The organism is Candidatus Solirubrobacter pratensis, assembly GCF_000425945.1.
GTDB classification, from domain to species: domain Bacteria; phylum Actinomycetota; class Thermoleophilia; order Solirubrobacterales; family Solirubrobacteraceae; genus Solirubrobacter; species Solirubrobacter pratensis.
In genome coordinates, this window is sequence record NZ_KE384481.1 from 1 (window position 1) to 56,256 (window position 56,256).

Sequence of the window (56,256 nt, forward strand, 5' to 3'; positions counted from 1 at the left end):
CGGGCGGCCTTGCGCGACCAGCTCGCGGGACCGGGCGACGCGCACGCTCACTCCCAGCCCCGCAAGAGTTCCCCCGCGATCTCCACCTCCAACGTCTTGCGCCCCAACGCGCGCTCGAGCCGCGAGACCTGCTTGCGCAGCTCGTCGGCGTCCGAGCGCTCCGTCTTGCCCGACAGCCGCTCGGCGCCGGCGGCCAGAAACTGCTCGCGCCACTTGCGCAGCAGGCTCTCGGAGATGTCCTGCTCGCGACAGAGCTCGCTGATCGTCTTCGGCCCCCGCAACGACGCGAGCACCAGCTCGGTCTTCTGCTGGGCGCCGAACTTCCGGTACCTGCGGTTCTCGCTCATCGATCCTCTCGATCGCACTGAGCGGCCCATCCTCAGACCGACCCCGGACAGAGCCTCGCCGGCTACACCGGCTCGCACCCTCCCCAAAGAAGATCAATCAGAACCTGTCAACACCGCAGCGGGGTCCAGGCCAAGTTCCGCTCAATTTGCACCCCGGATTGCACCCCGTCACCAGCGCCCCGGCCGACGGGCGGCCGTCCGGGAGCCTCAGTCTTGGTCCTGCCTAGAGGCGGGCATTGCTCCTGCACACAGGGACCAGAGTCGCGGCCTCGGGGTGACCGGGCGGGCGCGGCACCAAGCGGCAGCGAGGTCGCGGACGGTTCCGCCGCGAGGTCGCGAGCAGCCGGGGCCGCGTGGGAGTAGCCCACGCGCGACGGATCATGGCTGCCGCGGAACTCGTCCCGTTCGGCGCAATGCCTCCCGGTTGGTCGGTCCGGCGGGCAACGCGATCGACAATCGCGTCGAACGTCAGCACGTCGGCTGGGCAGGCTGAGCGCGGACGCTGGCGCGCGCGACGAGCCAGCGCGCGATCGTCGTCAGATCGCGCGTGCCGGTCCCGTGCGAGCCATCGGCGGGGCGGCTGGCGATCGCGACGGCGAGCGATTTGCCGTGGATCGTGAGGATGCCCATCTGACGATCCAAATAGCCGCCGATGACGCCGGGTCGGGTGCCTGGGCCCCAGCCGCCCTTGAGCTGCGCAGGCACGCCGGCGGCGCCGAGTCCCCAGCGCTGGCCGCCGACGACCCGGGCCATCAGCGCGAGCACCTGCACGCCGGCGGCGCTGCACGGCAGCGCGGCGGTGAAGCGAGCCTGGTCGCGCAGCGACCAGGCGGTCTGACCGAACGGCGTATATCCCGCGCCGAGAAGCGCGCGCGATTCGATGCTGGTCCGCTGGTCGCCCGCGCGCCGCAACTCGGCATCGGCGGCGCCCGCGGCCGCCTGCGGCGGGCCGAGCGACGCCCACAGGCGCGTCGCGGCGGCGTTGTCGGAGGCCGTGATCGCCTGGCTCAGGTTGCTCTGCTGCGCGGCCTGCTGCCCCGCATCGATCACGGCCATCGCGATCGGCACCTTCGCCGTCGACCACGCCGAGCCCGACTGCAGAGCGCCGATCCGCTCGACCGCCCGGCCGGTTCCGACGCCCGAGACGGCGAGCCCGTGCTCCCCGCCCAGAGACGCCGCGAGGCGCCGGAAGCTCGCGCGGTCCGCCGCCGAGAGGATCTCGCGGGAAGCCGGCGCCGTCGCCGCGGGCGTCCGTGTCGGCTCGGCGGTCGCCTTCGCCTGTGGCGTCGAGGTCTTGACCAGTGGCCGCGGCGCGACCGGATGCGCGACGACGTCCTGGCCCGTCGCCGGGCCCTGCTCGCCACCGCCGCCGCAGCCCGCGAGCAGGCCGGCGGCGACGATGGCGACGAGCGAGACGCTTCGGGTCAGAACGTCACCGAGGCGTTGTTGGCGCCCGCGCACGTGACGCCGCTGCCGGTAGGCCGGCAGGACATGGTGTAGGTGCGGTTGGTGACTGGGCTGTAGACGCGGACCGAGGCGGTCGCTCCCGGCGCGTCGTTGTATGCGTCGCGGACGTTGAGCGCGAACGAGCACGACGTGTTCGGCCCGGCGTACACGCCGTCGCCGCAGTTGTTGCCGTTGCTGTACGGATTGGTGACCGGCGCCACGGCGCCACTGCCGGAACCGGAGCCGGAGCGCGCCTTCGCGCGAGCCTTGGTGCGCTTCGCCGCCGCGCGTCGCTGCAGCGTCCGCGACGTGGTATGCGCCCAGGAGTTCAGCCGGTCCGTGCCGCTCACCGTCTGCTGCTGTCCGGCGATCGTCGGGCCGGCCGCCGAGAGCGCGCTGGTGAGGTTCGACGAGAGCGTCTGCAGTTGGCTGGCGCCCGCGACCGTCGGATGGTTCAGCACGGCGGCGACGGTGGCGAGATACGCGACTTCGCGATCGAGCACCTGCTGACCGGCGCCCGCGAGGCCCTGCTGGCCGGGCGGGACCGTGAGCGCGCCCAGCGCGCCGGTGGCCGCGGTCGTCGCCTGCTGCGCCTGCCGAACCGCCAGACGCGCCTCGTTGGGCTGGGTGCCGCGCACCGCCGCGAGCGCGGCGGAGACCTGCTGGTTGGCACCGAGCATCGGGCCGAAGACCGCCGCGACCTGCCGCTTGTACGCCGTGCCGGCGTTCGGAGGCTTGTTCGAATCGCCCGACGAGGAGATCAGCACGACGGCCAGCACGACGGCCACCGCCGCGAGCGCCACGGCGCCGATCGCAAGCCAGGTCCCTCTGCCGCGCTTGCTCGCGGGCGCGGGCGCGGCCGCGAAAGGGCCGGTGACGATCGTGTGGGTCTCAGTCGGCGTGGCGAACCGGCCGTCACCGCCCAGCGCCGAGTGCCCGTTGCCGGGCTCGGCCGCCGGCTGATCGGCGGCGTGCGGTTCGCTGCCGCTGAGCGGCGCGGCCGCCATCTGCGGCGTGATCGCCTGATGCACTCCGCTGGGGCTGCCGCAGTTCGAGCAGAACTTGCCGCCGTGGATCGGCGCACCGCACGCGGCGCAGAAGTTCGCTCCGGAGCCCGTCTCGCTGGTCTCGCTCATCTTCCCGTCCTCCGTGAACCGCTCCTCGGCAACCCGCACGCGCGGGCCTCGATGGTGAGGGACCCTATTTAGATAGGGGAGCGCTGCCCCTGAACTATCGACCAGCCCGCCGCGGGAGTGGCCCGCTCCGAGGAGGTAAGCCTGACGCAACCTAGGTCTGCTTGTCGCGCGCGGGGCCGGCTGGATACTCGCGCCATGCGACGGTTGACACGCACGGTCATCGCCGCGGCGCTGGTGAGCGCCGCGGGCGCCGGACCCGCACACGCGGCCCGGCCCACGGCAACCGCGGTCAGCAGCTCGCACGATCACTCGTGCGCGCTGCTCTCGGACGGCACCGTCAAGTGCTGGGGCGCGAATCGCAAGGGTCAGCTCGGCACCGGCGACCGGCGGCGGCGCCTGACGGCGGTTGCCCTACGCGGCTTGACCGACGCGAAGGCGATCAGCACCGCCCAGTACATGAGCTGTGCGGTGCTCTCCGGCGGGACCGTCGAATGCTGGGGCGACAACCAGTGGGGTCGAGTTGCGCGCCGCGGACCAGCTGACCCCGGTCGCGGTGCCGGGGGTCAGCGGCGCGGTCGCGATCGACGCCAGCGCGCACCAAGACTGCGCGGTGCTCGACCGGGGGTGGCCGAATGCTGGAGTCGGGTCAGGACGCCGGCCGTCGTGCCCGGTCTCACGAACGTGCGCGACTACCGCTGGAGCATCGACGGCGTGGTGGCGGACCACGGTTGCGCGCTGCTCGGCAACGGCACGGTCAAGTGCCACAGCCCGGGCGGAGGATCGTGGGGCCAGCTCGGCAACCGCACGAAGACGAAGAGCAAGCGGCCGGTGACGGTCAGCGGCATCCACGACGCGACGATTCTCAGCACCGCCTCGTTCGACACGTGCGCCCTGCGCTCAGGCGGCAGCGTCATGTGCTGGGGCAACAAACATCGATGGCCAGCTTGGCGACGGGACGACCACACACCGCCTGCGACCCGTCACGGTGCGCGGCCTTGCGTAGAGGAGGGCCTCAGATGCGACGGTGGACATGGACGATTCTCGCCGCGGCGCTGGTGAGCGCCGCGGGCGCCGGACCGGCGCACGCGGCGCGGCCCAGCGCCACGGCGATCAGCGTCGCGACCGACCACGCCGGCGCGCTGCTCTCCACCGGCACCGTCAGGTGCTGGGGCGCCAACGACCGAGGTCAGCTCGGCGACGGGAGCCGGCGGCGGAGCCTGACCGCAGTCGCCGTGCACGGCCTGACCGACGCGAAGGCGATCGGCACCGGCTGGGCCGCGACCTGCGCGGTGCTCTCCGGCGGGACCGTCGAGTGCTGGGGCGATAACCGCAACGGCGAGCTCGGCGACGCCACGAAGATCACGCGGCCGCTGCCGGTGCCGGTCAGCGGCGTCACGGACGCGGTCGCCGTCACCGTCAATGAAGCGAACGGGAGTACGGCCTGTTCGGGAACGGCACACGGACGCGGAGCCAGCGCCCGGTCGCGGTCCCCGGCCTCCGCGACGCCACGATGATCGGCGTCGCGGACTTCGCCGCGTGCGCCCTGCGCGCGAGCGGCGGCGTCGCCTGTTGGGGGAGCTTCGACGCGCGGTCAAGCCTCGCGCCGACCAAGCGTGGGATGCGGCCGATCGCCGTGCGCGGCCTCAGGTAGGTCACGACGACCTACACCTTGGATCACTGGCGGTGCGGCGTACGCAGCGCGAGGCTCTGGCGTGTCGCCCCGGAAAGTTGCCCGGGGGCAGCGATCCCGACTAGTGTCCGTCCAACGGCGTCCGCAAGGAGAGCGAACGTGAGAGCTGCACTGCTGGTTTCCATTGTGTTGGTCATCGCCGGTGCCACCGCCGCGCCGGCGCATGCCGGGTTCCACTTCCGCGAGCGGGTCAGGAACGCGCAGCTGGGCTCGGTGCGCGCCGAGTTCAGCTACAAGCTCGACTCGCGCAGCCGGTTCTGGCAGAGCGGCCGCCTGCGGATCTGGGACCACGGCCGGCTGATCGTCAAGCGCGCCGACAAGTACGGGTACGCGGGCGCGTACACCCTTCCCTCGCTGGCGGTCGTGCAACTCGATGCGGCCGGCCCGCCGGAGGTCGTCCTGAACCTCTATTCGGGTGGCGCGCACTGCTGCTTCGCGGTCGAGATCTACACCGGCAAGCACCGGCTGAGGAGGGACTGGGGGCACTTCGGTGCCCCGGTGCTGCGCGACGTCGACGGCGACGGCAAGCTGGAGTTCCACGGCTTCGACTCGAACTTCGCCGCCGCCTTCGGCTCGTTCGGCAGCAGCCGGCTCCCGGCGAAGGTCTGGAGCTATTCCGCGGGCACGCTCACCGACGTGACGTCCTCGTACCCGGCGGAGGTGCAGGCCGACATGGCCCAGCAGTACGCCGCCTACCAGGAGGCCCTGACCTCGCCGTATTCGGAGAACGTACGCGCGGCGCTCGCGGCGTACGCCGCCGACGCCTACACGCTCGGCCAGGGCGAGGCGGCGATGGCGATCGTCCAGGCCGCCGTCGACGCCGGCGGGACCGCCGGTGGAAAGTCCGAAGACGACCCGGCCTACGAGCACGACTACATCAGCACGCTGCGCGACATGCTGCGCAAGCTCGGCTACGACAAGGGCTAGCGCGCTGAGCACGGACGCAGACCCACTCGCCCCGCACGCGCTCGCGGCCAGCGAGCTCCAGGCGCTGCTCGCGGCCGAGCGTGCGGGCGAGCCGTTCCTCGCCTTCAAGGACGCGGACGGCCGGCTCGGCCTGTTCCGGCCCAGTGGCCAGACGCTGACCGTCGGCCGCCGGCCCGAGACCGACCTGCCGATCGCCTGGGACAGCGAGGTCTCCGGCCTGCACGCGGAGCTCCAGGGCATCGCGGGCGAGTGGACGATCGTCGACGACGGGCTCTCCACCAACGGAACCTTCGTCAACGGCCGCCGCGTCGCCGGCCGCCTGCGCCTGCGCGACGGCGACCGCGTCCGCGTCGGCCGCACGATCCTCGCCTACCGCGCCGGACGCGCGGTCACCGTCGAGGCGACGGCGGCGGCCGGCGAGCCCGGCGCCGCGCAGCCGCTCACGGCGACGCAGCGCAAGGTGCTGATCGTGCTCTGCCGCCCATACCGCGACGGCGGCACCTTCACGAGCCCGCCCACCAATCAGCAAATCGCTGACGAGCTCTTCCTCAGCGTCGAGGCGGTCAAGATGCACCTACGCACACTGTTCGGCAAGTTCGAGCTGGCCGACTTGCCGCAGAACGAGAAGCGCACCCGGCTCGCCGAATGCGTGCTGCAGTTCGGCGCGATCTCGCGGCATGAGCTGGGCTAGTCCGTCACCACCGTCGGGCTGACCACCGGACCCTTGACGACGACCCGGGGTGCAGCCGGCGGCTCCGCCCCGACGAGCGCTTGCGCCAGCTCCCCCGCGGTGCGGAACCGCTGCGCGGGATCCTTCGCCATCCCGCGGGCGAGCACGGCGTCGATCGCCGCCAACCCCAGCGCGGGCACAGGGGCGTTCACGTGCGCCCACAGCTTCGCCGCGTCGGTGTCGCGCGGGAACGGCACCTGGCCCGTGAGGCAGTGGTACAGCACGCCGGCCAGCGCATAGACGTCGCCGGCCGGCCCGGCGTCCTCGCCCGCGATCTGCTCCGGCGCGGAGTAGTCGAGCGTTCCCACCCAGCCACCCGCCTGGGTCACGCCCGCCGCCCCGATCTGCTTGGCCACCCCGAAATCGGTGAGGTAGAGGTGCTCGGGATCGTCCAGGGTGAGCAGGACGTTCGCGGGCTTGACGTCGCGATGCACGAGCCCGCGCGCGTGGGCCGCGTCGAGCGCGCCCGCGAGTTGCGCGATCAGCCGCGTGCAGCGCGCCGGCTCGAGCGCCCCGTCGTGCGCGAGCAGCTGCGCGAGGTCCACGCCGTCGACGAGGCGCATGACGATGTAGAGCAGCCCGTCGTCCTCACCGGCCTCGTAGACCGGGATCACGTTGACGTGCTCGATCGAGGCGGCCAGCTGCGACTCGCGCTCGAAGCGCTCGCGGAACACGGGATCCTGCGCGCGCTCGGTGGCGATCAGCTTGACCGCGACGGGACGGTCGAGGGCGAGCTGCGTTGCCCGATAGACGACTCCCATCCCGCCGCGCCCGACGACGGACTCGATCCGGTAGCCGGCGATGATGGCCGTCGGCGCGAGCGCCCGCGCGCCGCCGAGCACGTCGTCGACGACAGCTCTCGCGCCCGCCGCGAACAGCTCGCGCAGCCGCTGGCGCTCGCGCCGGTCGGCCCACAGGGCGACGATCGCCGTTCCCGCGGTGGCAAGGATCAGCGCGCCCGCGGGATCGATGAAGTCGAGCACGGTGCCGGCGTTGAACACGAGCTGGGTCGCCACCGCCCACGCGACGAGCAGGCCGAGGCCGGACAGCACGCTCACGAGCGTGCCGAAGCGCAGGCCGGTGAGGGCCGCGAGCAGCAGGAAGGCGCCGATCAGGGCGCTCGTCACCCAGCCGGCCGCCGCGCCCAGCGGCCGCCCCTGGAGCATGGTCGACGCCGCGTTCGCGAGCACCTCGGGCCCTGCCATCGGCGTGGCGCCGCCGGTCGGCGTCGCGTGCAGGTCCTGCAGCGCCAGTGCCGAGGCACCCAGGATCACGATCTTGCCCGCCACCGCGTTGCGCGGAAAGCGCCCGTCGAGCACGCGCGAGTAGGGGATTGCGCGCAGCGTCCCCGGCGGACCGGCGTAGTCGATCAACACCCGCCCGGGGAAGGGCGGCACCGGTCGCCCGGCGGCCTCGGCGACCGCCACGCCGAACGTCTTCAGCCCGCCGATCTCGTACTGCGTCCGCCGCAGCGTGCCGTCGGTGTCGGGGATCATGCTGGTGTTGCCGGCGCGCGCGCCGAGCTGGTGCAGGAGCGCGTCGCCGCCGAGGACGGTCGTCGTCCCGCGCGGGCCGACCACCGTCGTGCTCAGGACGACGTTGCCCGCCCGTCCGACCGCGCGGATCAGGGCGTTGTCGTCGGTCGGATTGGTCCGCTCGGTGAACTGCACGTCGATGGCGATGACCTTCGCGCCGGCGCGACGCAGCGCGTCGATGACCCGCGCGTGGTAGCGGCGCGGGAATGGCCACTGCGCGCGCTTGTGCTCGTCGCGCAGCTCGTTGAAGGTGGTCTCGTCGATGTCCACCAGCACGAGGCCGGCGAGCTTCGCGCGATCGCTGCCGCGGAGCTGGTAGCGCGCGTCAAGCGTGAGCTGCTCGGGACGGCGCAGGACGTCGTGCGAGCGCGCCAGCGCACCGGCGCCGCCGGCGAGCAGCGCGACGAGGAGCAGGGCGAGCGCGCGCGTCATTGTCACAGCTGCGCCGCGCGCCAGGTGCGCAGATGCTCCTTGCGGGCGAACGGGTTGAACACGGCCACCAAGCGCTGCTTGGCCTGCGTGGCCTTGACGTCCTCACGGCCGCCGGCGGTGAACGCGGCGCCGCGCGACAGCGGGCAGGACGTGCTCGCGAGGCCGGACAGCCAGTCGCGGTAGTGGCGATCCGCGGCAAGCGAGTGATCGATCGCGACGCGCAGGCGCGAGCGGATCATCTTGGCCTTCGCCGTCGGCGCGCCGAGCCCGTCCACGCTCGCGCGGATCGAGGTGCGGTTCGTGATCACGGTGGCGAGGCGCCGGCTCGCGGTCTGGAGTGAGATCGAGCAGCGCATCGCGTCGCCGAGCGCGCTCGCGAGCGTCTTGTGACCGCTCGCCAGGCGGGTCAGCAGCTTCTCCACGCTCGCGACGAAGCTGTGCGCCGTCGCCGCGCCCGAGCCGGAGCGACCCGAGCTGCGCACGACCACGTTGTGTCCCGCGGAGACGAGCGTCGTCTTGTGCGTGATCAGGTTCTCGACGCGCACGGTGCCTTCCCCGACGCTCACCGTCGTGCCCGTGCAGTCGTCACCTACGAGCCACTTCGTGCCGCGCACGGTCGCCGAGGCATAGCGCCCGGCGGTCTGGAAGTCACCACCCTTCGCCTCGCCCCACAGCGAGTTCTTCTTCGGCTTCTTCTTCTTGGGCTTGGCCGCCACCGACGCCGCTGCGCAGGCGACGCGGGTGAGCGTGAGCACGGTCAGGTTGCTCGCCTGGCTCGTCGTGAACTCGCCGTCGTAGAAAAGCCCGGTCTGCGTGCGGCCGGCGGCGTCGGCCGAGGTCAGCTTCAGGCGGCCGTGTGTGGCGTCGATCGTCGTGCCGAGCGGCAGCGTGGAGAGCGTGCCAAGCGCGACGAAGGTCGCGCTGCCCGGCAGCTTGACCAGCACGGTTCCGGACACGCGCTGGACCGCCGTGCTCTTGCCGAACTCGGGCGGCGAGAGCGCGAGCAGCGTCGCGACCGGCGTGACGCTCGAGCTGTTGCGGCCGTCGCCCAGCTGCCCGCGATCACCCGCGCCCCAGCACAGCACGCGCGGACCCGCGACCGCGGCGCAGGTGTGGCTGAGCCCGGCCGAGAGCTGGCTCGGAGCGGAGAGGCCGGCGACGGACACGGGCGTGGCGCTGTCCCGCTTGGCGTTGCCCAGCTCGCCGTCACCGCCATGGCCCCAGCACACGGTCGCGCCCGACGCGAGCAGGGCACAGCTGTGCACGCCACCCGCGCTGACCGCGACGGCGTCGGTCACGCCGCTCACCGCCACCGGGGTAGCGCCGGAGGTGAGCCCGCCGTCGCCGAGCTGGCCGTAGCGGTTGGAGCCCCAGCAGGCGACGCCGCCGCCCGACAGCACCGCACACGCGTGGTTCGTGCCGCTGCTGACCGCGATCGCCGTCGTGATCCCGCTGACGGTCGCCGGCGTCGCGCTGTCGACGTTCGCCCCGTTGCCGAGCTCGCCGTCGATCCCGCGCCCCCAGCACTGCACCTGCCCGCTCGCGAGCGCGGCGCAGGTGTGGCCGGCGGCGGCGCTGATCGCCACCGCCGAGGCGATGCCGCTGACGGTCACCGCCGTGGCGCTGTCGGCCTTCGCGCCGTTGCCGAGCTCGCCGGCGGCCCCCGCTCCCCAGCAGTGCACGGTTCCGCCGGCCTGCAGCGCGCAGTCGTGCCCGGCGCCGGCGCTGACGGCGACCGCCCCGGTCACCCTGCGCACGGGCGCGGGCACGACCTGGCCGTAGCCGAGATAGAGGTCGGTGGCAAATCCCCAGCAGTCCACGCCGCCGTCCGCGCGCACCGCGCAGGCGTGGTCGGTGCCCGCGCTCACGTCTTTGGCACCGATCTCCCCGGTCACCGTCACCGGAGCCGCGCTGGCCGTGCTCGTCCCGTCACCGAGCTGGCCCTGCGCGCCCTCGCCCCAGCACTCGACGTGCCCGCTCGGCGAGAGCAGCGCGCAGGTGGCGGTGCCGCCCGCGCTGACCTTGACCTGCGTGTCGTCGGCGGCGCGCGCCGGGGCCGCGATCGCCAGCGCGGCAAGCACGACGGTGGTGATGCGGAGACCAAGCATCGCCGGCCGAGTCTCTCGGAATGCGGGAACCCGGACAACTCGTCCAAGGGTCAACCACTCATCACCCCTGCAGCGCAGGTAAGCAAGGCATACCCCTTGGGTCGCTTTCGGCGCCGCGGCGGCGGATGGAGGCTCCAGTCGACCCGAAATCCACAAGGGGACACGCCATGACCACTCACACCGCTTCCAGCCGCCGCCTCGCCACCTTCGCGGCCGGCGCGCTCATCCTCGCGATTACCGGCTGCGGGGCGACCCCGCGCGCCACGCCGACGATGGAGCCCGTCGCCGCGAAGGCGATCGCGCCGGTCCGGGTCTCGCTGCTGTCCCCGCGCGGCGGCACCAAGACGACCGCCGATCATGTCACGGTCCGCGGGACAGTCTCGCCCGCGAACGCCGTCGTGCTCGTCCAGGGCCGGCCCGCGGCGGTCGCCAACGGCGTCTTCGTCGCGACCGCCTCCGTCCATCGCGGGCGCACCCGCATCGACGTGATCGGCAGCGCACGCGACGCCACGCCGGCGTCCGCGGCCGTCGCCGTCACGCGCCCGCTCCCCCACGTCGCCCAGCGGGCCGCCGCACCCACGCCGGTCAATACGACGGTCGTCAACAGCGGCGGGCCGACGACCTGCGGCGACGGCCTCTCGGCCGGGCCGAACACGACGTGCGCGTTCGCCGCGAACGTCCGCGCCGCGTACGAGGGCCACGGTCCCGGCACCGTCATCGCATACAGCCCGGTGACGCTCAGGACCTACGCGATGAGCTGCTCGTCGAGCGCGACGGTCGTGTGCACGGGCGGCGACAACGCCTCCGTGTACTTCGCCGGCCGGTCCGTCGCTCGCGCCTATGGCACGACCGCCTGCGGCAACGGGCTGGCGGTCGGGCCCAACACGACGTGCGCGTTCGCCGCGAACGTCCGCGCCGCATACGACGCCCATGGTCCCGGCACGGTGATCGCCTACAGCCCGGTGACCCGCAAGCAGTACGCGATGTCCTGCGTCGACCGCGCTCCCGTCGTGTGCACCGGCGGCGACCACGCGTCGGTCTACCTGCCGTGATCCTCGACCTGTCGTCTGGTTCACCTTCTGACACCGAATAGAGTCGCGCCGGCCGCGAGCGCCGCGCGATCCGCGAACGGAGGAAACGCTGTGTCGGACAGACGCCAGCTGGCGAAGGTCCTGGGCGTCGCGGTCGTCGCGGCGGCGGTGGTCGCCGCGAGCGCGAGCGCCAAGCCCAGGCTGCGGCCGATCTCGCCGGCGGCGGCGTTCATGCTCCCGCCCGCCCAGCAGTGCGTGAGCAAGGCCGGGCTCACGCTGCGCGTGCGCAAGGTCCCGCGCGTGAAGTGGACCGGCGCGACGATCAAGATCGACGGGAAGCGGTTCGCGACGTTCGGGCGCCGCGCGCTGCCGGGAGCGCTGAAGCTGACCGGCCTCCCGCGCAAGCGGTTCGCCGTCTCGATCACCGCGAAGGCGAAGGACGGCCGCAGCGCGACCGCCTCCCGCGTCTACTCGCCCTGCCCGCCGCAGGGCGGGCGCCCGGCGCCGACACCCGCGCCCCGGGCCACGCCGACGCCCGCACCCGCGCCGGCGCCCTCGGGGACGGGGGCGCCCGGGAGCTACTCCGGCCGGACCCCGCAGCAGTCCGTCTTGGAGTTCTACGTCTCGAACGACGGCACGCACCTGCAGGACGTGACGGTCCCCACCTACCTCGGCTGCACGCCGAGCAAGACGTTCTACGACCACATCGGCATCGCCGACATCGCCATCGCCGCCGACGGCTCGTTCGCCGCGACCGCGACCCAGACTGGCGTCCTGGCCGGAGCGCCGGCGCACTTCGCGTACACGTTCGGCGGGCACTTCCAGGGGTCGCAGGTGTCCGGCGGCTACCGCGAGGACGTCACCTACGACGACGGGACCACGTTCAGCTGCACGACGAACGCGACGGCGTGGACCGCGTCGCGAGAAGCCCAGGGCACGCAGACGGCGGCGCTCCCGGCCGGCAGCTACTCCGGGCGGACCCCGGAGCAGTCCGTCTTCTCGTTCTACGCCTCCATCGACGGCACACACCTGCAGGACGTGTGGGTCCCCACCTACCTCGGCTGCGCGCCGAGCAAGTCGTTCTACGACCACATCGGGATCGGCGACATCGCCATCGCCGCCGACGGCTCGTTCAGCGGGCACGCGATCCAGGACGGCGTCCTGGCCGGCAACCCGGCGACGTTCACGTACACGTTCAGCGGCCACGCCCACGGCTCGACGACCGCCGGCGTCACCCGCGTCGCGGGCACGTTCCGCGAGGACATCGCGTACAACGACGGCACCGTTCGCTCCTGCACCACCGACGACAAGTCGTGGTACGCGCTGCGGGAGGCCCAGGGCACCCAGGCGCGGTCCGCGCCATCCGCGGGCAGCTACTCCGGCCGCACGCGGGAGCAGTCGGTGTTCTCGTTCTACGTCTCGAACGACGGCACGCGCCTGCAGGACGTCGTCGTCCCCACGTACCTCGGGTGCGCGCCGAGCAAGAACTTCTATGACCACATCGGCATCGCCACGATCCCGCTCGCGGCGGACGGCTCCTTCAGTGCCACGACGACGCAGCACGGCGTGCTCTTCGGCACGGCGGCGACGTTCTCGTACACGTTCAGCGGGCACGTCCACGGCACCGACGACGCCTGCGCGGTCCGCTTCGCCGGCACGTTCCGGGAGTCGATCGCCTACGACGACGGCATCGCGCACGCCTGCACCACGGACGACCAGGCGTGGCACGCGCTGCGCGAGGCCCAGGGCACGCAGGCGCTGCCCGCGCCGCCCGCCGGCAGCTACTCCGGCCGCACTCCGGAGCAGTCGGTGTTCTCGTTCTACGTCTCGAACGACGGCACGTGCCTGCAGGACGTCGTCGTCCCCACGTATCTCGGCTGCGCGCCGGGCAAGAACTTCTATGACGACATCGGCTTCTCGGAGATCACGCTCGCCGCCGACGGCTCGTTCTCCGCGAGCGCCACGCACGACGGCATCCTCGCCGGCCACGCGGCGACGTTCACGTACCGCTTCAGCGGCCACCTCCACGGCACGGTCACGAGCGGCGCCGCCCGCTTCGCAGGCACGTTCCGCGAGGACATCGCCTACGACGACGGCACGTCGCGCTCCTGCACGACCGACGACCAGGCGTGGTACGCGACACGAGAGGCGCAGGGGACCCAGTCGGCCACGGCGCCGGCCGGGACCTACTCGGGCCGGACCCCCGAGCAGAGCGTCTTCTCGTTCCAGGTCTCGAACGACGGCGCGCATCTGCTCAACGTGACGGTCCCAACCTCCCTCGGCTGCGCGCCGAGCCGGACCGGCGGCGACCACATCACGATCGCCGACATCCCGCTCGCGACCGACGGCTCATTTGCCGCCACGGTACCCGCGACTGGCGTGTTCTCCGGCCACGCGGCGACGTTCACCCACACGTTCCGCGGGCACGTCCACGGCACGACATCCACTGGCGTGACCAGGATCGCGGGCACGTACCGCGAGGACATCGCCTATACCGACGGCGTCGCATACAGCTGCACAACCAACGACCAGCCCTGGTCCGCCATCCATTCCTGAAGCGCTACGGGGTGGAGGGCCGCGCCTCGTCCACCCTCCAGGAGCCCTGCATTCGCCGCGAGGCTGCGACACGTCTCGTGGCGAACATGGGCGCGCGGGGTCGGAAGATCGTGACGATGGCCGCCGTCACGGCGGCCGCCCTATCGCTTGTCCGATAGCGAGCGAATACGAGCGATCTCGTGCGGACCGGACCGGCTGCAACCATCGGGTCGCGAACGTCCTTCCTACGCGACACGCTGCCCCTAAGGCACCCTTGCGCCCCGGAACCACAAAGTGGAACTTTGCGATTTCCGGGGACTTCGTATCGGGGAGACAGGATTTGAACCTGCGACCGCCCGGCCCCCAGCCGGGTGCGCTACCAGACTGCGCCACTCCCCGTATGTCTGCTTCAAGCGGGCGACGGGAATCGAACCCGCCCTAAGAGCTTGGAAGGCTCCTGTGCAACCACAACACTTCGCCCGCGACGGCGGACGGCGCCCATGATACTCGCGTCGCGCACTCGAACGTATGTGCGGGCGGTCGGCGGTGATACGAGATCGCGGATTCGGGGAATCCTTGGGCTATGCAGATTCCAGGCGTCCACATCGAGACCCTGCACAACCCGGTTCGGTACACGTACTCGCAGATCGAGAAGGCTTGTGCGATCGCGCAGCTGCTGAACCGGGGCAAGCTGGTGCTCGTGGAGCCGCCCCAGCGCTGAACGGCCCGGCCGCCGCTCCCCACGACGCGGGAGGGAGCAGCCGGGATCCGGGCAGGGTCAGTCGGGAGGGTCCAGACCGGTCACTTGAGCCGTGCCGCCGCGGCCGCCGCCTCCTGCTCGCCGTGGACGGGCATGAGGCGGACGGCAATGCCGGCGCGGCTGAATCGCGCGCTGCGGGCGATCTGGATCGCCGCGGTCGGGCCCGGCTTGGGGTCCGAGCTCTGCGGCGCGGGGCGCATGACGTGGACGCCGGCGCCCGCCGGGCGGGAGCGAGGGACGACGACGTAGCCGCTGTCCGCGCTACGGACCCACAGGTACGCCACGGACGACAGCGGCACCAGGCGCGTGCCCAGCGTGACGCGCGAGCCGTTCCGGAGGACCGCGACGACCGACGCGTCGCGGCCGCCCCAGCTCGGGAACAGGACGTCCGCCGTGTAGCGGGCGGTTCCCGCTCGCCTGGCGACCGTCCAGGACGACTGGATCCAATCCCGCGTGAAGCGGTGCGAGACGGTCAGGCGCAGCGCGCTCGAGGACATGGTGCCCGTCGCACGGAGGTCCGTGAAGGGCCCGGCGAACGCCCGCCCGACACGCGCGGACGCCAGGGCGCCGGCGCCCGAGGGCGCCTTCGTCAGCCGCAGCGGGGTCGTGCCCGTCACGCGTGAACGCCCCACCTGCGAGGCGATCACCCGCTTGCCGGCGACGTCGCGCACCATCACGCCGAACGAGGCCGGCGGACGGCCGCCGATGTTCGCGGCCACGTCCTGGTCGCCGTCGAAGAGCCGAGCGAGGTCGAGCCCGCCGTACGGGAACGCGCGCTGGTTGACCGCGACGATCGCGGTGTTGTACGTCGGCGTCGTCACGGCCAGGCGGCCGATGTCCGGGTCATAGGAGTACAGCGCCGGCGGCTCGGACGCGCGCCGCGTGCCCAGCCCCGCGTCGATCGCCCGCGCCGCGTTGGCCTCGATGCGCGCCGCCGCCAGGCGGGCGCTGCCGATGCCCTGCGGCACCTTCGTGAGCCCGAAGAAGACCGGGTCCGGGAGCCCGCTCGCGCGCGCCGTGACCTGCCGGTCGTAGAACGCGAGCGAGCGGTCGAGGATGGCCTTGGACCACTGGCCCCAGCTGTCGCTCGGCAACAGCGAGTCAGACGACGCAACCCCGATCAGCGCCTCCTGCGCGAGCCCGAGCTTCTTCCCCTGGTGCCAGCGGTCGAACCCGAGGCCGGAGTCCCAGTTCATGTAGCCGCCGTGCGTCCAATAGCCGGAGATCGCGCGCTCGATCCACTGGTGCATGAGCGTCTTCGACGCCGCCGGCAGCGCGGGCATCCCGGCGCGGACCGCCTGGTCGTAGAAGCGCACGAACGTCAGGACGATGTTCGCGTATTCGGCGGAGTCGACGTTGCGCGGGTTGTTGAGCGTCATCTGCGGCAGGTAGTGGAAGCGCATGCCGGCGCCGAAGTTGCCGATCCAGCCGGCGCCGCTCGCGCGTGCCCCGCTGAAGAAGCGCGAGAGCTGGAGGCGCAGGTCGCGCCGCAGCAGCGTCGTGTCGCCCGTGACCGTCGCGTCGGCGGCGTACATCAGCGCGTACCAGTTGACCTGGTTGAGCCGGATCGTCGGGTAGCGCCAGAAGGACCCGTGGGCGGTCCGGTGGATCGCGGAGCGGATCTTCTCGACCGTCGACGCCGGAAGCTGCAGCGCATCCCGGGCGCGGTAGGCGTACACGAGCCCGTCGACCACCTCGGCGTCGAAGACGAGGTGCTGGCCGCCCTTGGGATCGCTCATCGAGTTCACCCACCCCGGCGCGTGCACCTGCCCGGTACCGGGCTTGTTCACGAACGGCACGCCGTCGACCAGCCGCAGCGCGAGCATGCGCGCCCGGTGGTCGTTGCGGGCCGGGCCTTCATAGCCCTTCATCGCGGCGACGGCGTGCGTGAGCAGGAGCATCGAGTTGGCCATCGGCTCGACGCCGCCGCCCCCCATGCGGTAGTAGGCCGCCTGCTCGTCCCACTGGGCGTCGAGGCGGTTCTGGATCGAGTCGGCGTACTTCCAGTAGGCCGAGTCGTCTGCGGCGCGCGCGGCAGACGGCACGCCGGCGAGCGCCAGCGCCGCGGCGGCCGCGGCGAGCGAGGAGCGGAGCATGTGGGTCCTTCCGTGGAGATCTGGGGAGCGACCGGGACGATCCCGGCCGCGCCGCCGCTCTCACAGACGGCTCAGGGATGGATTCCTGACACCCGAGGTGGAAGCGCGCCCCACCCTTGGTGACGCCACCTTTCATCGCCGGCGCGTTTAGGCTGATCCCCGTGCCGGAATCCCCACTCGACGCCCATGTCGCCACGCCGCAGGACCTCAAGGACCGCATCGCCGCCGAGCGCCGCGGCACGCCGTTCCTGGTCTATCGCGACGTCGACGACGCCCAGGTGATCGTCGACCTCGTCGCGCTCGATGAGCGCATCACGCTCGGGCGCCGGCCGAGCAACGACGTCGTGCTCGACTGGGACTCGGAGGTCTCGCGCGTGCATGCCGCGCTCGAGCGCCTCGGCGACGACTGGACCGTCGTCGACGACGGCCTCTCGCGCAACGGCAGCTACCTCAACGGCAACCGGGTCACGAGCCGCCAGCGCCTGCGCGACGGCGACGTCCTCACGCTCGGCGGCGTCGCGATCGCCTACCGCGCGCCGGCCGGCGAGTCCGTCTCACGCCCGACGGTGACCGCGCTGGGCCCGCACGTCGGCGAGCTGCTCACGCCCGCCCAGCGGCGCGTGCTGATCGCGCTGTGCCGGCCGTTCAAGGACTCGACCTATGCGACGCCGGCGACCAACCAGCAGATCGCCGACGAGCTCGTGGTGAGCGTCGATGCGGTCAAGAGCACGCTGCGGGCGCTGTTCGAGGTCTTCGGGGTCGACGCGCTGCCGCAGAACCAGAAGCGCGCGAGCCTCGCCCTTCAGGCGCTGCGCACGGGCGTGATCACCCGCCGCGATCTCTAGACAGGACGCTCACGACGTTGTCAGGCTGGCTGGTGACCCACACGGTGCCGCCGTCGGCGGCGATCGCGAACGGGTTCACGGACAGGCTCACGGGATCGCCGACGACGCGCGAGTCCTTGGCGTCGATCTCGTACAGGTTGCTCGAGCTGTAGTTGGTGACGTAGACCGTGTCGCCGACCAGGGCCACCTGGCGCGGCTGCCGGCCGACGCTGATCGGGATCACCGAGCCGGTCGCCGTGACGACCTTGTACACCGTGTCGTCGTCGGGCACCGCGACCCACAGCGCGCCCTTGCCGTAGACCGCGTCCTCGCCGCGCGTGCTGCCCACCCGCAGCTCGCGGGCGCGCTCTCCGGTGCGGGGGTCCGCGCGGTAGACGCGCGCGCGGCGCCGGCTCACGACCCATAGCGCGCTCGGGCTGGTGGCGAGCGAGGCGATGCCGAACGGATACGGGACGCTCGAGAGCGTCCGGCCGGTCTTCGCGTCGAGCTTGAGCAGCGTGTCGGGCTGGCCGTTGCCGCTGACGATCCCCGCCCACACCGTGCTGCCCGACACGGCGACGGAGCCCGGGTTGCCGTTCACGGGGAGCCGCTTGAGCACGCGGCCGGAGCGGGGGTCGAGCTTGACGATCGCGTGCGAGCGCGAGACCGCGAGCCAGAGCGCGCCGCCGCCGGCCGCGGAGTCGTTGACGCCGATGCCGATGTCCGGCGCGTGCGAGCGGAGCTTCCCCGTCTTGGCCGAGATGATCGCCAGCTTGGAGCGCTTGAAGGAGCCGACGAAGAGGTTGCCGTCGAGCGCGCGCGCGACGTTCGGGCGCTCCCCCACCTTGATCGACTTCACGACCCGCAGCGGCGCCTGCGCGGTGGGCGTGGCGGCCGTGCCCGGCGTCGGCGTCGGCGTGCCGGCCGCGGGCGGGTCGCCGTCTCCGACGCCGAGCGCGACCGCCGCCGCGACGCCGACCCCCGCCGCCACCAGCAGTGCGGCGCCGAGCAGCGCCGGCCGGCGCGCGCGGTGCACGCGCGAGGGCTCCTGCGCGACGGTCTCCGCGTCCGCGCGGCCCTGCGTCACCGCGACCGGCCGGGCGGCGCTGATCGTCTCGGCCTCGACGGGCGCGGCTGCACCGGTGGCGACGAGCCGCTCGCGCCCGGCCGGCCGGCGCCCGGCCGCGGCCGCGAGCGTCGCGCGGCCGAGGTCGCCCGCGGACGGATAGCGCTCGTCCGGGTTCTTGGCCAAGGCGCGCTCGATCACCGCGTCGAACGCCTCCGGCGCGCCGTGCGCGCTGGGCTTCGGCGGCGCGTCGGACAGGTGCGCCCACAGCTTCGCCTCGTCCCCGTCGCGCGCGAACGGGACGCCGCCCGTGAGCGCGTAGTACAGGAGGCAGCCGAGCGCGTACACGTCGGCGCGCGCGTCGACCCGCTCGCCGCGGATCTGCTCCGGCGCCACGTAGTCCAGCGTCCCGACCCAGTGGCCCGGCTTGGTCGAGCCGGCCACCGACAGCACGTGCTTGGTCAGCCCGAAGTCGGTCAGGTAGACGTGGTCCTCGGGGCCGAGCAGGACGTTGGCCGGCTTGATGTCGCGGTGGACGAGCCCGGCGGCGTGCGCGGCATCGAGCGCGGCGCCGATCTGGGCCACGAGCCGCGCCGCCCGCTCCGCCGGCAGCTTGCCCTCGCGGCGGACGAGGCTGCGGATGTCGTCGCCGCCGACGTAGCGCATCGCGATGTAGGCGATGCCGTTCTCCTCGCCGGCGTAGTAGATCGGGATGACGTTCGGGTGGTCGATCGACGCGGCCACCTTGGACTCGCGCACGAAGCGCGCGCGCATCGTCTGGTCCTCGAGCAGCCCGGGCGCGATCACCTTCAGCGCCACGGTGCGGTCGAGCGCGAGCTGCGTGGCGCGGTACACGACGCCCATGCCGCCACGGCCGGCAACGTCTTCTATGCGGTGTCCGGCGAAGACGGAACCGGCTGCAAGCTCGCCCATCGGTGTCAGGTCTATCAGCCGATCGCGCGCAGGCAGCATGCCGTCGTGCATGAACGGCCGGGCCGCGCAGATGTCGCGCGGGTGTCAGCGGGGGACCAGGGAATCGAACCCCAACCTGCGGTTTTGGAGACCGCCATCCTAGCCGTTGGACCAGTCCCCCCAGGGAGCGTGTAGCGGCCGCCCATATTAGTGGCCGCCGCCCGGCACCGCATAGGATGGGTGCTCCGTGCGGGCGTGGTGGAACTGGCAGACACGCCGGCTTTAGGTGCCGGTGCCGCAAGGCTTGGGGGTTCGAGTCCCTCCGCCCGCATCAGCAGCCCATGGCGCTGGAGGAGACCGGATCTCGTCGGCGAGGCGGAGGCATCCGGCCGGTCGGACGTCCGTCCAACTTCCTCAAATCCCCCGCGGCGCCCGCCGATCTTCCCCTTGCACAGCTGACTCAGGGCAAACCCGTCGCGAGGCGGGGACGCAAAGCCAGAGGTCTCTCAGGGGGAGAGATGGCTCGGCCGCCAGCTTCCAAAGACGGATGGAAGAGGCACAAGGAGGTGCCCTGAGTTGTTCGACACCTGCATCAACCGCTTGCGCATCCCGCTCGGCGCGGCCCTCGCGGCCGTCGTCGCGCTGCTGGCGCTCGGCGGACCCGTGGCACAGGGGGCCACGGCGCAGGAGCAGCTTGCGACGCTGGCCAGGAAGGCCCCGTCGCGCACGGTGCAGGCCATTGCGCAGTTCAAGCCGGCCTTCAGCGAGAAGAAGGCCCGCGCGCTGGTGCGCCGGCACGGCGGCCGCGTGACCGGCCGCATCCCGCTGATCCACGGGCTCGCGATCAAGGCGACCGCCAAGGAGGCGGCGGCGCTCCGGCGCGAGCGCAGCGTGATCGCGGTGACGCTCAACGGCAAGGTCAAGGCGCAGGGCGCGAGCTCCGGCCGCCTGAACACCAACTACCCGAAGACGATCCGCGCCGACAGGCTCTGGGACCGTGGGATCACGGGCTCCGGCGTCGGCGTCGCGGTGATCGACTCCGGCGTCGCGGGCGACCTCGTCGACTTCCGCGGCGCGGACGGCCGCTCGCGCGTGGTCGCCAACGTCGTCACGTCGCCCGGCGCCAAGAAGGCCGGAGACGGCCTCGGCCACGGGACGCACGTCGCCGGCATCATCGCGGGCAACTCGTTCAACCGGGCGCCCTCCGACCCGCTCTACGGCGACTACGTCGGCGTCGCGCCGGACGCGAACCTGATCGTCGTCAAGGCGTCCGACGAGCAGGGCAACTCGACCGTGCTGGACGTCATCAACGGCATCCAGTTCGTCGTCGACCACAGGGACGACTACAACATCCGCGTCCTGAACCTGTCGCTGGCCGCGGACGCCGCGCAGTCCTATAGGACGGACCCGCTGGACGCCGCCGTCGAGTACGCGTGGGAGAAGGGCATCGTCGTCGTCGCCGCCTCGGGCAACCGCGGCAGCGATCGCGACGCCGTCCAGTACGCGCCGGGCAACGATCCGTTCGCGATCAGCGTCGGCGGTTCCGACGAGAAGGGCAACAGCGGCAAGGGCGCGCGCGCCTACTGGTCGAGCGCCGGCCGCACGCAGGACGGCTTCCCGAAGCCCGAGGTGATGGCGCCCGGCGCGCACATCGTCTCCACCCTCGCGCCCGACAGCGCGTTCCAGTACCTGTGCCCCACGTGCATCGTCGGCGGGGCGTACTTCAAGGCGGGCGGCACGTCGATGGCGGCGCCGGTCGTGTCCGGCGCGATCGCGCTGCTGCTGCAGGCGAAGCCGTACCTCACGCCCGACCAGGTCAAGGCCGCCCTGATGGCGACCGACAAGCCGGTCTTCGGCTCCGCCGGCGCGGGCGACATCGACGTCGAGGCGGCGGCGAGCCTCGGCACCGTCACGCCCGCGAACCGCGGGATCGTGCCGAACACGCTGATCCAGGCGCTCGATCGCCTCAACATCGACATCTCGCACTGGACGCGCTCCTCCTGGAGCGCGGCCACGGGCGCGTTGTCCGCCGGCTGGGCGCGCTCGAGCTGGTCGTGCGTCGCGTGCGGCTCGCTCGGCGCGGCGATCGACCCCACCCGCTCCTCGTGGAGCCGGAGCTCGTGGTCGAGCTTCGGCGAGGGCGCCGAGGACGAGGCCGCCCAGCTCGCTGCCGAGCAGGCCGCCGAGACGAGCCCGCCGGCCGCAGAGGAGACGCCGGCTCCCGCCGAGGCGCCTGCGCCCGAGCAGCCCGAGGCGACGCCGACCGCCACCCCGGACGCGGAGGTGGCGCCGTGAGCCTCCGCCGCCGCGCGAGCTGGGGCGGCAAGCGCCGCCCCTGAGTCCCGCAGCCCCGGCGCGAGCGGCGCACGCCGCTCGCGCCGCGCGCTATCGTCGCCCCGATGGCCGGCGAGACCGTCGTCGTCGAGCACCCGAATCGCGGCAAGGCGTCGTCCCAGCTGACGCGCCTGCTCCTGATCGTCCTGCTGCTCGCCTCCGCCGCGCTGGTCGCGATCGTGACGCTCGGCGGCTGGGACACGCTGGAGGGCGCGAAGCCCGTCCAGGTCGCATACGTCCTCATCTACCTGGTGCTCGCGGTCTTCGTCGCGCGCTGGACGCGCGGCGTGCTGCCGATGATCGCCGCGCTGGCGATCATCCTCGGCATCTTCGCCGTGATCGCGACCCCGGCGTGGTTCGACCGCACGCGCGACGGCTTCTCCGACCCCGGCTTGTCGTCCGGCGTCCTGGGCTTGGTCTGCGGCCTGCTCGTCCCCGTGCAGGCCGCCTTGATCGTGCTCTCGCTGCAGGCGTTCCGGCAGGAGTGGAACGTCGAGGTCGAGCGCGCGCCGGCACGCGAACCCGCGGCCGCCTAGCTACCCCCTACGATGTCAGCGCCCTTGCCCGGGTGGAGGAATGGCAGACTCGGGGCTCTCAAAAAGCCCTGCCTTTACGGGCGTGCGGGTTCGAATCCCGCCCCGGGCATCTAGAACGGCATCTTCGACCGGCCCCGGCGACCGGCGTTGCTGCTCTTCGCCATCGCCTTCTGGGAGGTGCCGAACGGCTTGCGGAACCAGCGGCTGAGCGGACCAGGCGCCTTGCCGGCGATGCGGCCGCCCGCCCCCGCGACGCGCTCGGAGCCGCGCTCCGGATGCCGCGACATGCGCGGGAACAGGAACCCGAGGATCAGCAGGATGATGCAGAGGGCTACGACTCCACCGATGACCATGGCCACGCCATACCCGCGCGGGGCGCCGATCACGCCGCCGGCTCAGGCGAGCTGCTCGAGCAGCGCGCCGGCGAGCCCCGGCGGCGCGACGAGCACGCCCGCCGCCGACGGGCCGACCGGCTCCAGCGGCCGGACCTCGAGCCCGGCGCGCTCGCAGATCAGTGCGCCGGCGGCGAGGTCCCACGGGTTGAGCCCGTGCTCGTAGTAGGCGTCCAGGCGCCCGCAGGCCGTCCACGCGAGGTCGATCGCGGCGGCGCCGAAGCGCCGCACGTCGCGGACGTGCGGCAGCAGGCGGGCGACGACCTCGGCCTGGGCACGGCGCACGTCCGCGTCGTAGCCGAATCCCGTGCCGACCAGCGCGGTCGCGATGTCGGTACGCGTGGAGGCCGAGACCGGCGCGCCGTCCAGCGTCGCCGTGCCGTCGCGCTCGGCGGAGAAGAGCTCGTCGCGCACCGGGTCGTAGACGACGCCGGCGAGCGGGCCGGAGGCGTCCTCGCACGCGATGCTGACCGCCCATTGCGGGATGCCGAAGAGGAAGTTGATCGTGCCGTCGAGCGGGTCGACGATCCAGCGCACGCCGCTGGTGCCGCCGGTGTCGCCGCCCTCCTCGCCGAGGATCCCGTCGCCCGGCCGCGCGCGGAGGATCCGCTCGCGGATCAGCCGCTCGGCGGAGTGATCGGCCTCGGAGACGAGATCGGTCGGCGTGCTCTTGGCCGAGACGCGCAGCTCGGGCCCCTCGAACGCGCCGCGCAGCAGCGCGCCCGCCTCGCGGGCGACGGCCTCGGCCAGCGCCCGCAGCTCGCCGACGGTCACAGCGCTGCTCCGCGAGCGCCCGCCGGCCCGGTCGGAGCCGCCGCGCCCATGGCCGGGATGTGCGTGTGCCACTCGCGGACGCCCTGCAGCTGCGCGCCGGCGGCGAGCAGGAGCGGCTCGGAGTCCGGCGGCCCGACGAGCTGCGCGCCGACCGGGAAGCCGTCGGCGGCGAAGCCGGCGGGGACGGCGAGCGCCGGCTGGCCGGTGTGGTTGAAGGCACCCGCGTAGGGAGCGAAGCGGACCATGCCGGCGAGGGTATAGGCCCCGCCGCGGCCGTCGTACTCCCGCACGGGCGGCGGGCGGCGGGTGAACATCGGCGTCAGCACGAGGTCCGCGTCCGCGAAGATCACGCTGAGCCGCAGCGCGTCGTCCACCGCCGCTCGGCCCGCGGCGGCCGCGGCGCGCTCCGGGATCGCGCGCCCGATCCGCACGATGCCCCGCGCGCGGCGCGACAGCCGCTCGGCGTGGCCCACCTCGGCGGCCTTGTCGGCGATCCCGCGCAGGAACCGCGCGAGCACGCGGTTGCCCATCGTCAGTCCCCAGTCGAGGTCGCGCTCGAAGACCGTGTGCCCCGCCTCGCGCAACGCCGCCGCCACGCGCTCGACGCCGGCGAGCTGCTCGGCGTCCGCTCGCACGCCGAGCCCGGGCGGGAGGCCGGTCGAGACCGCGATGCGCAGCGAGCGCGGCTCGGGCAGCGGCGGGAACGCGTCGGCGATCACGCGCATCAGCAGCGCGGCGTCCTCGACCGAGCGCGCGATCGGCCCGAAGACGTTCATGCCCCGGAACGCCTTCACGTCCGGCGCGGTCGGCACGCGGCCGAACTGCGGCTTGAGGCCGAACAGGCCGCAGCACGCCGCGGGGATGCGGATCGAGCCGGCGCCGTCGGACCCAAGTGCGGCGGAGACCAGGCCGGCGGCGATCGCCGTGCCCGAGCCGCCGCTCGAGCCGCCCGAGGTGCGGTGCGGGTCCCACGGGTTGCGCGTGACGCCGAACGTCGGAGACTCGGTGAACGGCGTGATCATCAGCTCCGGCACGTGCGTCTTGCCGATGATCACGGCGCCGGCCGCGCGCAGCCGGCGAACGACCTCGGCGTCGGCCTTCGCGGGCACCGCGTCGGCGTCGCACCCGAAGGCCGAGATCTCGCCCGCGACGTCGATCTCGTCCTTGATCGCGACCGGGACGCCCAGCAGCGGACGCCGGTCCCCCGCGCGGCGGCGGCCGTCGGCCTGGCCGGCCTCCGCCAGCGCCTTCTCGGCCAGCACGACGCGGAACGCGTTGAGCACCGGGTCCAGCCGCGCGATCCGCGTCAGGTAGAGCTCCGTCAGCTCGCGCGCGGACAGCTCGCCGGCGGCGATCAGGGCGGCGTGGCGCGCGGGACCGGCGAACGCGAGGTCGTCCATTCGGCGCCGCACCTTATCGGTCGCGGGCGTGAGCCGGGACGGCAGCCTCAGCCCGGATCCAGGCTTAGAGGATGCCGAGCGCCTGCAGGTCCTCGACCGGCTCGCTGAACGAGCACGAGCCGTAGGCGATGAAGAGCTCCTGCCGCGCGGCCATGATCGCGCCCGCGCCGGCGCGGCGGCCGCGGGCGGCGAAGGCCTCGTCGTCGAGCGAGAACGCGGCCGGATCCTCCTCGGCGAGCAGCTGCACGAGATCGCGCTCGTCGAGGTCGTAGGCGAAGGCGAACACCGCCGCCGCCAGCAGGTTGAGGAAGCCATGCTGCTCGGGCGTGCGGAGCGGGTGGTGCAGGCCGGCGGTCGCCTTGAACGCCTTGCCCGCGTCGCGGCAGGCGATCACGAACGCCGCGACCTCCTCGGCCGACGGGAATGTCTCGCCGCCGCAGCGGATCTTGGCGTCGCCCTCCGGGAGCGGATCGCCCGGGCGGATCTCGGTGAACACGCGCACGCCGTCCGGCGCCTGGATCGGCGTACGCGCCTCGACGAACTCGACGGCCGCGGGAAGCGGCGGCAGCGGATTCACGTCCGCCACCACGCTCAGTCGCGGCACGAACCCGGCGGGCAGCTCGTCCAGCCGCGAGGCGGGGACGATGAAGCGGTCGAGCATCCAGGCGAAGCGCCCCGCACGCGCCTCACGATCCGCCGCGACCGCGTCCGGCATCGAGAGCGACGCCGGCGGGAACAGCGCCGCGTGGTCGACGAGGCGCCCGAGCGCGGCACGCCTCGCACTCACACGACGCCTCCCGGGAGAACCGCCCCCTGGGCGGTTGCTCCGTGCAACGCGAGCCCCGAGCGGAGCGGTGACGAGGCCTCCGGCCGAGGCAGGTGCGAGTCCTCGCAGATCACGCGGGCGGGATCGCGTTGCGCTTCGCCGGCCACTCGCGCCGCTTGGACGCGTAGCGGGCGAGCCGCCTGATCAGCTCGGCACGCAGGTCCTCCGGCTGCACGATGCCGTCGATCACGAGCTCGGACGCGAGGTGGAGCAGGTCGACGCCCTCGGCGTACTCACGCTTGAGCTCCTCGCGCCTGGCCTCGCGCGCCTCGGGATCCTCGATCGCCTGCAGCTGGTTGTAGAAGACCGCGTTGACCGCCGCGCTCGGGCCCATCACCGCGATCTTGGCCGTCGGCATGGCGAGCGTCACGTCGGGATCGAACGCCGGGCCGGCCATCGCGTACAGGCCCGCGCCGTAGGCCTTGCGCACGATCACGCACAGCTTGGGCACCGTCGCCTCGCTGACCGCCGAGATCATCTTCGCGCCGTGGCGGATGATGCCCTGGCGCTCGACCTGCGTGCCGATCATGAAGCCGGGGACGTCGCTGAGGAAGACGAGCGGGATCGAGTACGCGTTGCAGGTCCAGATGAAGCGCGCGGCCTTGTCGGCCGAGTCCACGAACAGCACGCCGCCCTTGAACTTCGGCTGGTTGGCCACGACGCCCACGACGCGCCCGTCCAGCCGCGCGTACCCGACGATGACCTCCTTGGCCCAGCGCTTGTGCACCTCGAGGAACGAGCCGGCGTCGAACACGGCGTCGATCAGCTCGTGCATGTTCCACGGCTTGTTCTCGTCGGCCGGGATCGCGGGGAGCGGGGCGGTCGGCTCCACCGGCGGCGCGACCGGCGGCTCCTCGTCGCAGGAGGTCGGGAAGTAGCCGAGATAGCGCTTCGCGAGGTCGATGCCCTCCTCGTCGGTCTTGACGAGGAAGTGCCCGCAGCCGGAGACGCCGGTGTGCATCTTCGCGCCGCCCATCTCCTCCAGCGAGACCTTCTCGCCGATCACGGCCTCCGCCATGCGCGGCGAGCCGAGGTACATCGACGCGTTGCCGTCGCGCATGATCACCACGTCGCAGAACGCGGGGATGTAGGCGCCGCCGGCCGCGCTGGGGCCGAACAGCACGCAGACCTGGGGGACGGCGCCCGACAGGCGCACCTCGTTGAAGAAGATCCGGCCCGCGTGGCGGCGTCCCGGGAACATCTGCACCTGGTCGGTGATGCGCGCGCCGGCGGAGTCGACGAGGTAGACCATCGGCACCCGGTGCGAGAGCGCCGCCTCCTGGATGCGCAGGATCTTCTCGACCGTCTTGGGCCCCCAGGAGCCGGCCTTGACCGTCGGGTCGTTGGCCATCAGCGCGACCGTGCGCCCTCCGATCGTCCCCATGCCGGTGACGACGCCGTCGGCGCCGAGGCCGTCGGCCTCCCAGTTGGCCAGCAGCGCGTCCTCCACGAACGAACCCTCGTCGAGCAGCCGGGCGACGCGCTCGCGCACCGGCAGCTTGCCCTGGTCGATCGCCTTGGCCCGGTGGCGTTCCGGCCCTCCGAGGTAGGCGCGATCGAAGGCCTCCTTGACGTGCTGGGAGTCGCTCATAGGCCCTCGAGGTTATTCCTCGTGCACGCGCACGACGATCTCGTCGCCGTCCGCGCGCGCGGCAAGCGGCGCCTCGCCGGCGCGGTAGGCGCGCGGCTCGGGCGGGAGCGGCCGGCGCGGCCGCAGCCCGGCGCCGAGCGCGACGACGCCGACGGCCAGCAGCGTGAGCGGCCACCAGTACAGCGTCGGCTGCGGGCCGGCGGCGACGGCGGCGATGAACAACCCCGTGTTGAGCACGCCCAGATACGCGGGCCCGGGCGCGCGGTCCAGCGCGCCGTAGGCGATCAGCCCGAAGCCCGCGGCGAGCAGGACGAGCTCCCAGAAGCCGGGAAGCCGGCCGGGCAGCGCGGCGCCGAGCGAGAGGAACGTCACGAGGCTCGCCAGCAGCCCGGCAAGGCCCATCACGGCGATTGCGAGCCCGGCCGCGCTGATCAGCTGCTGCGCATGTCGCGGGGCGGGCTCGCGCAGCGCCAGCGAGGCGAGCACGCACGCGAGCGCGAGCACCAGCAGCAGCCAGCGATAGGGGGTCTGCGAGGAGGCGTGGAAGACGAACCGCCACAGCGACAACAGCGCGATGCCGCCGAAGATCGCCGCCAGGAGCAGGCAGATCGCGCTGTTGCGCTCGAGCGCCGGCCACAGCGCGAGGCCGACCGCGAGCAGCGACGTCCACACGAGCGCACCCGCCGGGAACGGCCCGAAGTCGGCGCCGAGCACGTCGGCGGCGGTCAGCAGCCCCGCGTAGAGCAGCAGCAGCCCGGTCACCAGCAGCACGGACTGGTACCCCGGCGGGCGGCCCTCCTCGTTGGGCGCCTGCGCGCCGAGCCAGTAGATCAGCGCGCCCGGCAACAGCAGGATCAGCATGTGGACGCCGGTGCCGAGGCTGCCCGAGAGCCGCAGCTCCTCGAGCGCGATGCCGACCCCGAGCACGACCGCGCCCGCCGCGATCAGCGGCCCGCGGTGCGGCGGCGGGCGCAGGAGTTCTCGCACGCCCGCCAGGTTCACCCGGCTCACGATAGAGATCGGGGTGCCGCTCCGACGTTTAGGCTCGGCGGTCGTGTCAGACCTTGTCATCGCCGAGGACCGCGGCGCGGTCCGCCACGTGATCCTCAACCGCCCGCAGAAGCGCAACGCGTTCGACGCGGCGCTCGTGCAGGCCACCGGCGCCGCCCTGCGCGACGCCGCCGACGACCCCGCCGTGCGCGTCGTCGTCCTCCGCGGCGCCGGGAAGGTGTTCTCCGCCGGCATGGACATCTCCGCCCTCGCCGCGCTGGCCGGCGGACCCGAGCGCCTGCGCTCGTTCCGGCGGGAGTGCCTGGCCGCCTGGAACCTCGCCGAGGAGATGACCAAGCCGGTGATCGCGCAGGTTCACGGCGTGTGCCTCGGCGGCGCGCTCGAGCTCGCGCTGGCGTGCGACATGCGCGTGCTCTCCGAGGACGCGTTCGTCGGGCTGCCGGAGACGCGGCTCGGGCTGGTGCCCGACGTCGGCGGCTCCTCGCGGCTGCCGCAGGTCGTCGGCCTCGGCCGGGCCAAGGAGCTGATCATGACCGGGCGCGTGATCGGCGCGGCCGACGCCGAGCGGATCGGCTTGGCCAACCGGATCGCGGCGCCGGACGCGCTCGACGCCGCGACCCAGGAGCTCGCCGACGAGCTGTTGGCGTGCGCGCCGATCGCGGTCGGCCTCGCCAAGCGGCTGATGGACGCGTCCGCTCGCCCCGCGCTGTCCACGACGCTCGAGCTCGAGGCCGCCGCGCAGGAGCAGTGCGCGCGCTCTGAGGACGTGCGCGAGGGCGTCCAGGCCGCCGCGGAGCGCCGCGCGCCGGTCTTCAGAGGTCGCTAGTCGCGGGTTGGTCGAGCAGCGCCCGCACGGCGCGCAGGAGCGAGTCGTGGTCGAACGGCTTCTCCAGGAACGCGCTGCCGAGCGGCAGCTTCCCGCGTCCGCGCACCGTCTCGGCGGTGTAGCCGGAGATGAACAACGTCCGCAGGCCGGGCCGCAGCGTCTTCAGCCGCTGCGCGAGGTCCGGGCCCGACATCTCTGGCATGATCACGTCGCTGACGAGCGCGTCGACATGCCGGCCTGAGGCCGCGAGCTCGAGCGCGTCGCGCGGGGCGGCGGTCGAGAGCACCTCATAGCCCTCGCCCCTCAGGATCACCTCGATCAGCATGCGCACGCCGTCCTCGTCCTCGCAGACGAGGATCGTCTCGCTGCCTCCGAGCCGCGCGGCGCCGTTCTCCTCGGCCGGCGCGGGCGTCTCGCCCGCGGTGCCGACGGCCGGCAGGTAGACGCGGAACGTGCTGCCCAGGCCTGGCTCGGAGTAGATCGTCACGCGGCCGCCCGACTGGGTCACGATGCCGTGCACGGTCGCCAGCCCGAGCCCGGTGCCCTGCCCCGTCTCCTTGATCGTGAAGAACGGCTCGAACGCGCGCTCGACCACGTCGCGGCTCATGCCGACGCCGGTGTCGGTGACCGCGAGGCAGACCTCGCCGCCGCCGCTGGTCTCGAACGTGAGCGTCCCGCCCGCCGGCATCGCGTCGCGGGCGTTGATCGCGAGGTTGATGATCACCTGCTCGAGCTGGGGGCGGTCGGCGCGCACGCTCGGCAGCGCGTCCGCGGCGAGCACCGCGACGGCGACGTCGTCGCCGATCAGCCGGTCGAGCATCGGCAGCAGCCCTGTCACGACCTCGTTGACGTCGAGGATCACCGGCTCGAGCACCTGCTGGCGCGAGAACGCGAGCAGCTGGCGCGTGAGCTGGGTCGCGCGCTCGGTCGCGCGCGCGACCTCGTTGAGCTCCTGCGCTCCGGGGCCCGCCCCGATGCGGCGCTCGGCGAGCCGCCCGTAGCCGCTGATGACGGTCAGCAGGTTGTTGAAGTCGTGCGCGATCCCGCCCGCGAGCTGGCCGACCGCCTCCATCTTCTGCGCCTGGCGCAGCTGCGCCTCGAGCCGGCGCCGCTCGGTCACGTCGCGCAGGACGAACAGATGCAGACCCGGCCGGAACTCGGCCGTCCCGCGGATGTCGAGCACGCGGTGCTCGCCGCCGTGCGAGCCCTCCCACGTCCCCTCGACCCGGCCGCGGGCGAGGAAGATGGCGAAGTCGCGCCCGGCGCGCTCGGCGCCGACGAAGTCGTCCATGCGGCGGCCGATCAGCTCGCCGGTGGACAGCCCGTAGAGCCGGCTCGCGGCGGCGTTGGCGGCGACGAAGCGGCGGTCGCCGTCGACGACGACGATCGCGTCCATCGCCGCGTCGAGGACGGCGGCCAGCTCGGTGCGCACGCGCGCGTGGCGCAGCGCGATGGCGATCTGGGCGGCGACCTCGTGGGTCGCCTCGCGCACGTCGTCGCGTTCGATCGGCTGCGGGAAGCCGAGGCTCAGCGCGCCGACGAGCTCGCCCTCGGCGCGCAGCGGGACCGCGAGGTACGCGCCGCCGCCGCCGGTCGTCTCGTAGACCTCGTCCGCCCCCTCGCGGAGGCGGTCGAGCCCGCGCAGCGCATGCTCGTCGCCGCCGCCGACGACGAACGAGATGCCGCCCGCGGCCTGGCGGTCGAGCACCACGACCTGCGCGTGCGTCGCGCCGACCAGCACGCGCAGCCGCGTCAGCGCGGCGCCCGCGACCTCCTCCGGCGTCTCGGCGTCGAGGATCGCGCGGTCGATCGCATGCAGCGTCGCCAGCCGCTCGGTCTGGCGCGCCAGCTCGGCCTCGCGGGTCTCGACCGCCTCCCCCAGCCGTGAGAAACCGCGCTCGAGCCGGCCCAGCTCGTGGCCGTCGCCGTTGCCGCCGACGCGCGCGGCAAGCCGGCGGATCGGGCGGGTGACGTTGCCCGCCGCGAGATAGGCGGCGCCCAGCGCCGCCAGCGCCGCCAGGGCGGCGAAGCCCAGATCGCGCCACAGCGCGTCGCGCGCCGCGCCGTAGACGCCGGCGCCCGGCAGCCCGTACGCCACGGCCGAGTCGCTGCGCCCGATCGCGTGCACGCCCCAGACGCGCTCGACGCCGTCCGGGCCGGACGCGGTGAAGACGCCGGAGCGGCGGGTGAGCGCGGCGCGCGCGTCCGCGTTCAGCCGCGGCCCGGCGCCGGAGGCGCCGGTCCGCACGCTCGGATGCGTCCCGGCGAAGACGACGAGCGAGGCGCCCTGGGGCAGCGCCGTGAGCCTGAACAGGAGGTCCAGCCGCTGCTGCGTCGGCGCCCCGTAGTCGCCGGTCTCCGCGAGCAGCGAGGCGAACAGCTCGGCGCGGTTGGTGGCGCGCGCCTGGGCCTGGCCGCGGTCGGCGCGGTAGCGGTCGACGGCCGAGTAGGCGACGAGGCAGAGCAGCGGCAGCGTCGCCAGCACCGCGGCCAGGAGGAAGCGCGTTCGCACCGACAGTCCGACCAAGACCGACACCGCCGCGGGATCTTATTGCTACCGAAGGCTGCTTCGCTTGCCCTTCTTCGCAGCGAACAGCCTCGCCTTCGCAAAGTAGGCTCCGCCGCCCCGCACGGTGACGGCCTTCTTGCTTCTCTTCACGGCTACGCTCACCTTGCCCTTGCCGACCTGCGTGAGCGTGCCGTCGCAGCGGTCCGTCGTGACGAACGTGGCGCTCGTGGCGGTCGCCGTGGCGGCGCCGCCGAGCGCGCGCAGCACACCCTTCGCGGTCACTCCCAGACTGCGGACGACGCCCTTGGCGCTGCGCGAGGCGGTGCACGCCGTCGCGGCGCCGGGCGGCGTCACGAGCCCGATGTCGGTCGAGATCCGCGCGGACCTGGCCGCCTTCTTCTTCAGCTTCGCCTGCTTGATCGCGAAGATGCCGGCGCGGATGCGCGACTGCGTCCTGCGCGCCTTGCGGTCGGCCGGCGCGTACCCGTTGGCCGCCGAGGACATCGCCAGCTCGCCCTTGCGGGCGTCGACGGTCGAGCCGACCGGCAGCGAGGCGATGCCCTTGAGCGGCATGAACCCGGTCTCCTGGAACGGCGCGCGCATGCCCCGCAAGCCGAGCGGCGTCTTGGCCGGCAGCTTGACGAAGACCTCGCCGGAGATGAGCTGCACGACCGCATTGACGCCCGCGACCGGCGGCGCGTCGCCGGCCGGCAGCAGCTCGCACGCGTTGCCGACGCCGTCACGGTCGGCGTCGGCCTGGTCGCTGTTGGCCTTCTCGGGGCAGTTGTCGGAGGCGTCCGGGACGCCGTCGGCGTCGCGGTCAGGAGGCGGGACCACCGTCCACGTGAGCTGCGCCGGCGTGCGGTCGGTCGCGCCGTACGCGTCGGTCGCGCGGACGTTGAGCCGGTGCGCGCCCGGCGCGAGGCCGGTCAGCGTGAGCGGGTTCGGGCACGGTGTCGCCGAGGGCGCGTCGTCGAGCCGGCAGGAGTACCCGGTGGCGGCGACGTTGGAGGCGAAGGAGAACGTCGCGCCCGTGTCGGGGGTGGAGGTCGCGGGGCCGGAGAGGATCGCGGTGTCGGGCTGGAACGTGGGCGAGAACGCGACATCGTCGATGTCGCCGCCGGTGAAGTAGACCTGCATGATCGACGCGTCGTTGGCCTCCAGCGGCACGGGCGTCCACGTCGTCGTGGCCGGGACCGTGACCGGCTGCTGACACGCCGTGCCGCCGTCGCAGGGCGTGAGCGTGATGTCTTCCGGTCCGCGCACCCACAGCTCGACGATCGCCTGCGGCACCTGGAAGACGATGCTCCCGTTGCACGCCCGAAGATACGCCCCGCCGTCGTGGCCGCCCGAGGTAACGGTCGTCATGCAATCGGAGCTGACCGTCGTGACGCCCGCGCTCGTCTGCCCGTTCTCGAACGTGATCGTCGCCGGCGCCGGTTCCAGCTGCGCCCGCGCCGGCGCTGCGGCCGCCAGGGCGGCGAGCAGCGCGAGCGCGTGCGCGCGGATCATCGGGTCGCCCGCTTGGCGGCGAACAGCCGCGCCTTGACCGTGTACGAGCGGCCCGACCTCACGGTCACGGTCCGCGGCTTCGACGAGGTCGCCGTCGCCGCCGCGGCGACCGTCACGCGGCCCTTGCCGACCTCGGTGCGGGTGCCGTCGCAGCGGTCCTGGGTGATCCACGTGGCCTCACGCGCCGTGCTCGTCGCCGCGGCGCCGACGATCCGGAACAGCCCCTTGTGGGTGCTCGCCGCGAGCGTCCGGACGAGCGAGCGTCCGCGGCCCTTGATCGGCCCGCTGGACGGCGTGCGCAGGCAGCCCGACTCCGCGCCCGGGGCGCTCGTGAGGATCAGGTCGGTCGGCACGCGCGCGGTCGACCCGAGCGCGGCGCGCGCCTGTCGGATCCGGAAGATGCCCGCGGCGAGCGTCACGCGCTGGCGCGCTCCGCCGTCGCCGATCCGGCGCCCGTCGACCGTCGAGTCGAGCGCGACGCGCCCCTTGCGCGCGTCGACCAGCGTGCCGGTGGGCAGCGCCGCGATGCCCTTGAGCGGCACGTAGCCGGAGATCGGCGCGGTCTGCGCGAGCCGCCGCGAGGAGGAGGCGTCCGCCGGCAGCTTCACGAACACGTCGCCGCTCAGCGCGGTCACGACGACGCGCGAGCCGGTGACCGGCGCGAGCGTCCCCGGCTCGGCGACCTCGCAGGCGTCGCCGACGCCGTCCTTGTCGGAGTCCGCCTGGCCGGCGTTGGCGGCCGCCGGGCAGTTGTCGAGCGCATCCGCGACGCCGTCGCGATCGCCGTCGGGCGCCGGCACGATCGACGGCGGCGGATGGAGGTCGATCGCCCAGCTGTAGGCGGCCGGCGAGGGATCGTACGTGCCGTAGCGATCGCGCGCGGCGACGGTGAAGGTGTGCGAGCCCTCGGCCAGCCCCGAGGCCGAGAACGGCGGCCGGCACGCCTGCGCGGGAGCGCCGTCGAGCGAGCACGCGTAGCCCGTCTCGCTCTGGTTGGCCGTGAAGGCGAACGCCGCGTCGGTCGACCGGCTGACCGTCGCAGGGCCGGCGGTGATCTCGGTGTCGGGCTGCGGGTGCGCGCCGAACGTGATGTCGTCGATGATCAGCTCGGAGCCGAACGGGTTGCCGGCGGTCACGGTGACCGAGCGGATCGCCGGCATGTTGAGCCGCGTGCCGAGCACGACGGGCACGCCGAACGCGCTCGAGGCGTTCGGGATCACGACCCGCTCGATCGGATCGCCCTCGCCCGGCTCGCCGGGCCACGACTCGGCGGTGATCGTGTCGACCCGCGCCTCGGACTCGGGATCGAACGCGGTCAGCGCGGCCGCGAACATCGACACGCTCGTCTGCGGCTGGTCGAACTCCAGCCACAGCGTCCCGCCGCTGCAGACGTCGAGCCCCTGCGGGCTGTCGTGGCCGGTGCGCGTGACGACGCCGCAGCCGTCGGCGAGCGCGAAGGACCCGAAATTGGGCGGGATGACGCGCAGGTGCGCGCCCGAGGCCGGGTACAGCTCCTCGGCGGCGGTGGCCGGCGAGGGCGCCTCGAAGTCGAGCACCGCGGGGCCGGGATCGATCGCCTGCGCGGGCGCGGCGAGCGCCAGCGTCGCGAGCGCGACGGCACCGAGCGCGAGCTTCACGAGCAGCGCTGGAGACGGCTCGCGGAACCGACCTTCAGGCAGCGGTCGAGGCGGGCGCCGAGCCCGCCGACCTTGACGGGCCACTTGAAGTACGCGCCGGTGGCCCCGAACTTGTACGTGCCGGCGCCGGTGCGGCCCAGCGTCACCCGGACCTCGACGCTCGTGCCCGAGCGCGCCGCCCGGCCGACGAGCTTGGTCAGCTTGACGGTGCCGGCGCGCTTGGCCTTGACGGTCTGCGACGCCCCGCCGGCCCGGGCCGTCACCTTCGCGCCCTTGGGCACCTTGCTCACGACCAGCCGGTTGATGCGGATGCCGTCGCCGGTGTTGTCGTAGCCGATGCTGGGCTTGACGTCGTCGTCGAGGCTCGGCGGGCAGCCTCCGAAGCGCTCGATGCCCGGCGTCGACACGCACTTGTCCTGGGCGTCGAGGATCGTGTCCCCGTCGGTGTCGGGGTAGTAGTCGAGGCCGAAGCTCAGCGGGCCGCCGGCGCCGCCGGCGCCGCCGACCTGGAACGTGTAGGCCTTGCCCTTCTGCACGTCGAGGATCAGGTCCTCCGCCGTCCCCGGCGTATTCACGCACTTGACGAGCTTGGTGATGCGCGAGTTCCGCGGGTTCCACTCGTACACCGCGACGGTCGAGTCGAACGCCGCGCTCGTCTTGACCTCGATGCCGCCGGCGCTCGGCGGGCGCAGGTCGTACCAGACCGTCTTGCCGATCGGCGCGCCGTTGCAGCTCGTGCTCTCCGGCCCGTAACCGCCGAGCGCCTCGCCGCTCGGGCTCGGATCGAAGAGGTCGGCCTGGGTCGTCGCCTCCGTCGTGTCGACCTGGTCGGTGTACTCGGCCTTGTCGATCGTCCAGGAGGCGAGGTAGTTGTCGTTGGGAGGCGGCGCGGCCGACGCCGACGCGGGCACGGAGGCGAGCGCGCCGCCCGTCAGCAGCGCGGCGCCCAGAAGGCGAAGTCGAGGCATGTGGTCGCGGACTCGAACACAATCAGGGCCGCAAGGCAAGCGCCGCAGCGGCGCTGTCGCGCGTCACCACGCGTGTCCGACGAGCACCGGCTCGGGGTGCAGGTCCACGCCGAACGCGCCGCGCACGGCTCCCGCGATCTCGCGCGCCAGCGCCATCAGCTCGGCGGTGGTCGCGCCGCCCCGGTTGACGAGCGCGAGCGTGTGCTTGGACGAGATTCCGGCGCGCCCGTCGCCGTGTCCGCGCTCGAACCCGGAGCGCTGGATCAGCCACGCCGCCGATGTCTTGATGCGGCCATCCGGCTCCGGGAAGGCGGGCGGGTCGCCCGGGATCGCGGCGAACGCCTCCGGCGTGAGGATCGGGTTCGTGAAGAACGATCCGGCGCTGACCGAGTCGGGGTCGGCCGGATCGATCACCATGCCCTTGCCGCGGCGCAGGGCGAGCACGGCCTCGCGGACGTCGGCCAGCGGCGCGCTGCCGCCGACCGGGACGCCCAGCCCACGGCACAGGTCGGCGTAGCGCAATGGGCCGGAGACGGGCGAGTCCCGCAGGCGGAACGCGACCGCGAGCACGACGCGGCGGTCGTGGTACTTGAAGACGCTGTGGCGGTAGTCGAACCCGCACGCGGCCGCCGGCATCGTCTCGACCCGCCCGGTCTCGCGATCGAAGACGCGGACCCACGCGATCGTCTCCGAGACGTCCTGGCCGTACGCCCCGACGTTCTGGATCGGCGTCGCGCCGGTCGAGCCGGGGATCCCGGAGAGGCACTCGATCCCCTGCTCGCCGTGCTCGACGCAGCGCGCGACGAACCCGTCCCACGGCTCGCCCGCCTGCACGACGAGCAGGTCGCCATCGCGCTCGACGCCGCGCGTCAGGACGTGGAGCACGGTGCCGCGCACGCCCTCGTCGGCGATCACGACGTTGGACCCGCCGGCGAGCACCAGCGCCGGGTCCTCACGCATCGCGGCGACGAGCTCTTCCTCGGTGTGCGCTTCGACGATCCGGTCAGCGGGGCCGCCGAGCCGCAGCGTGGTCAGCGGGGCGAGTCGTTCCACTCGACCGGTCCGGCCGTCAGCAGGTGCGACCCGAGCGGGCGCCCGAGCACCTCCTGCACCGCGCGCGCCGCCTCGAGCAGCGCGTCCAGCGAGATCCCCGTCCCGACGCCCATCTCGTGCAGCATCGAGACGAGGTCCTCGGTCGCGATGTTGCCCGTCGCGCCGGCGGGCACCGGGCAGCCGCCCAGCTCGCCGAAGCTCGACTCGAACGAGCGCACGCCGGCGTCGAGCGCGGCCAGCACGTTCGCCAGGCCCTGGCCGCGCGTGTTGTGGAAGTGCGCGGTCAGCTCGACGTCCTCGCCGAGCGCGTCGCGCGCGGCCGGGAAGTAGGACCGCACCTGCGCCGGGTTCGCCATCCCCGTGGTGTCGCCGAAGCCGATCTCCTCGGCGCCCGCGTCGCGCAGGCGGCGCGCGATCGCGAACACGCGCTCGGGCGGGACGTGGCCCTCGTACGGGCAGCCGAAGGCGACCGAGATCACGCCCTCGCAACGCAGCCCCTCCTCGCGCGCGCGGCCCAGGACGCGCTCGAGCCCGCTCAGGCTCTCCTCGATCGAGCGGTTGACGTTCTTGCGGTTGTGCGTCTCGGAGGCGGAGAGGAAGACGTTGATCTCCTGGAAGCGGTCGCGCAGCCGGAGCGCGTTCTCGAGCCCGCGCTCGTTCGGGATCAGGACGCTGATCGCGACGTCGCCGGGGACGTCGATCCTGCGCAGCACCTCGGCGCCGTCGGCGAGCTGGGGGATCACGTCGGCGCGCACGAAGCTCGTCGCCTCGATGCGCTTCAGGCCCGACGCCGCGAGCAGCCCGATCAGCCGCAGCTTCTCGTCGGTGGGGACGACCTCGGGCTCGTTCTGGAAGCCGTCGCGCGGCCCCACCTCGCGGACGTTCACGCGAATGAGAGGCCCCCGGAGACGTTGACGGTCTGGCCGGTCACGTAGGACGCGTCGGGCCCGGCGAGGAACGCGATCGTCGCCGCGACCTCGTCCGGCGTGCCGGCGCGCTTGAGCTGCGTCGCGTCGATCATGCCCTGCTTCAGCCGCGCGCCGATCTCCCCCAGCTGCTCCTCGGCGGAGTTCAGCAGCGGCGTCTCGATCGGGCCGGGCGCGACCGCGTTCACGCGCACGCCGAAGCGCGCCGACTCGCGCGCGATAGCCCGCGTGAAGCCGATCACGCCCGCCTTGGCGGCGGAGTAGATCGCCGAGCCCTGGGATCCGACCCGGCCGGCCTCGGAGGCGACGTTGACGATCGAGCCGCGGCCGCTGCGCTGCATCGTGGGCAGCACCGCGTGCGTGACGGCGATCGTCCCGCGCAGGTTGACGCCGAGCACGAAGTCCCAGGTCTCCTCGTCGGTGTTGACGAAGAACGCGAAGCGGTCGGTGCCGGCGTTGTTGACGAGGATGTCGGGCGGGCCGAACTCCACCGACGCCGCGGCGACGCCCATCCGGACCGACATGTGGTCGGCGACGTCCATCTCGACCGCGACGCCGCCGATCTCGCCCGCGACCTCGCGCGCGCCCTCGAGGTCGATGTCGGCGACCGCGACGCGGGCGCCCTCGGCGGCGAGCCGGCGCACCGTGGCGGCGCCGATGCCGGACGCCCCGCCGGTGACGAGCGCGATCGATCCGTCCAGACGCATATGCGCGATGACGATATAGGGTCTCCGGCTCGTGGCTTCCGTGGTCCTGCTCGCAGGCGGCACCGGAGGGGCGAAGCTGGCTCGCGGCATGCTCGACGAGCTGGGCTCCGACCTCGTGGTGATCGCCAACACCGGTGACGACATCGAGATCTACGGCGCGCACGTGTGCCCCGATCCCGACCTCGTCACGTTCTGGCTGGCGGATTCGATCGACGAGCGCGGCTGGGGGCTCGCCGGCGACACGTTCGCCGCGATGGACCAGCTGCGCGCGCTGGGCGAGCCGATCTGGTTCAACCTCGGCGACCGCGACCTCGCGATCGGCCTGCACCGCGCGCGCCGGCTCGAGGACGGCGCGCGGCTGACCGAGGCGCTCGACGACCTCCGGCGCGCGTTCGGCGTCCCGGCGCGGATCCTGGCCCCGTCGGACGACGAGCTGCGCACCTGGGTGCGGGCGGCCGGAGAGTGGCGGCCGTTCCAGGACTTCATGATCCGCCGGCGCGGCGGCGGGCCGATCGAGGACGTCGAGTTCCGCGGTGCGGCGACGGCGCGGCCGGCGCCCGAGGCGGTCGAGGCGATCCGGGGCGCGCGGGCGATCGTGATCGGGCCGTCGAACCCGGTGCTGTCGATCGACCCGATCCTGGCCGTGCTGGGCGACGAGCTGCGCGAGGCGTCCGCGCCGGTCGTCGCGGTGTCGCCGCTGGTGCGCGGCGAGGTGCTCAAGGGCCCCACCGCCGAGTGCCTGAGGTGGGCGGGGCGCTCGCAGGACTCCGACGGGATCGCAGCGCACTACGACGGCCTGATCGACGGGCTCGTGGCCGACCGGCGCGCGTCCCACGTGCCCACGCTCGAGACCGACGTCGAGCTCTCGGCGCCCGAAGCGCGACGCCGGATCGCGCGCGCGACGGTCGAGTTCGCCGATGCACTAGCTTGAGACGGGTCTTGCGCACCGCCGCCGTTCTGCCGGTCAAGTCGTTCGGGATCGCCAAGTCGCGCCTCGGGAGCGCGTTCCCGCACCGCCCCACGCTCGCCGAGGCGATGGTCGGCGACGTGCTTGCAGCGCTCGGACAGGTGCCGGGACTGGACGACGTGATCGTCGTGACGGCCGAGCCGGCCGCCGCCCGCGCAGCGGACGCCGCCGGCGCGCACGTCGTGCACGATCCGGAGGAGGCGGGCCAGTCGGCGGCCGCCTCGCGCGGGATCGACGCGGCGGTCGAGCGCGGCGCCGGGCGGGCGCTGCTCGTCCCCGGCGACTGCCCGGCGCTGAACCCCGCGGAGGTCATGCAGCTGCTCGCGCGCACGGCTGCGGTCGTGATCGTGCCCGACCGCCACGGCACCGGGACCAACGCGCTGCTGCTGACGCCGCCGTCGGCGATCGCGCCGGCGTTCGGGACCGGCTCGTTCGCCCGCCACAGCGCCCTCGCGGGCGGACGGGCGGAGGTCTGCGAGGTCCCTTCGCTCAGGCTCGACGTCGACACGCCGGACGACCTTCAGGCGCTGCGCGCCGCGCTCGCCGCCCACGCCGGCGGCGCCCCGCGCACCCGCGCCCTGCTCGACGCCCACGCCTCCGCCGCCGCGTGATCGCCCTCGACGCGCTTCCCGGCATCCCGGAGGTGCGCCCGGGCGATGACCTCGCGGCCATCCTCGCGCGCGCCGGCGACGCGATCGGAGGCTTCGAGGCGACCGACGTCGTCGCGATCGCGCACAAGGTCGTCTCCAAGGCCGAGGGGAGGATCGTCGCGCTCGCCGACGTCTCCCCCGGTACCCGCGCCCGCGCGCTGGCCGCCGACCTCGGCAAGGATCCGCGCCAGGTCGAGGTCGTGCTGTCGGAGGCCACGCAGATCGTGCGCGCCGACGGCGGCCGGCTCATCTGCCGCACGCATCACGGGTTCGTCTGCGCGAACGCCGGCGTCGACGCGTCCAATGCGACCGACCCGGAGACGCTGATCCTCCTCCCGCTCGATCCGGACGCCTCCGCACGGGCGCTGCGCGCCATGCTTCCGGGCCGTCCGGCGATCGTGATCACCGACTCCTTCGGCCGCGCCTGGCGCACCGGACAGTGCGAGATCGCGATCGGGGTCGCCGGCCTGCGGCCGCTCGACGACTGGCGCGGGCTGCCCGACACCGCCGGCCGCGAGATGCGCGCCACCGTGATCGCGACCGCCGACGAGGCGGCGGCCGCCGCCGACCTCGCGCGTGCCAAGGACTCACGCGAGCCCGCGGTCCGCCTGCGCGGCCTCGGCCGTCACGTGACCGGCGGCGACGGCCCGGGCGTCGCCCCGCTGATCCGGGCGCTCGAGGACGACCTCTTCCGCTGAATCCGGCGTCACAGCGCCGCGCCCTCGCGGCACTTGTAGTGCGATGCAGGATGCCGAGGCGTTCGCCGCCCTCTACGACCGCGAGTCCCGCGGCGTGCTCGTGTTCATCGCGCGCCGCACGCTCGACGCCGCCCCGCCTCGCCGTTCCCGAACTTCAGATGACGCGCACGGGCGTCCCGATCGAGACGAAGTCGTAGACGACCTTCGCCTCGGGCATCGGCAGCCGGGCGCAGCCGTGGGAGGCCGGCCGCGACGGCACGTCGCCGTAGCCGTGCAGCGCCCAGCCGGCGTTCCAGTAGGCGGCGTACGGCAGCCACGCCTTGTACGGCACCGACCAGGAGCGCTGCTCCTTGCGGTAGACCTTCCAGGACCCGGGCGGGGTCCCGAGGTCCGGGGCGTCGCCGCCGATCCCCGTGGAGGTGTGGATCGCACGGACCACGGTCGCGCCGTCGATCAGCAGCACGACGCCGCGCCGGCGGTAGATCTCGATGTGGCGGCCGGGCGCGCCCGACAGCGGGACGGGCTTGGCCGCGGAGCCGAGCCGCTTGGCCGTCTGCGGACCGACGACGCCGTCGCGCGTCAGGCCCTCCCACGCCTGGAACGCGACCACGGCCTGCTGCGTGCGGTAGTCGAACGCGCCGGTGACGGCCTCGGGCGGCAGATAGCCGAGCGTGGCGAGCGTCGTCTGGACCGCGCGCGGATCGGCCGGCGCGGGCGTCTTGACCTTCGGCGTCTGCGGCGTCGTGAAGCGCGTGCGCTCGAAGTCCTCGCGCGACAGCGTTCGCGCCGTCTGGCCGGGCACGTGCACGTTGACGCTGTCGAGCCCGGTCAGCGCCGAGATCGTGTAGACGACCTGCGCGAGCCGCGCGCCGTAGACCTCGCGGAACTGGTCATCGCTGTTCGGCAGCGCCTTCGCGGAGCCGAACGTGCCGCTGAAGTCGAGGATCGCAAGCCGCTGCGACGCGTCGATGCGCGCGGAGGCGAGCTTGGATCCCTCCGGGATCGCGCTGCCGTATCCGGCGCGCGCCTCGGCTTTCGTAGGCCCGTCGAGCAACTGCTGGACGGTCGCGGTGACGACGCCCGCGCCGTTGGGCACGTCGCGCTCGACGGGCGAGAGCTGCTCGCCCTTGGTGAAGTAGATCTTGACGGTCGCGGCCTGTGCCGCCGGCGGAGCGGCGAGCAGCAGGATGAGCGCGATCAGGAGTTTCCGAGCCATAAGGGCGCGGAAGGGTATTCACTCGATCGGCGCCACCAGGCTCGAGAAGAACGGCCGGAACCCCTCGCGCTCGTACAGCCGCCGCGCGTCCGGGTTCGCGTCGATGACCGAGACCACCCAGTGCCGGACGCCCTGCATGCGCAGCCGCTCGCGCGCCGCGCCGATCAGCTGCGTGCCGATGCCGGCGCCGCGCGCGCGCTCGGCGACCGCGAGCGACTCCAGGTCGCCGACGCGCTCGCCGAGGTCGAACGTCGGGCTGGTCGCCTCGTGCACGCGCACCGCCGCATAGCCGTCCGGCTCTCCGCCGCCCTCGGGCACCGCCGCGAGGATGAACCCGTCTCCGCGCTGCAGCCAGCCGGCGTACTCCGCCCGCCGCCTGCGCCACGTCTCCTCCGGCGCGCGGACCCGCAGGTCGGTCACCGAGCGGTGATGGGCGACCATCGCCAGCCACAGCGGCTCGACGCGGTCGAGGGCGGAGACGCCGAGCGGCTCGATCCGGTGCACGCCGCGCAGCGTATCCGCGTGCTCGACGCGCTCGGGGCACGCCCCGCGACGGGCGATCGCGCCGATCAGCCTGGCGCCGTCCGGCTCGGGACGAGCACGACGACGGTCGCGTCGTCGGAGAGCGGGTCCTCGATCGCCGCGCGCACGGCGTCCTCGATCGCACGCAGCGTTCCGGCCGCGGAGTCCGCGGGCGCCTTCGCGACCGCGCGGCGGATCCCGTCGAGGCCGAGCGTGCCGCCTTCCACCGTCGGGCGGTCGAGTACGCCGTCCGAGAGCAGCAGCAACCGCTCCCCCGCGCCCAGGCGCCTCCGCTGCACCGCCTTCTCCCCCGGCATCGCGGAATCGCCCAAGGCAGGCAGGACGCCGTCGCCGAGCACCTCGACCGCGCCATCGGCGCCGACCAGGATCGGCGCGTGCTCCCCGCACGTAAGCCAGCTCACGGACGAGGTGGGACCGTTCCAGCTCGCGATCGTCGCCGTCGCGGTGACGGCTTCGCGCGCCACCTCGCTCAGCACCTCATGCATGAGCGTGACGGCTCGCGCCGGGTCCGCCGAGCGCTGGCGAGCGGCGCGGAAGGCGCCGAGCGTCACCGTGCCCAGGCCCGCGGCGGCCGGACCGCGCCCCGTCGTATCGGAGATGCCGATCCACGCGCACTCGTGGTTCTCGGCGCAGTCGAACCAGTCCCCGCCGATGTCGTAGCCCGGGAGCACGTTGCCGGCGATCAGCGCCCCGCCGATGCGCAGGATGCGCGGCGGGAGCAGATGCTGCTGGATCTCCGCCGCCGGGCTCGTCGGGCGGAGGCGCCGCACGCTGTCGATGTGGTCGGTGTACTCGACCGCCAGACCGAGCGCGGCGGCCGCTTCCGCGGCGAGGTCGCGGAGCGCGTCGCCGGCCGCGCCGACTGCCATCAGCACCCCGGTCGCGCGGCCGCGCAGGTACATCGGCGCGACGACCGCACCGGGCAGCAGGTCCTCGATCAGCGCGCGCAGCGGGGCGACGCCTTCGCGCGGGATTTCGGGGCCGACGGCCAGGGGAACCGAGATCCGGTCTGGGAAGGTGCCGGGACCGGCCAACCGCTGCATCGTCGAGCCCTCGAGGTCGATCAGATACACGGCGGCGGACGTCACGCCGTCGAGCCGCTGCGCCTCGGCGACGATCTGGTCTCCCAACTGGAACGGCGGCACCTTGTTGAGCACCTCGGTGACCGACAGCGGCGACGGCACCAGATCGGCGAGCTCCCCGGGGGGCCGCAGGTGCTCCTCGTCGTTGGCCTCCGCGTCGTCGCGCACCTGCGTGCGGACCGCGCCAAGCAGCTCCTCGCGGGTCGCGAAGTGCCGGTAGGCCGTCGAGCGCGCGACGCCCGCGGCGGCGGCGATCTCGCCCATCTCGGCGTTCGGGTCGCGAGCGAAGAGGTCTCGCGCCGCCTCGACGAGCTTGGAGCGGTTCAGCGCCACGTCGCTGCGTTCGCGCCGGCGGCGGCCGTGCGGGTTCGACGCCATGAGGCCATTGTAAACCGGACACGACGTCCCATTTTGCTTGGTGCAATCGCGGACCACGTCTCGTTTTGCGGTCCGACGGGTCGGGGAGCGCAACGGCGATCCCACGACAAGGAGGCTTCCTATGAGCACCAGGACACCCGAGGACGTGCAGCGCTGGCGCGGCATGAGCGCCGTCGACAGCAACGGCGACAAGATCGGCAAGATCGACGAGATCTATCTCGACCGCAGCAGCGCCGAGCCGGAGTGGGCCACGGTCAACACCGGCCTGTTCGGCATGCGCACCACGTTCGTGCCGATCTCCGGTGCCGAGAGCCGCGGCGACGAGGTCCGGCTCGCGTACACCAAGGACCAGATCAAGGACGCGCCGAACGTGGACGCCGACGGTGAGCTATCGACCGAGGAGGAGCAGCGGCTCTACGAGCATTACGGTCGGGGCGACTACGGCGATTGGGACTCGTCCGCTTCGGTCGGCCGCGACACCTCGGGGCCCACGACCGACGACGCGATGACGCGCTCCGAGGAGGAGTTGCGCGTCGGCACCGAGCGGCGCGAGTCCGGCCGCGCCCGCCTGCGCAAGTACGTGGTCACCGAGGAGGTCACGAAGACCGTCCCGGTGCAGCGCGAGGAGGTCCGCATCGAGCGCGAGCCGATCACCGGCGACAACGTCGACGACGCGCTGGACGGGCCCGCGATCTCCGAGGAGGAGCATGAGGTCGTGCTGCACGAGGAGACGCCCGTCGTCGAGAAGCGAACGGTCCCCAAGGAGCGCGTGCGCATGGCGAAGGACACGCGCACGGAGCAGGAGACCGTCAGCGAAGAGGTGCGCAAGGAGCGCATCGAGACCGACGGCGACCCTCGCGAGTAGTCCCGCGTCGACGAGGAGCCCCATGCCGACCACCGCACGAACCCCATCCCCGGCCGGGCGCCGCGCCCGGCCGGGGCCCCGGCGCCGCGGCGGTTGGCTGCAACGCAGCCGTCCGCGGCCGCAGCGGCGGTCAGCCGCCGCGAAGGCCCTCGGCACGTTGACGAGTGCGTTGCCGGGTCGCCGCTCCACCCCCGCGCCCGCCACGTCGCGGCGCGGCGGCAGGACCGGCAGCCTCGACATCCACGCCGGCGCAGCCGGCTCGCGTTCAAGAACCGCGACAGGATCACCGCGCTCATTAGGCGCGACCGCTCCCGGCCGGAGTCCGCGAGCCCGGACCGCGCGGGCGCTGTCGGGCTCGGGACTAGAGCGCGCCGCTGCGCGTGGAGCACGCATCGGTGGCAGGGCGACCGGGTAGCGCCCCGTCCATGACGCCCTCTCGCCGACCGACTCCGCTCGAACCCGTGGTGCAGGCCGTGGAGGGCGCTGCCGCGCTCGACGCGCCCGCGAAGGCGATCGGCAAATGGGTGCGGGGCGCGTTCGCGCGCGAGCCGCTCAAGGACGCGCTGAGCGGCACGTGGCTCGGGCACGCGGTGCACCCGGTGCTCACCGACGTGGTGATCGGCACGTTCCTCAGCTCGACGCTGCTCGACCTGCTCGGCGGCGACGACGGCGAGCGCGCCCGCCGGCGGCTCGTAGGCGCCGGGATCGCGGCGGCCGGGCCGACGGTGATGACCGGCGCCAACGATTGGGCCGACGCCGAGCCGGTGGACGACGGCGTCCGGCGCTCCGGCCTCGTGCACGCACTCTCCAACTCCACCGCGCTCCTCCTCTACGCCGGCTCGCTGGGCGCCGCGGGCCGGCGCGCGGCTGCGCTGCGGCTGGGCGGCGCCGCGGCGCTGCTCGCGGGCGGCTACCTCGGCGGCCACCTCTCGTTCGCCAAGGGCGTCGGGCCCGACCAGACGGTCTACGACCCTGGCCCGGCGGACTGGACGCCGGCGGCCGGCGCGGCGGAGCTGATCGACGGCCGGCCGATGCGCGTGGTCGTCGGCGACACGCCGGTCCTGCTGCTGCGCGACGGCGAGCAGCTGTTCGCGATCCACGACCGCTGCTCGCACCGCGGGTGCTCGCTGAGCGACGGATCGCTCGAGGGCGACGAGATCGTCTGCAGCTGCCACGGCTCGCGCTTCGACCGCCGCGACGGCGCCGTGCGGCAGGGACCCGCGACGGCGCCGCAGCCGGCGTTCGAGGTGCGCATCAACGACGAGCGCGTCGAGATCCGCCGGCTCGCGGCGTGAGCGGCGCGGCCGCTAGGCGGCCCGGGCGCGGCTCTGCAGGCGCGCGTCGAAGCGGTCGCGCGCCTCTTCGACGCGTTTGCCGTGTGTGAGCGTCCACGACCCGAGCGCCTTCAAGGGCGGGGCCATCGTGGCGCCGAGCGGCGACAGCGCGTACTCGACACGCGGCGGCACTTCGGCGTGGACGCGGCGCATCACGAGCCCGTCGCGCTCCATCGCGCGCAGCGTCTGCGTGAGGACCTTCTCCGAGATCGGAGTCAGCTCCTCGAGCAATTCGTGATAGCGGCGGGTGCCGTCGCCCAACGCCAACAGCACGTCTACGGACCACTTCGAGCTCAAGAGCCCGATCGAGTCGCGGATCAGGCGCGCGGCTCGCGTGCGCTCGGCGACGCGGCGGGCGTGGGTGGGCTCGACGGCGACCGGTGAGCTCATGCTTCGGCTCCATTCAACTTCAGTCCAAGCGAGCGGAGCGCTCGCGATACTCGTAGCCGCGCGGCGTTCTGGCTACAGCCAAGCGCGCCTGCGACCTCGTCATATTCCAATTGGTGCACGATGCGCAGCTCCAAGGCGCGGCGCTGCTCGCGGGGCAATGCCCGCAAGGCGAGCCGCAGTGCCGGGGCCAGCGAACCGGCCTCCAAGCGCTCGTCGACGGCGTCGTACTCCTCGCAGTCCGAGAACGCGGCCGGAAGGCCGAGCCGCTCGCGAGCTGCACTTTCGATTCGATTGTGCTTGTGGTACTGCCGCAGCAGGTTGCGCGCGATGCCGAACAGCCAGGGCGCACCCGAGCCGTCCGCCATATCACGAAACCGTCGCGACGAGTGCCACGCCTGGGCGAATGTCTCCGCCGTGAGGTCCAGCGCGGCACTCTCCGAACCCGTATGACGCAAGAACCATGACCGCACCCAAGTGGCGTAGCGGTCGTAGAACTCGCGGAAAGCGAGTGGATCCCGGCTTGCGCAGGCAAGCAGTTCGGCATCAGTTCGGGTCACAGGGTGCGTAGCGGCTCCAGACGGTTCGCTACCTGATCATGACTCCAGCGGCGAACGTGTGTCTTAAGTCCTCGCGTACTTGCGATTGGGTTCGATGGGCCGCGAGAACACCCGCTCCATCTGCACCTGCCCGCCGTGCGATTCCTCAGGCACAGCTTTCTCTAGCAGGAACCGGGCGCGCGGACCGTCGACTTCGATCCATCCGACCTGGTTGTTGAACCAGGGCTCGTCGTGGACGAGCCGCCAGTCGACGGGTGGCGCGCCGACTCCGGCGGCGCGCGAGAGCGCGCGTGCAACACGCGTGGCGGCGGGGGTCCAGGCCGTGAGGATGGTGCGCCGCTCATTGGTGTCAAGTGGGTTCCGGAAGGGCGAGCAGACCGCCTGCCAGACCGAAGATGAGACGCCCGCACCAGGCGGGAAGCCGATTTGCGCCAGGTATGCGTGATGGACGTCCCCGGACAGCACCGTGATCGTCTCCGGCGCGCGCCCGCGGCGGCCTGAGCCGACCTCGCGCAGCAGCTCGCACATCGCCTCGAAGGACGTGCCGAACGCGGCCCAGTGCTCGAGGTCGAGCGTCTGGCGCAGCTTCTCGCCGGCGCGCGCCGCGTGCCGGCCCCAGGCCCCGTCGCAGATCGCCTCGTTCCACGCCTCGAGGTGGTGCAGGGCGGGCGCGAGGATCAAGGGCAGCGACGTGCCGATCAGCAGGTGCTCGACGTCGCCGCGAGCGTGCTCGGAGATCCACTCCCACTCTGCGGCGTCGACCATCGAGCGGTGGCCGGGCGTCAGCACGCGCCCGGCGCGCGAGTCGACCATCACGACGCGAGCCGGCCCGATGTCGCGGCAGAAGCTCCAGCGCGTGCCGTCGACCTCGCGGTCGGCGCGCTCGGCGAACGCGCGCAGGATCGCGGTCGGGTCGCGCTCGGTGCGCAGCCGCTGGTAGAGCTCCTCGCGCTCCAACTCGGCGGGCGGGAGGTTGCCGAGGTGCTGGTAGACGTAGTAGCTCTCGAACGCGGCGATCACGCGCGTGCGCCACCACTCGGTCCTGCGCATCTCCTCGACCCACGCCAGCGACGTGTTCCAGTCGTCGTGGACGTCGTGGTCGTCGAAGATCATCGCGCTCGGCACCGTCGAGAGCAGCCAGCGGATCGTCGGCTCGCCCCACGCGGCGCAGTAGAGCTGGGCGTACTCGTCGTACTCGACGACCTGCTCGCCGTCGATGCGGTCCTGGACGTCGGGGTGGACCTCGTCGGCGTAGACCTGATCGCCGAGCATCAGCAGTGCGTGCGGCCACTCCTCCGGGCCGGTGCGCGCCATCCGCTGCGCGAGCCCGCGCAGCGCGTCGACCTCGCGCCCTTCGGGGTCCTCGTCCTTGCGCAGGCTGTACGGCGGCTCGTTCGGGACGGCGACGCGGCAGGAGCCGAACGCGATCCGCACCGGCCCCTTCGCCGAGTGCGTCCGCAGGACGCTGCGCGGGAAGGCGGAGTCCGGCGCGGGCCAGACGACGTCGCCGTCGAGCGCCACCTCGTACGGCGTCGCCGCGTCGGCCGGCAGCCCGGTCACGTGCACGAGCGCGTAGTGGCGCCCGTGCACGGTGAACGTTCGCTCGCGGCTCGGCGCAAGACCCTCGGGCCGGACCTCGACCTCGCACGCCGCGTCCGCCTGGACCCAGATCGTGGCGTCGTCGGTCGAGGCGTACCGCAGCAGCGGGCCAAGGATGAGATCAGGCAACGGCTCGCAGATCGTATCTGCGGCGAATCCGGTAGAGCGTCGATCGCTCGGCGGCGGGACGGCCGGCGCGATGCGCCGCGCCGATCAGGTCCTCCGGGTCGAGCTTGACGCCGTGGTCGGCGCCCGCCATGCGCGAGATCGACTCCTCCATCAGCGTGCCGCCGAGGTCGTTGACACCCCAGCGCAGCGCCTCGGTCGCGGCGTCGAGCCCCATCTTGACCCAGCTCGCCTGCAGGCTCGGGATCGTCCGGCCGAGCGCCAGCCGGAAGACGGCCGTGTGCTTGAGGTTCTCCTCGCGCGAGATCTCCTGGATGCCGTGCTTGCGGCCGAGCTGCGTCTGGAACGGGATGAACGAGAGCGGCACGAACTCCGTGAAGCCGCCGGTGCGCTCCTGCAGCGTGCGGACGACGCGCATGTGCTCGGCGAGCTCGGCAGGCGTCTCGATGTGGCCGAACATCACCGTCACGGTCGAGCGCAGCCCGATCTCGTGCGCCGCCGTGATGATCTCCACCCAGCGCGCGACGGGCAGCTTGTTCGGGCTGATGCGCTGCCGGACGCCGTCGTCGAGCACCTCCGCGGCGGTGCCCGGGACGCTCCCCAGGCCGGCCTCGCGCAGCTGCTCGAAGACCGCATGCGGGGAGAGCCCGCTGACGTCGCACATGTGCGCGACCTCCATCGGGCTGTAGGCGTGCAGGTGGATGTCCGGCGCGGTCTCCTTGGCGAGCCGCAGCCAGCCGAGGTAGTCCTCCAGCCCCCAGTCCGGATGGATGCCCGACTGCATGCAGATCTCCGTCGCGCCGAACGCGATCGCGTCGTGGATGCGGCGCACGAAGTCGGCCCGGGAGTGCTCATAGGCGTCCGGCGAGCGGCGCGAGACGCCGAAGCCGCAGAACGCGCAGCCGACCGTGCACACGTTGGAGACGTTGATGTTGCGGTTGACGACGAACGTCACGAGGTCGCCGGCCAGCTCGGCGCGCAGCTCGTCGGCGGCCTGGCGCATGTCCTCGATCACCTCGGGGCGGCTCTCGGCGAACATCGCCTCCAGCTCCTCGGGGGTGAGCGGGAGTCCCTCGCGGGCGGCGGCGATCGTCTCCGGCAGAACGCCGGCCCGGCCGCGGCGCGGGATGAAGGTGCGGAAGCGGTCCTCGATGACCTCCAGGACGCGCGGCGCGAGCCATTCCTGCGTCATGTACTGCGGATAGACGCACAGCCGCTCGGTCGGCGCGGCGATGCCCTCGAGGCGTCGGCGCACCTGCAGCGGCGACGGGAACGGGTGCTCGGGGCTGATGTGGTCGCCGTTGGCCGACAGGCCGCCGAGGTCGGTCGCGCCCGCCTCGACGAGCTGCGGCCACCAGTCGGCCAGGTTCGGCGGGACCTGGATGCCGACGTCCGGCATCAGCCGCCTCGTCTCCTGCACGAGCCGCACCATGTCGTCGATCGTCACCGGGCAGGCCCACTTGGGCGCGTCGCGGTGCGGGACGTCGGAGAGCCCGGTGCGCCAGTAGCGCTCGGCCGCGTCGGTCGCGATCTCGGCCGGCTCCTCGCCGTAGTAGCGCCGGTGCGGCACGAAGTTCTGGAGGATGATCTCCTGAATGTGATCGAAGCCCGCGAGCGCCTCCAGGGACTCCATCCGGTCCTGCTCGGACTCGCCGATGCCGACGAGGATGCCGCTCGTGAACGGGATCCGGAGCTCCCCGGCGGTGCGGATGAAGTCCAGTCGCACCTGCGGGTGCTTGGTCGGCGACCCCTGATGGGCGACGAGGTCGGGGTTGGTCGACTCGAGCATCAGGCCCTGGCTCGCGGTGACCTCGCGCAACCGCACCAGCTCCTCGCGCGACACGACGCCGAGGTTGGGGTGCGGGAGCATGCCGCGCTCGAGGGCGCGCTCGCAGGCCCACACGACGTAGGCGGTGAAGTCTCCGAAGCCGAGCTCGTCGAGCTGCGGCTGGACCGCGGGAGCCTCGCCGGTCAGGACCAGCAGCTCCTTGACGCCGCGTCGCGCGGCCCGGTCGATCAGCCGCTCGACCTCCGCAGGCGAGTGCAGGTGCGGCTTGTGGGTGGCGAAGGAGCAGTACTTGCAGTGGCAACGGCACGTTCGCGAGAGTGAGAGCGTGACGTTGCGCGAGTATGTGACCCGGCGCATCCACTGGCACCATACCGGGGTGCGCTGGTGGACCATCGCGATGCTGGCGGCCGTGCTCGCGGGGTGCGGCGGCGCCCGGTCGACGGGCTCGTTCGGGGACGTCACGGTGGCGCTGGACTCCTCGCCGGACGCCAACGACGTCGGCCTGTACCTGGCCCAGGCGCGCGGCTACGACGAGGGCGAGGGCGTGAGCTTCAAGATCGCCGCCAAGGCCCCCGCCGACCTCGTGCTCGTCTCGCAGGCGGCGTTGCGGCGGACGCCGGACCTCGTCGGCGTGATGGCGATCGTGCAGCCGGCCAAGCTCGTCGTCGCCGTGCGGCGCGACACGCTGCAGGAGGACCGCGGGATGGTCGCGGCCGCCGTGCGAGCGCTCCAGCGCGGCTACCAGCAGGCGCAGCTCGAGCCCGACGAGGCGGTGCAGGCGATGGCCGCCCAGGTCCCGGGCCTGAACACCACCGTCGTGTCGTCGCAGCTGGACCGCGTGTCACCGACCTGGTCGGCCGGCGCGCCGTTCCTGGGCGCGCTGCCCGCGGGCCGCCAGCTCGACCGCTCGGTCGCCACCTACCAGCAGCCCAACCAGTGAGCGGGCGCTATTGGGCGCGGATGCGGCGGAACTCCTTCCGGACGGACTCCGGCCGGCCCCACATCTGCGTGACCTCGACGCGCCCTTCGCGGACCTCGCGCAGCACGAGCTCGCCGGCGATGCCGGCGTCGTCGAGCAGCTTGAGGGTGCCGTGCGTGGCGGGCGCCGCCGCGGCGTGGCCGAACTGGTGCGCCACGACGAGGCGGAAGTGCCAGTCGTGGTGGGAGTACGGCTGGGCGTTGATCGTCACGAGCAGCGACGCGGCGTCGATATAGCGATCCTCCTGCACGCGCAGGTCGAGCTCGAGGTCCGTCCAATCGGACGGAAGCGCGGCGAGGATCTCGTTGAAGGTCTCGGCAAGCGGCATGATTGCGCCGAAGAGCGTACACATGGAGATCCCTCTCGACATGGAAGGGCTGCTCGCCCTGCTCGAGCGCTTGGACGGCGCCGAGGAGGTCGCCGTCGTCCGCTCGGCGCTGGCGGCGGGGGTCCCGCGCGAGCGCGTGATGGACGAGCTGCAGCGCGAGGTCGAGCGCCGGATCGCCCGGCTCGACGATCGCAGTCACTAACCTTGCGTCAGTGACCTTTGTCGTCGATCGCTCAGGGCGCGGCAAGCTCGCCCTCACCGGGGCTGACGCCAAGACCTTCCTGCACGGCCAGGTGACCAACGACATCGAGGGCCTGCAGCCCGGCCAGGGCTGCTACGCCGCGTTCCTCACCCATAAGGGCAAGATGCTCGGCGACATGCGCGTCTTCGACCTCGGGGACGAGCTGCTGCTCGACTGCGAGCGCGTCGCCCTGCAGGACCTCTTCAACATGATCCGGCGCTACAAGCTGGGGCTGGAGGTCGAGCTGCACAAGCGCACGCTCGAGCTGGGCCTGTTCTCGGTCATCGGGCCGGACGCGCCGGCGCTCGTGGGCGAGGCCGAGCACAGCTGCGCGCGGGTCGCGCTGGGCGGGCCCGAGGTCGTGGCGGCGCGAACGGACACCGGCGTGGACGTCTTCTTCCGGGCGGAGGACCGCGACGCCGTGCGCGCGGCGCTGGACTTCCCCGACGGCGACGAGGCGCAGGCCGAGATCGTGCGCGTCGAGTCCGGCCGCCCGCGCTTCGGCGTGGACATCGACGACAGCGTGATCCCGCAGGAGGCGGGGCTCAACGAGCGCGCCGTCTCCTTCACCAAGGGCTGCTACGTCGGGCAGGAGACGGTCGCCCGGCTCTACTACCGCGGCAAGCCGAACCGGCGCCTGCGCGGCGTGCGCCTCAGCGCTCCCGCGCCGGCCGGGACCGAGCTGCGGCTGGGCGAGAAGACGGTCGGCAGGCTGGGCTCCTGCGTGGTCTCCCCCGTGCACGGCCCGATCGGGCTCGCCATCGTCCGGCGCGAGGCGGAGGACGGCGTGACCGTCGACGCGGGCGGCATCGCCGCGCGGATCGTCGACGTGCCGTTCACGCGCTAGCGCGATGCTCACGAAATGCTCGTCCCGGCGCGGTAGCGTTAGCTTCAGACAGTCAGACTGAAGGGAGCTGCTCGATGGCCGCTCACGTGATCGTGCTCGCCAACCGCACCGCCGCGTCTCCCGAGCTGGTCGACGCGCTCGTCCGCCGCGGCCGGCGAGGTCCGATCGTCGCCACGCTCGTCATGCCGGCCGCCGGACCTGGGAGCGCGGCGCGGACGGAGGCCAAGGCGCGCCTGGACGCCGCGCTGGAGACCTGGCGCAAGGCGGGGATAGAGCGCTGCGACGGGGTGGTGTGCGATCCGGTGCCTCTCGAGGCGCTGACCGAGGTATGGGACCCGATGCGCCACGACGAGGTCGTGGTCTGCACCCTCCCCGGCCAGAGCTCGCGCTGGGTCAGCAGCGACCTGCCGGCCTCGGTCGCGCGCTACACGGGCGTCTCGGTCCAGCACGTCGTCGCCCACGACCCGGAGGACGCGCCGCAGACCTCGCCGGCGCCCGCGCATGAGAAGTCCCCGATGGGGCCGCTCAGCGTGCTCTCCTGGGGCGGCAAGAGCGCCTAAGACGCGAGGAGCTCGAGGCGGTTGCCCCAGGGGTCCTCGGTGTAGAAGCGGCCGGGGATCGCGTCGTCCCAGCGAACCGGGGCTCCGGCGCGTGTCAGACGCTCGGCGAGCGCGTCGAGCGACGCCGGCGAGTCGGCCGCCAGCGCAGGATGGGCCTTCGCGGCCGGCGCGAAGTCGGCCTGGACGCCGACGTGGAGCTGGTGCGGGCCGCATGCGAACCAGGCGCCGCCGCGGCCGGCAAGCGCGGCCGGCTTCTCGAGCTCCGGCAGCTCCAGGAGCCCGCCATAGAACGCGCGCGCCTCGGCCTCGCAGCCGGGGGGCGCGGCGACCTGCACGTGATCGAGACCCGTGATCATGGTCCCCGAATCTACGTGGACGACTTCTTCCGCGCCCGCTGGTACACGCTGCGCCGCGCCGGCTCGACCAAGCCGGCGACGTACCGCTGCCCGCTCTGCGGCCGGCAGATGCCGGCGCTGATCGATCACCTGCTGGTCTTCCCCGAGGACGACCACTCGCGCCGCCGGCACGCGCACATCGAGTGCGTGCGCGCCGCGCGGGCGGCGGGGCGGCTGCCGCTGCGCGAGGAGGTCGAGCCCAAGCCGCCGGGCCTGCTGGCGCGGCTTCTGCGACGGCGATGAACGAGCGCATGCAGGAGGGCCGTGCGGCCGTCCCGCGGGCTAGCCTCGGCCGGACGCCATGCACGCGCGTCGCCTGCACACCCGGGAAGCCCTGCTCGAGCGGCGCCGGGCTCACCGCCGCCGCTCGCGACGGATGCGGCGGCTCTCGGGGCTGGCCGCGGTCGCCGCGACCGCCGGGATCGCGTTCGGTGCGCTGCACCGCGACACGCCGGCCAGCGCGGCGGCGTCCGCGCCGCCCGGCGTGCTGGCGCCGCGGCCGAGCATCTTCCCGCAGCGCGACCGCGTCGCCGAGCTGCCGTACGTCGCGGTCGGCGGCCGCCGGGGGCGCGAGATCGCGCTGACGTTCGACGACGGCCCCGGCCCCTACACGCCCGCGATCCTGCGCGAGCTGCACCGCCTCCAGGCACCTGCGACGTTCTTCCAGGTGGGGGCGACCGAGCACTACTTCACGGACGCCGAGGCGGCCGAGCTGCGCGACCCGCTCTTCGTCATCGGCGATCACACGCAGCGCCACCGGCGCCTGGACCGCCTCTCCCCCGCCGAGCAGCGCGCCGAGATCGACGAGCAGGCCGCCGTCCTGCGCGCCGCCGGCGTCCCCCAGCCGACGCTCTTCCGGCCGCCCTACGGCGCGTATGACGCCGCCACGCTCGCCCTGCTCGGGGAGCGGCACATGACGATGGTGATGTGGAGCGTGGACAGCGAGGACTACCTACGTCCCGGCGTGGACCGGATCGTCGCCAACGTGCTCGGCGCCGCCAAGCCCGGCGCGATCGTGCTCCTGCACGACGCAGGCGGCGACCGCGGCCAGACGCTCGAGGCGCTGCCGCGGATCGTCGTCGGCCTGCGCGAGCGCGGCTACCGGCTCGTCTCGGTGCCGCGACTGCTGAAGGACGCCCCGCCGCCGCTCACGCAGCCGGTGATGGGCATCGGCGCCGGCTGAGCCGCCTGCTGGGCGATCCCGCGCTCGCGTTCTGCGTCGCCCCGAGCTGCGGCCAGTTCTTCCTGCGCCACCGCGGCGACCAGCGCTGGTGCGGACCCGCCTGCGGCACCCGCGCGCGCGTCGCCCGCCATGCCCGCCGCTGAGCCTCAGCGCACCGGGGACGAGACGCGCATCGCATTCGCGCCGGCGGAAACAGGGATCGCGGTCAGCATCGTCTCCGGAGCGGGCACTGAGCCGCGCGCGGCGCGCGGGAACATCTCGCGGGCGCGTCTCGGGATGGCGAACTGCGCGGGTAAGGGATGCGGGTCTATCCCGCCCGGCGGGATGGACGATCACCCACGAGCATCGCCGCGCCCTATTCGCGCACGAACGATCATTCCCGCGCGCGAGCTCCGGGGGGTGCCTCACGAACCTTCGAACTATTCGAAGGTTCGTGAGACACCCCCTCCCCACGCGGCCCAAATCGATCACCCGGCCCGCGGAGCGCACAGGCAAACCGACCCACTCCCCTTACCGGCGCAGTTCGCCGGCGCCGCCAACGCGAGACGCGGAGACGGCGCAAACCAGCGCCCCACCGAGACGACGCGCGTCGCACCGGCACTCGGGTGCACCAACGACGCAAGCCGGCAACGAGCCGCCCCGCGGGCGCCCGCGCCAACCCGTACCAGCGCACTTCGCCGGGCCTGCCAGCGCGGAGACGCAGGCGACCGCGGGCATCGGCCGGCGCCCCTCGTCCCGGCCGAGGCCGCGAGAGGCGGACCCGCGCTGAGCCTGGATCCAGGCTAAGCCCGCGCGCCGAGCCGCGCGAGGAAGGCGGCGTGCTCCGCCTCTCCCATGCCGGGATCCAGCTCGAGCGCGGGCGGGGCGTTGGCCGCGACCCAGGCCCCGACCAGCCGCGCCTCGGCGACCGCCTCGGGCGGCAGCCAGCCGCCGCCCGCCGCGGCGAGCGCGC

General features: G+C 73.2%; 52 protein-coding genes, 5 tRNA genes, 1 pseudogene and 1 riboswitch (1 of these 59 only partly in view). Of the genes and pseudogenes, 24 read left to right on the top strand and 34 right to left on the bottom strand.

Annotated features, from left to right (window positions below; translation table 11 throughout):
- Positions 1-47 precede the first annotated feature (47 nt).
- From H958_RS0129575 to H958_RS44330, 3 genes are all read right to left on the bottom strand, one after another.
- Entirely contained in the window at positions 48-347 is a 300-nt protein-coding gene (locus H958_RS0129575; protein ID WP_028061315.1) for a transposase, read from the bottom strand.
- Between the two features lie 468 nt (positions 348-815).
- Complete coding sequence (locus tag H958_RS41225; RefSeq protein ID WP_051324978.1) at positions 816-1,808, bottom strand: serine hydrolase; 993 nt, start codon at positions 1,806-1,808, stop codon at positions 816-818.
- Positions 1,772-2,929: a zinc ribbon domain-containing protein gene (locus H958_RS44330; RefSeq protein ID WP_196807626.1), complete on the bottom strand. Its 1,158-nt coding sequence runs from the start codon at positions 2,927-2,929 to the stop codon at positions 1,772-1,774. The genes H958_RS41225 and H958_RS44330 overlap by 37 nt, the downstream gene beginning before the upstream one ends.
- 195 nt (positions 2,930-3,124) lie before the next feature.
- Between H958_RS44330 and H958_RS49285 the strand changes: the two are divergent.
- A pseudogene (locus H958_RS49285) lies at positions 3,125-3,286 on the top strand (RCC1 domain-containing protein); the annotation flags it as partial.
- A 332-nt stretch (positions 3,287-3,618) separates the two neighbouring features.
- On the opposite strand, the gene H958_RS48570 reads toward H958_RS49285, so the two are convergent.
- Positions 3,619-3,843, bottom strand: a complete 225-nt coding sequence (locus H958_RS48570; protein WP_028061316.1) for a hypothetical protein — start codon at positions 3,841-3,843, stop codon at positions 3,619-3,621.
- Positions 3,844-3,945: 102 nt separating this feature from the next.
- Between H958_RS48570 and H958_RS47925 the strand changes: the two genes are divergently transcribed.
- The 3 genes from H958_RS47925 (at position 3,946) to H958_RS0129610 (ending at position 6,237) form a co-directional block, all read left to right on the top strand.
- On the top strand, positions 3,946-4,443 hold the full coding sequence (locus tag H958_RS47925) for an RCC1 domain-containing protein (RefSeq protein WP_028061317.1): 498 nt from the start codon (positions 3,946-3,948) through the stop codon (positions 4,441-4,443).
- A 275-nt stretch (positions 4,444-4,718) separates the two neighbouring features.
- Positions 4,719-5,546 (top strand): hypothetical protein, encoded by an 828-nt coding sequence (locus H958_RS0129605; protein WP_156028401.1) that lies wholly within the window; start codon positions 4,719-4,721, stop codon positions 5,544-5,546.
- Positions 5,455-6,237, top strand: coding sequence for an FHA domain-containing protein (locus H958_RS0129610; protein ID WP_196807628.1), 783 nt, complete (start codon positions 5,455-5,457; stop codon positions 6,235-6,237). The genes H958_RS0129605 and H958_RS0129610 overlap by 92 nt, the downstream gene beginning before the upstream one ends.
- Here the strand turns inward: H958_RS0129610 and H958_RS47930 are convergent.
- Together H958_RS47930 and H958_RS44335 are read right to left on the bottom strand one after the other, a co-directional pair.
- A complete protein-coding gene (locus tag H958_RS47930) occupies positions 6,234-8,243 on the bottom strand; it encodes a CHASE2 domain-containing serine/threonine-protein kinase (RefSeq protein WP_081686420.1) in 2,010 nt (669 codons plus the stop codon). The two genes, H958_RS0129610 and H958_RS47930, sit on opposite strands and share 4 nt — an antisense overlap.
- 2 nt (positions 8,244-8,245) lie before the next feature.
- Positions 8,246-10,351: an RCC1 domain-containing protein gene (locus H958_RS44335; protein WP_051324980.1), complete on the bottom strand. Its 2,106-nt coding sequence runs from the start codon at positions 10,349-10,351 to the stop codon at positions 8,246-8,248.
- A gap of 167 nt (positions 10,352-10,518) precedes the next feature.
- Between H958_RS44335 and H958_RS44340 the strand changes: the two genes are divergently transcribed.
- On the top strand, positions 10,519-11,403 hold the full coding sequence (locus H958_RS44340; RefSeq protein ID WP_051324981.1) for a thioredoxin domain-containing protein: 885 nt from the start codon (positions 10,519-10,521) through the stop codon (positions 11,401-11,403).
- Positions 11,404-11,493: 90 nt separating this feature from the next.
- Positions 11,494-13,938, top strand: coding sequence for a hypothetical protein (locus tag H958_RS0129630; RefSeq protein WP_028061320.1), 2,445 nt, complete (start codon positions 11,494-11,496; stop codon positions 13,936-13,938).
- 304 nt (positions 13,939-14,242) lie between these two features.
- Here H958_RS0129630 and H958_RS0129635 read toward each other — a convergent pair.
- Together H958_RS0129635 and H958_RS0129640 are read right to left on the bottom strand one after the other, a co-directional pair.
- Positions 14,243-14,316 (bottom strand) — tRNA-Pro (locus tag H958_RS0129635).
- 13 nt (positions 14,317-14,329) lie between these two features.
- Positions 14,330-14,400, bottom strand: a tRNA-Gly gene (locus H958_RS0129640).
- Between the two features lie 100 nt (positions 14,401-14,500).
- Between H958_RS0129640 and H958_RS47055 the strand changes: the two genes are divergently transcribed.
- Positions 14,501-14,638, top strand: a complete 138-nt coding sequence (locus H958_RS47055) for a hypothetical protein (RefSeq protein ID WP_156028402.1) — start codon at positions 14,501-14,503, stop codon at positions 14,636-14,638.
- Positions 14,639-14,718: 80 nt separating this feature from the next.
- Here the strand turns inward: H958_RS47055 and H958_RS0129650 are convergent, their stop codons facing one another.
- The gene (locus H958_RS0129650; protein ID WP_028061321.1) at positions 14,719-16,773 is read right to left on the bottom strand and encodes a hypothetical protein; all 2,055 of its coding nucleotides are present in this window, start codon (positions 16,771-16,773) and stop codon (positions 14,719-14,721) included.
- A gap of 161 nt (positions 16,774-16,934) precedes the next feature.
- Here H958_RS0129650 and H958_RS0129655 point away from each other — a divergent pair, with 161 nt between their 5' ends.
- Positions 16,935-17,618, top strand: a complete 684-nt coding sequence (locus H958_RS0129655; RefSeq protein ID WP_196807629.1) for an FHA domain-containing protein — start codon at positions 16,935-16,937, stop codon at positions 17,616-17,618.
- Here H958_RS0129655 and H958_RS47060 read toward each other — a convergent pair.
- Together H958_RS47060 and H958_RS0129665 are read right to left on the bottom strand one after the other, a co-directional pair.
- Positions 17,599-19,596, bottom strand: coding sequence for a protein kinase domain-containing protein (locus tag H958_RS47060; protein ID WP_156028403.1), 1,998 nt, complete (start codon positions 19,594-19,596; stop codon positions 17,599-17,601). The genes H958_RS0129655 and H958_RS47060 overlap by 20 nt on opposite strands.
- Before the next feature lie 88 nt (positions 19,597-19,684).
- Positions 19,685-19,756, bottom strand: a tRNA-Trp gene (locus H958_RS0129665).
- A 68-nt stretch (positions 19,757-19,824) separates the two neighbouring features.
- Here H958_RS0129665 and H958_RS0129670 point away from each other — a divergent pair.
- The 4 genes from H958_RS0129670 to H958_RS0129685 all read left to right on the top strand — a co-directional run bounded on the left by H958_RS0129670 (position 19,825) and on the right by H958_RS0129685 (position 22,554).
- A tRNA-Leu gene (locus H958_RS0129670) sits at positions 19,825-19,906 on the top strand.
- Positions 19,907-20,029: 123 nt separating this feature from the next.
- Positions 20,030-20,110: riboswitch (cyclic di-GMP riboswitch) on the top strand.
- Between the two features lie 41 nt (positions 20,111-20,151).
- A complete protein-coding gene (locus tag H958_RS44350; protein ID WP_081686421.1) occupies positions 20,152-21,870 on the top strand; it encodes a S8 family peptidase in 1,719 nt (572 codons plus the stop codon).
- Between the two features lie 104 nt (positions 21,871-21,974).
- On the top strand, positions 21,975-22,445 hold the full coding sequence (locus H958_RS0129680; RefSeq protein ID WP_028061323.1) for a hypothetical protein: 471 nt from the start codon (positions 21,975-21,977) through the stop codon (positions 22,443-22,445).
- Between the two features lie 26 nt (positions 22,446-22,471).
- Positions 22,472-22,554 (top strand) — tRNA-Leu (locus tag H958_RS0129685).
- Between the two features lies 1 nt (position 22,555).
- Here the strand turns inward: H958_RS0129685 and H958_RS0129690 are convergent.
- From H958_RS0129690 to H958_RS0129715, 6 genes are all read right to left on the bottom strand, one after another.
- Complete coding sequence (locus tag H958_RS0129690; RefSeq protein WP_028061324.1) at positions 22,556-22,798, bottom strand: DUF6411 family protein; 243 nt, start codon at positions 22,796-22,798, stop codon at positions 22,556-22,558.
- A gap of 42 nt (positions 22,799-22,840) precedes the next feature.
- Positions 22,841-23,611, bottom strand: a complete 771-nt coding sequence (locus H958_RS0129695) for an inositol monophosphatase family protein (protein WP_051325144.1) — start codon at positions 23,609-23,611, stop codon at positions 22,841-22,843.
- Positions 23,608-25,011 carry an amidase gene (locus H958_RS41265; protein WP_051324984.1) on the bottom strand — a complete coding sequence of 468 codons (1,404 nt, stop codon included), beginning with the start codon at positions 25,009-25,011 and terminating at the stop codon, positions 23,608-23,610. Before H958_RS41265 ends, H958_RS0129695 begins: the two co-directional genes overlap by 4 nt.
- A gap of 64 nt (positions 25,012-25,075) precedes the next feature.
- Entirely contained in the window at positions 25,076-25,798 is a 723-nt protein-coding gene (locus tag H958_RS0129705; RefSeq protein WP_028061326.1) for a hypothetical protein, read from the bottom strand.
- Between the two features lie 109 nt (positions 25,799-25,907).
- A complete protein-coding gene (locus H958_RS0129710) occupies positions 25,908-27,428 on the bottom strand; it encodes an acyl-CoA carboxylase subunit beta (protein WP_028061327.1) in 1,521 nt (506 codons plus the stop codon).
- A gap of 12 nt (positions 27,429-27,440) precedes the next feature.
- Entirely contained in the window at positions 27,441-28,439 is a 999-nt protein-coding gene (locus H958_RS0129715; protein ID WP_196807630.1) for a hypothetical protein, read from the bottom strand.
- A gap of 43 nt (positions 28,440-28,482) precedes the next feature.
- Here H958_RS0129715 and H958_RS0129720 point away from each other — a divergent pair, with 43 nt between their 5' ends.
- Entirely contained in the window at positions 28,483-29,265 is a 783-nt protein-coding gene (locus H958_RS0129720; protein WP_028061329.1) for an enoyl-CoA hydratase/isomerase family protein, read from the top strand.
- Here the strand turns inward: H958_RS0129720 and H958_RS44355 are convergent.
- From H958_RS44355 to H958_RS0129755, 7 genes are all read right to left on the bottom strand, one after another.
- Positions 29,252-31,801, bottom strand: a complete 2,550-nt coding sequence (locus H958_RS44355; RefSeq protein ID WP_051324985.1) for a hybrid sensor histidine kinase/response regulator — start codon at positions 31,799-31,801, stop codon at positions 29,252-29,254. The two genes, H958_RS0129720 and H958_RS44355, sit on opposite strands and share 14 nt — an antisense overlap.
- An 18-nt stretch (positions 31,802-31,819) precedes the next feature.
- Positions 31,820-33,286, bottom strand: coding sequence for a thrombospondin type 3 repeat-containing protein (locus H958_RS44360; protein ID WP_051324986.1), 1,467 nt, complete (start codon positions 33,284-33,286; stop codon positions 31,820-31,822).
- The gene (locus H958_RS47935; RefSeq protein WP_028061330.1) at positions 33,283-34,923 is read right to left on the bottom strand and encodes a thrombospondin type 3 repeat-containing protein; all 1,641 of its coding nucleotides are present in this window, start codon (positions 34,921-34,923) and stop codon (positions 33,283-33,285) included. Before H958_RS47935 ends, H958_RS44360 begins: the two co-directional genes overlap by 4 nt.
- A complete protein-coding gene (locus tag H958_RS0129740) occupies positions 34,920-35,891 on the bottom strand; it encodes a hypothetical protein (RefSeq protein WP_028061331.1) in 972 nt (323 codons plus the stop codon). Before H958_RS0129740 ends, H958_RS47935 begins: the two co-directional genes overlap by 4 nt.
- A gap of 63 nt (positions 35,892-35,954) precedes the next feature.
- Entirely contained in the window at positions 35,955-36,944 is a 990-nt protein-coding gene (locus H958_RS0129745) for a UDP-N-acetylmuramate dehydrogenase (RefSeq protein WP_028061332.1), read from the bottom strand.
- Positions 36,923-37,837, bottom strand: coding sequence for a hydroxymethylglutaryl-CoA lyase (locus tag H958_RS0129750; RefSeq protein WP_028061761.1), 915 nt, complete (start codon positions 37,835-37,837; stop codon positions 36,923-36,925). Before H958_RS0129750 ends, H958_RS0129745 begins: the two co-directional genes overlap by 22 nt.
- The gene (locus tag H958_RS0129755; RefSeq protein WP_028061333.1) at positions 37,828-38,577 is read right to left on the bottom strand and encodes an SDR family NAD(P)-dependent oxidoreductase; all 750 of its coding nucleotides are present in this window, start codon (positions 38,575-38,577) and stop codon (positions 37,828-37,830) included. The genes H958_RS0129750 and H958_RS0129755 overlap by 10 nt, the downstream gene beginning before the upstream one ends.
- Positions 38,578-38,608: 31 nt before the next feature.
- On the opposite strand from H958_RS0129755, the gene H958_RS0129760 reads away from it, so the two are divergent.
- Genes H958_RS0129760 through cofE form a run of 3 tightly spaced genes read left to right on the top strand, consistent with a single transcriptional unit; the run spans position 38,609 to position 40,892 of the window.
- Positions 38,609-39,508 carry a 2-phospho-L-lactate transferase CofD family protein gene (locus H958_RS0129760; protein WP_028061334.1) on the top strand — a complete coding sequence of 300 codons (900 nt, stop codon included), beginning with the start codon at positions 38,609-38,611 and terminating at the stop codon, positions 39,506-39,508.
- A gap of 8 nt (positions 39,509-39,516) precedes the next feature.
- Positions 39,517-40,155, top strand: coding sequence for a 2-phospho-L-lactate guanylyltransferase (gene cofC, locus H958_RS41280; protein ID WP_037412061.1), 639 nt, complete (start codon positions 39,517-39,519; stop codon positions 40,153-40,155).
- Complete coding sequence (gene cofE, locus H958_RS0129770) at positions 40,152-40,892, top strand: coenzyme F420-0:L-glutamate ligase (protein ID WP_028061335.1); 741 nt, start codon at positions 40,152-40,154, stop codon at positions 40,890-40,892. The genes cofC and cofE overlap by 4 nt, the downstream gene beginning before the upstream one ends.
- A 154-nt stretch (positions 40,893-41,046) precedes the next feature.
- Here cofE and H958_RS44365 read toward each other — a convergent pair whose 3' ends face one another.
- From H958_RS44365 to H958_RS0129785, 3 genes are all read right to left on the bottom strand, one after another.
- Positions 41,047-42,108, bottom strand: coding sequence for a peptidoglycan-binding protein (locus H958_RS44365; protein WP_051324987.1), 1,062 nt, complete (start codon positions 42,106-42,108; stop codon positions 41,047-41,049).
- An 18-nt stretch (positions 42,109-42,126) separates the two neighbouring features.
- Positions 42,127-42,612: a GNAT family N-acetyltransferase gene (locus H958_RS41290; protein ID WP_051324988.1), complete on the bottom strand. Its 486-nt coding sequence runs from the start codon at positions 42,610-42,612 to the stop codon at positions 42,127-42,129.
- A gap of 65 nt (positions 42,613-42,677) precedes the next feature.
- The gene (locus H958_RS0129785; RefSeq protein ID WP_028061336.1) at positions 42,678-44,111 is read right to left on the bottom strand and encodes a PP2C family protein-serine/threonine phosphatase; all 1,434 of its coding nucleotides are present in this window, start codon (positions 44,109-44,111) and stop codon (positions 42,678-42,680) included.
- 121 nt (positions 44,112-44,232) lie between these two features.
- Between H958_RS0129785 and H958_RS0129790 the strand changes: the two genes are divergently transcribed.
- Together H958_RS0129790 and H958_RS0129795 are read left to right on the top strand one after the other, a co-directional pair.
- Positions 44,233-44,976, top strand: a complete 744-nt coding sequence (locus H958_RS0129790; protein ID WP_051324989.1) for a DUF2382 domain-containing protein — start codon at positions 44,233-44,235, stop codon at positions 44,974-44,976.
- 464 nt (positions 44,977-45,440) lie between these two features.
- A complete protein-coding gene (locus H958_RS0129795; RefSeq protein WP_231379406.1) occupies positions 45,441-46,271 on the top strand; it encodes a Rieske (2Fe-2S) protein in 831 nt (276 codons plus the stop codon).
- A 12-nt stretch (positions 46,272-46,283) separates the two neighbouring features.
- Here the strand turns inward: H958_RS0129795 and H958_RS0129800 are convergent, their stop codons facing one another.
- The 4 genes from H958_RS0129800 to cofH form a co-directional block, all read right to left on the bottom strand.
- Positions 46,284-46,700: a winged helix-turn-helix transcriptional regulator gene (locus H958_RS0129800; protein ID WP_028061339.1), complete on the bottom strand. Its 417-nt coding sequence runs from the start codon at positions 46,698-46,700 to the stop codon at positions 46,284-46,286.
- The gene (locus H958_RS0129805; protein WP_028061340.1) at positions 46,697-47,257 is read right to left on the bottom strand and encodes an RNA polymerase sigma factor; all 561 of its coding nucleotides are present in this window, start codon (positions 47,255-47,257) and stop codon (positions 46,697-46,699) included. Before H958_RS0129805 ends, H958_RS0129800 begins: the two co-directional genes overlap by 4 nt.
- A 63-nt stretch (positions 47,258-47,320) precedes the next feature.
- A complete protein-coding gene (locus H958_RS41295; RefSeq protein ID WP_081686427.1) occupies positions 47,321-48,985 on the bottom strand; it encodes an alkaline phosphatase D family protein in 1,665 nt (554 codons plus the stop codon).
- On the bottom strand, positions 48,978-51,128 hold the full coding sequence (cofH, locus tag H958_RS0129815; protein ID WP_028061341.1) for a 5-amino-6-(D-ribitylamino)uracil--L-tyrosine 4-hydroxyphenyl transferase CofH: 2,151 nt from the start codon (positions 51,126-51,128) through the stop codon (positions 48,978-48,980). Before cofH ends, H958_RS41295 begins: the two co-directional genes overlap by 8 nt.
- Here cofH and H958_RS0129820 point away from each other — a divergent pair.
- Entirely contained in the window at positions 51,097-51,711 is a 615-nt protein-coding gene (locus tag H958_RS0129820) for a hypothetical protein (protein WP_156028404.1), read from the top strand. The genes cofH and H958_RS0129820 overlap by 32 nt on opposite strands.
- A 7-nt stretch (positions 51,712-51,718) precedes the next feature.
- Here H958_RS0129820 and H958_RS0129825 read toward each other — a convergent pair whose 3' ends face one another.
- The gene (locus tag H958_RS0129825) at positions 51,719-52,078 is read right to left on the bottom strand and encodes a hypothetical protein (protein ID WP_028061343.1); all 360 of its coding nucleotides are present in this window, start codon (positions 52,076-52,078) and stop codon (positions 51,719-51,721) included.
- 22 nt (positions 52,079-52,100) lie between these two features.
- On the opposite strand from H958_RS0129825, the gene H958_RS0129830 reads away from it, so the two are divergent.
- From H958_RS0129830 to H958_RS0129840, 3 genes are all read left to right on the top strand, one after another.
- Complete coding sequence (locus tag H958_RS0129830; RefSeq protein WP_028061344.1) at positions 52,101-52,280, top strand: hypothetical protein; 180 nt, start codon at positions 52,101-52,103, stop codon at positions 52,278-52,280.
- Between the two features lie 10 nt (positions 52,281-52,290).
- Positions 52,291-53,166 carry a CAF17-like 4Fe-4S cluster assembly/insertion protein YgfZ gene (gene ygfZ / locus H958_RS0129835; protein WP_231379407.1) on the top strand — a complete coding sequence of 292 codons (876 nt, stop codon included), beginning with the start codon at positions 52,291-52,293 and terminating at the stop codon, positions 53,164-53,166.
- A 74-nt stretch (positions 53,167-53,240) separates the two neighbouring features.
- Entirely contained in the window at positions 53,241-53,726 is a 486-nt protein-coding gene (locus tag H958_RS0129840; protein WP_156028406.1) for a hypothetical protein, read from the top strand.
- Here the strand turns inward: H958_RS0129840 and H958_RS0129845 are convergent.
- Positions 53,723-54,082 (bottom strand): VOC family protein, encoded by a 360-nt coding sequence (locus H958_RS0129845; protein ID WP_028061347.1) that lies wholly within the window; start codon positions 54,080-54,082, stop codon positions 53,723-53,725. The genes H958_RS0129840 and H958_RS0129845 overlap by 4 nt on opposite strands.
- Before the next feature lie 15 nt (positions 54,083-54,097).
- On the opposite strand from H958_RS0129845, the gene H958_RS41300 reads away from it, so the two are divergent.
- Together H958_RS41300 and H958_RS41305 are read left to right on the top strand one after the other, a co-directional pair.
- Positions 54,098-54,364 (top strand): hypothetical protein, encoded by a 267-nt coding sequence (locus tag H958_RS41300; protein ID WP_037412065.1) that lies wholly within the window; start codon positions 54,098-54,100, stop codon positions 54,362-54,364.
- A 58-nt stretch (positions 54,365-54,422) separates the two neighbouring features.
- A complete protein-coding gene (locus tag H958_RS41305) occupies positions 54,423-55,304 on the top strand; it encodes a polysaccharide deacetylase family protein (protein ID WP_081686428.1) in 882 nt (293 codons plus the stop codon).
- A 782-nt stretch (positions 55,305-56,086) separates the two neighbouring features.
- On the opposite strand, the gene H958_RS0129865 is transcribed toward H958_RS41305, so the two are convergent.
- Positions 56,087-56,256 carry the final stretch of an exonuclease domain-containing protein gene (locus H958_RS0129865; RefSeq protein WP_196807632.1) on the bottom strand. It continues 1,483 nt past the right edge of the window, so the window shows 170 of its 1,653 coding nt (coding positions 1,484-1,653); its start codon lies beyond the right edge, outside the window; its stop codon occupies positions 56,087-56,089.

Excerpts from the sequence above, each read along its gene's own strand:
- H958_RS0129575 (WP_028061315.1), bottom strand. The coding sequence starts at position 347 with ATGAGCGAGAACCGCAGGTACCGGAAGTTCGGCGCCCAGCAGAAGACC.
- H958_RS44330 (WP_196807626.1), bottom strand. The coding sequence starts at position 2,929 with ATGAGCGAGACCAGCGAGACGGGCTCCGGAGCGAACTTCTGCGCCGCG.
- H958_RS48570 (WP_028061316.1), bottom strand. The coding sequence starts at position 3,843 with ATGACGCTGCCGCCTGAGCGCAGGGCGCACGTGTCGAACGAGGCGGTG.
- H958_RS47925 (WP_028061317.1), top strand. The coding sequence starts at position 3,946 with ATGCGACGGTGGACATGGACGATTCTCGCCGCGGCGCTGGTGAGCGCC.
- H958_RS47930 (WP_081686420.1), bottom strand. The coding sequence starts at position 8,243 with ATGACGCGCGCGCTCGCCCTGCTCCTCGTCGCGCTGCTCGCCGGCGGC.
- H958_RS44335 (WP_051324980.1), bottom strand. The coding sequence starts at position 10,351 with ATGCTTGGTCTCCGCATCACCACCGTCGTGCTTGCCGCGCTGGCGATC.
- H958_RS44340 (WP_051324981.1), top strand. The coding sequence starts at position 10,519 with ATGACCACTCACACCGCTTCCAGCCGCCGCCTCGCCACCTTCGCGGCC.
- H958_RS47055 (WP_156028402.1), top strand. The coding sequence starts at position 14,501 with ATGCAGATTCCAGGCGTCCACATCGAGACCCTGCACAACCCGGTTCGG.
- H958_RS0129650 (WP_028061321.1), bottom strand. The coding sequence starts at position 16,773 with ATGCTCCGCTCCTCGCTCGCCGCGGCCGCCGCGGCGCTGGCGCTCGCC.
- H958_RS47060 (WP_156028403.1), bottom strand. The coding sequence starts at position 19,596 with ATGGGCGAGCTTGCAGCCGGTTCCGTCTTCGCCGGACACCGCATAGAA.
- H958_RS0129680 (WP_028061323.1), top strand. The coding sequence starts at position 21,975 with ATGGCCGGCGAGACCGTCGTCGTCGAGCACCCGAATCGCGGCAAGGCG.
- H958_RS0129690 (WP_028061324.1), bottom strand. The coding sequence starts at position 22,798 with ATGGTCATCGGTGGAGTCGTAGCCCTCTGCATCATCCTGCTGATCCTC.
- H958_RS41265 (WP_051324984.1), bottom strand. The coding sequence starts at position 25,011 with ATGGACGACCTCGCGTTCGCCGGTCCCGCGCGCCACGCCGCCCTGATC.
- H958_RS0129710 (WP_028061327.1), bottom strand. The coding sequence starts at position 27,428 with ATGAGCGACTCCCAGCACGTCAAGGAGGCCTTCGATCGCGCCTACCTC.
- H958_RS44360 (WP_051324986.1), bottom strand. The coding sequence starts at position 33,286 with ATGATCCGCGCGCACGCGCTCGCGCTGCTCGCCGCCCTGGCGGCCGCA.
- H958_RS0129740 (WP_028061331.1), bottom strand. The coding sequence starts at position 35,891 with ATGCCTCGACTTCGCCTTCTGGGCGCCGCGCTGCTGACGGGCGGCGCG.
- H958_RS0129755 (WP_028061333.1), bottom strand. The coding sequence starts at position 38,577 with ATGCGTCTGGACGGATCGATCGCGCTCGTCACCGGCGGGGCGTCCGGC.
- H958_RS44365 (WP_051324987.1), bottom strand. The coding sequence starts at position 42,108 with ATGGCTCGGAAACTCCTGATCGCGCTCATCCTGCTGCTCGCCGCTCCG.
- H958_RS0129785 (WP_028061336.1), bottom strand. The coding sequence starts at position 44,111 with ATGGCGTCGAACCCGCACGGCCGCCGCCGGCGCGAACGCAGCGACGTG.
- H958_RS0129790 (WP_051324989.1), top strand. The coding sequence starts at position 44,233 with ATGAGCACCAGGACACCCGAGGACGTGCAGCGCTGGCGCGGCATGAGC.
- H958_RS0129800 (WP_028061339.1), bottom strand. The coding sequence starts at position 46,700 with ATGAGCTCACCGGTCGCCGTCGAGCCCACCCACGCCCGCCGCGTCGCC.
- cofH (WP_028061341.1), bottom strand. The coding sequence starts at position 51,128 with ATGCGCCGGGTCACATACTCGCGCAACGTCACGCTCTCACTCTCGCGA.
- H958_RS0129825 (WP_028061343.1), bottom strand. The coding sequence starts at position 52,078 with ATGCCGCTTGCCGAGACCTTCAACGAGATCCTCGCCGCGCTTCCGTCC.
- H958_RS0129830 (WP_028061344.1), top strand. The coding sequence starts at position 52,101 with ATGGAGATCCCTCTCGACATGGAAGGGCTGCTCGCCCTGCTCGAGCGC.
- H958_RS0129840 (WP_156028406.1), top strand. The coding sequence starts at position 53,241 with ATGGCCGCTCACGTGATCGTGCTCGCCAACCGCACCGCCGCGTCTCCC.
- H958_RS0129845 (WP_028061347.1), bottom strand. The coding sequence starts at position 54,082 with ATGATCACGGGTCTCGATCACGTGCAGGTCGCCGCGCCCCCCGGCTGC.
- H958_RS41305 (WP_081686428.1), top strand. The coding sequence starts at position 54,423 with ATGCACGCGCGTCGCCTGCACACCCGGGAAGCCCTGCTCGAGCGGCGC.